Here is a 56,380-nt window from a genome sequence, read left to right on the forward strand (position 1 = left end):
GCGCAGCCCGCGCCTGCGACGCGATCCGCGCCGGCCCCCCGTGCTGCGCCGGCCTCCGCAGCCACGGACGCTGCGCGCGCCGGCACTCCGCCCGCTTCCGCGCCCCGGACCGCTGTCGAACGCGGACCCGCGCCGAAGCCCGTGGCTTCCCAGGACCCGTCGCTGGCCGCGGGGGACACGCTGATCAAGGCCCAGCGCATCCTCGGTACGCGCAGTGTCGAACTCGTGGCGGACGGCGATGCCGAGCTGCAGCGCGACGACACCGTGCTGACCGCCGATCGCGTCACCTACCGCGAGCCGGTGGATGAGGCCGTGGCCGAAGGCAACGTCGTGCTGCGTGCCGGCCAGGACACGATCACCGGGCCGAAGGCCACGCTGGTCATCGGCGAGAGCACCGGCCAGTTCGATACGCCGGCTTACACCTTGACCCGTGATCGGGCTCCGACCGCGGCCGGTGAAAGCGCCCGCCCGGTCTCCGGCAGCGGAAGTGCCGATGTGCTCCGGCTCGAAGGCGAGAACCAGTACCGCCTCAAGAACGCCACCTGGTCCACCTGCCAGGCGAGCGACCCCGACTGGTACATCAAGGCGCGCGAACTCGAGCTCGACTATGACCGTCAGGTCGGCACCGCGCAGGGCGGCTCGATCGTGTTCCAGGACGTCCCCATCTTCTGGATGCCCTGGGCCGAGTTTCCGCTCTCGGGCCAGCGCCAGTCCGGTCTGCTGCCGCCCACCTTCGGCTCCTCGAACAAGACCGGCGCGGACCTGGCGGTGCCCTACTACTGGAACATCGCCCCCAACTACGACGCGACGATCACGCCGCGCCTGATGAGCCGGCGCGGCATGCAGCTCGGCGGTGAGTTCCGCTACCTGAACGAAACCTACCGTGGCGAGTCCCGGGTCGAGTGGATGGCGAAGGACAACCTCACCGGCGAGGAGCGCAGACTGGCGTCGATTCAGCACCAGCATCGCATCACGCCGCAGCTTTATGCCACGCTCGATTTCAACTCGGTTTCGGACGACACTTACTTCGAGGATCTTTCATCCCGCATCGGGACGGTTTCAACCAAGAACTTGCTTCGGCAGGCGACGCTGTCCTACACAGGGGGGCAGTGGTGGCGCGCTTCAGCGCGGGTGCAGAGTTATCAGCCGTTGAGCCCCGATCCGGATAGTAAAAACTACGGCCCTTACCGCCGGGTGCCGCAACTGCTGTTCTCTGCCCTGAGGCCGGACCTGCCCCTGGGTCTCAATGCAAAGCTGGACGCCGAGTTCGTACGCTTCGAGCACAAGCGTGAGACAAATACCGAGGGTGACCGCTTGACGGCTTACCCGAGCCTTTCGTTGCCGCTGCAGGGCAGCGCGTGGTTCCTCACGCCCAAGGTTGGTGCCCACTTGAGCCAGTACACGCTGGATCGACCTGTGGACCATCCCAATCTGGATGACTCCATCACGCGCTCGGTGCCAATCACCTCCGTGGATGCAGGCTTGATCTTCGAGCGTCAAGCGAGTTTTTTCGGGAGCGATTTTCTCCAGACCCTCGAGCCACGCCTGTACTACCTGAACGTACCGTATCGCGATCAGGCCCAGATCCCGCTGTTCGACACCAGCGAGTTCGATGTGGGGTTCGCACAGATGTTCGCCGAGAACCGCTACTCGGGCAAGGACCGTATCGGTGATGCTAACGACCTGACCGCGGCGGTCACATCGAGGTTGATCGACGCCGAGACCGGGGTCGAACGTCTCAGGGCGATTTTCGGCCAGCGCTACTATTTCGACGATCAGCGGGTTACGCGCAACTATCTTGTTCCACGCAACGGATCGCTGCGCACCGTCGAAATCGAGGAGCCGCGAACATCCAGTCGGGCCGACATTCTCGCTGGCCTCGGAGGTCGGATCTCGAAGGAGATCTCGGTCGACTCCTACTTGCAATACAACCCCAGCGAAAGCAGCACCGAGCGCTTCAATGCGAATGTCCGTTACCAGCCGGACTACGCGAAGGTGCTGAACGTCAGCTATCGCTATGCGCCGAATGCACGTCTCAACCTCGATGGTTTCATCATTGAGGGAATGGAGGATGTCGATGTTTCGGGGCAGTGGCCCATAGGCAATGGGTGGTACGGCGTGGGGCGCGTGACGCGGTCCCTGCTGGAGAACCGTGTCACCGAAGCTGTCGGTGGCCTTGAGTACGATGGCGGCTGCTGGGCGTTCAGGGTGGCGGTACACCGCTTCGCGATCGAACGCGACGACGTTTCACAGGCCATCTACGTCCAGCTCGAGCTCAACGATCTGGCAGGCATCGGCTCCAACCCGCTCAGCCTGCTCACGCGCAGCGTGCCGGGCTATGGCAAGATCAACGCCTCTTCGGCCGACCGCGTGTTCGGTGTCGACTGAATCCGTGCGAGTCACCCCTCAAAATCACACCATGAACCGTAACCTGTCCCGTCCCCGTTTGCTGCTTGCCGCCGGCCTGTGCAGCCTGGCCTTGAGTCTGCCGTTGCATGCCGCACCGCGGCCGGTCGAAGTCGATCGCATCGTCGCGGTCGTCAACAACGAAGTGGTCACTGCCCTGCAACTGCGGGCGCGTGTCGACCAGGCCGTGCGCCAGCTCCAGCGCCAGGGGGTCCAGCTGCCGCCGGCAGACGTGCTCGAACGCCAGTTGCTGGAGCGGCTGATCGTCGAGCGTGCCCAGCTGCAACTGGCGCGCGAAACCTCGCTGCGCGTCGATGACGCCACGCTCGAGCGTGCGATCGACCGTATTGCTGCCAACAACCGCCTGAGCGCCGAGCAGTTGCGCGAGGCGTTGGCGAAGGACGGCGTGACGTGGTCGCGGTTCCGCGACGAGATCCGCACCGAGATCCTGCTGACCCGCCTGCGCGAGCGCGAGGTGGACAGCAAGGTCGTCGTGACCGACGCCGAGATCGACAACTTCCTCGCCAGCAATCCCGACGCCTTCTCGGGCCAGGAGTTCGAGGTCGCCCACATCCTGCTGCGCGCCCCGGAGCAGGCTTCGCCGCAGCAGATCGAGGCCCTGCGCGCGCGCGCCGAAGGCGTCATGGCCCGACTGCGCTCGGGCGAGGACTTCGCCCGCGTCGCCGCCGAGGTGTCGGACGCACCCGATGGCCTGTCGGGCGGCAGTCTGGGCTGGCGTCCGCTCGACCGCCTGCCGGCGCTGTTCGCCGAGGCGGTTCGCAACATGCGTCCGGGCGAGACTTCGCAGGTGCTGCGCAGCGCGTCCGGCCTGCACATCGTCCGCCTCGTCGATCGCCGTGGCGGTGGCGATGCGGCGGTGGCAAAGCTCGAGCAGACGCGGGCGCGCCATATCCTGATCAAGACCTCCGAGGTGCTGTCCGACACGGACGCCGAAGCGCGCCTGCTGGGCATCCGCGAGCGCGTGGTCAATGGCGCCGATTTCGGCGAGCTGGCCAAGGCCAGTTCGGCCGACCTGTCCGCCGCCAAGGGCGGCGATCTCGGCTGGCTGAACCCGGGCGACACCGTGCCCGAGTTCGAGCGCGCGATGAACGCGCTGCAGCCGGGCGAAGTCAGCGCCCCGGTGAAGTCTCCCTTCGGCTGGCACCTGATCCAGGTCGTCGAGCGCCGCGTGCAGGACGTCACCGACGAGCGCAAGCGCAATGCCGCCCGTGCCGCACTGCGTGACCGCAAGGCGGAAGAAGCCTACGAGGACTGGCTGCGCCAGCTCCGCGACAGCACCTACGTCGACCTGCGCCTGGAGCGCGAATGACCACAGGCCGTGGCGCGAAGCCGGTCGTCGCCGTCACCAGTGGCGAGCCGGCTGGCGTAGGGCCCGAGTTGTGCGCGCGCCTGGCCGGGCGCGAATGGCCGGTGACGCCGGTCATCCTTGGCGACATCGATCTCTTGCGCGCACGCGCCGCGCTCACCGGCAGTCCGCTGCGCTTCGTGCCTTGGGAAGGGCAGGCGTCGCCGGACGGCGCGCTGCCGGTCCTGCATGTTCCGCTCGCCCGGCCGTCCCGGCCCGGGGTGCTGGATGCCGCAAACGGGCGCTATGTGCTCGAGCTTCTGGATCGCGCCATCAAGGGCTGCATGGAAGGCGAATTCGCCGCCATGGTCACCGCCCCGGTGCATAAGGGCGTGATCTGCGAGAGCCTGGGTGCGCCCGATGCGATGCCTTTCAGCGGCCACACCGAGTACCTCGCCGAGCACACCCACACGCCACGCGTCGTGATGATGCTGGTCGGTGGCGGCATGCGGGTGGCGCTCGTCACCACCCACCTGCCGCTCGCGCAGGTGCCGGCGGCTGTCACGGCGCCGGCGCTGGAAGAAACGATCCGTATCCTGCATACGGATCTCGTACGCCACTTCGGCATCGCCGCGCCGCGCATCCTCGTCGCCGGGCTCAACCCGCATGCGGGCGAGGGCGGGCACATGGGGCGCGAGGAAATCGACGTCATCATCCCGGTGCTCGAGCGCCTGCGCGCCGAAGGCATGCAACTCATCGGCCCGCTGCCGGCGGACACGCTGTTCGTGCCGCACACGCTGGCGCAGGGCGACGCGGTGCTGGCCATGTATCACGACCAGGGCCTGCCGGTGCTCAAGCACGCGAGCTTCGGCGGCGGCGTCAATGTCACGCTGGGCCTGCCGATCATCCGTACCTCGGTGGACCACGGTACGGCGCTGGACCTGGCCGGCAGCGGCAAGGCCGACCCCGGCAGCCTGTTCGCCGCCCTGGACCTGGCCGCGACGATGGTCGCCACGCGCGCCGCGCGCGCCGCGCGCTGAGCGACACGACAAGGACGCCCATGCAAGACTTCGAGACCGACGGCCATCGCGCCCGCAAGCGCTTCGGCCAGAACTTCCTGTCCGACCCCAACATCATCCGCAAGATCATCGACGCCATCCGGCCGCAGCCGCGCGAGCTGATGGTCGAGATCGGCCCCGGCCTGGGCGCCATGACGGCGCCGCTGATCGAGCGCCTCGGGCACCTGCACGTGGTCGAGATCGACCGCGACCTGATCGCCCGCCTGCACGAGACCTATGCGCCCGCGCAGATCACGGTGCACGAAGGCGATGCGCTCAAGTTCGATTTCAGCAGCCTGTGCGCGGGCGGCGACCAGCCACTGCGCATCGTCGGCAATCTGCCCTACAACATCTCCACGCCCATCCTCTTCCATCTGGCCGAGTACGCCGACCGTGTGAAGGACATGACCTTCATGCTGCAGAAGGAAGTGGTGATGCGCATGGTGGCCGAGCCGGGCACCGAGGAGTACGGCCGCCTGTCGGTGATGCTGCAGTACCGCTTTCGCATGGGCCGGATGTTCGACGTGCCGCCGGGGGCCTTCCGTCCCGCCCCCAAGGTCATGTCCAGCATCGTGCGCATGGCGCCGCTGCCCAAGGATCAGCTGGGGGCGCAGGACGAGACGCTGTTGGGCAAGATCGTCACCGCCGCCTTCGGCCAGCGCCGCAAGACATTGAAGAACACGCTGCGCGACTACATGGGCGATGCCGACTTCGCGGCGCTCGGCATCGATCCGAGTCTGCGCGGCGAGAAGCTGTCGGTGGAGCAGTTCGTCGCCATCGCCAACCACTGCAGCGCGCGCGGCTGATCCACGCCGGAAGGCGAGTGCCGCGCCCCAAAAGAGAAAAGCCGGCATCAAGCCGGCTTTCTGCATTCTGCGGTGAGTGCCGCTTACTTCTTGTTCAGCGGGCAGGTGTTCATGCCGAGCAGGGTGTAGGCCGGGCACCAGCCCATTGCGCCGGTGACCAGCGGCAGGATGCCGATCCACGCCCACACCGGGCCGCCCATCAGCGCCCAGGCGATCAGCGCGATGCCGACCAGGATACGCAGGATCTTGTCGATGCCGCCAACATTCGTCTTCATGAGTTGCTCCTTGCAGGGATGGGACAGTGGCGCGATTGGATCACGCCGGCCCGTCGGCCGTCTGTAACCATGGTTACATAGCCCTTGCAGGATAGATGGCCCGCCGGCATTTTGCGAAGAACGTCGATGTCATGTGCGGCCGGTGCGCCCGGCACGACGCTCAGGCCTTGACTGAGCCTTCGGCCGACAGCCGGCGCAGGCCGGCCGGATCGAGGATCTCGACCTGCTCGCGTCCCAGCCGCACCAGCCCCTGGTCGGCAAAGCTCTTCAGCAGCCGGCTGACGATCTCGCGCACGCTGCCGAGCTCGTCGGCGAGCTGCTGGTGGGTGACGTGCAGCAGCCGACCCTTGCCCAGCAGCAGTGCGGCCAGGCGTTGGTCCAGCTTGCGAAAGGCCACTTCCTCGATCAGCTGCATCAGGTCGGCGATGCGTTCGGCGAACAGGTGGAACACGAAATCGCGGAACGGGCGCTCGGCCATCATCTCGTCGAACACGGCCTCGGGCAGCAGCATCAGCAAGGTGTCGGACTCGGTCACGCCGCGCGCGTTGTAGTCCTCGTGGCCGAGCAGGCAGGACGAGGAGATGATGCAGGTCTCGCCCGGCCCCACGCGGTACAGCGGCAGCTCGCGCCCGCTCGCCGCGCATTTGCTGACCCGTACCGTGCCCTCGACCACGAAGGGGAAGCCCTCGCAGGCCTGGCGGTCGTCGAACAGCATCGCGCCGGCGGGCACGCGCATCCATTGGGCACTCTTCAGCAGATGCGCGCGCGCGGGTGCGGACAGAGCGGCCAGAACCGGGTAGCGGCTTTCCAGACGCTCGGTTTCGGTCATCGGCACGGAGCCGGGCGCGGCGTTCGAACTCATCGGCACATTGTCGTACGGATTGCAACCGGACGGGACGCCGTCACGCGCCCAGCGCCAGGTCCAGCACCACCGGCGCGTGGTCCGAGGGGCGTTCCAGGCGGCGCGGTTCCTTGTCGACCACACAGCCGCGGCAGGCTTCGCGCAGCGCGGGCGATACCAGCAAATGGTCGATGCGCAGGCCGAAGTTGCGGCGGAAGGCCATCATCCGGTAGTCCCACCACGAGAACGCGCGCTCGGGCTGCTCGAACAGGCGGAAGGCGTCGATCAGGCCGAGATCCTGCAGCGCGCGGAAGGCGGCGCGCTCGGGCTCGGACACGTGGATCTCGTCCTTCCAGTCGGGGTGGGCGTCGCGGTCCTCGGGGGCGATGTTGAAGTCGCCGGCCAGCACCAGGCGCTCGTGCGTCGTCAGTTCCTCGCGCAGCCAGTCGGTGAGCGCGGCGAGCCAGCGCAGCTTGTACTCGAACTTGTCCGACCCTACCGCCTGGCCGTTGGGGAAGTAGCCGCACACCACGCGTACCCCGTCGATCGTGGCGGCGATGACGCGCTTCTGTTCGTCCTCGAAGCCGGGGATGTTGCGCACCACGCTGGCCTCGTCGATCGGCCGCGGGCTGAGGATGGCGACGCCGTTGTAGGTCTTCTGGCCGACGAAGACGGCGTGGTAGCCGGCCGCCTCCAGCTCGGCGACCGGGAAGGCCTTGTCCTCGAGCTTGAGTTCCTGCAGGCACAGCGCGTCGGGCTTGTTGGCCGCCAGCCAGTCGAGGACGTGCGGCAGGCGGACCTTCAGGGAGTTAACGTTCCAGGTGGCGATCTTCATGCCTGCGCCACCATGCCGCTGTGACGCAGCAGCGCGTCCACCCTGGGCTCGCGGCCACGGAAGGCCTTGAAGGACTCCAGCGCCGGGCGGCTGCCGCCGACGGCGAGGATCTCGCGCCAGAAGCGCTCACCGGTCTCGGGGTCGAGCAGGCTGCCACGGCCCGCGCCGGCTTCCTCGAAGGCTTCGAAGGCGTCGGCCGACAGCACCTCGGCCCACTTGTAGCTGTAGTAGCCCGCCGCATAGCCGCCGGCGAAGATGTGCGAGAAGCTGTGCGGGAAGCGGTGCCAGGCGGGCGGGATCATCACCGCCACCTCGCGGCGGACCTCGTCGAGCAGGGCCATCACGCGCTCGATCGGCACCGGGCCGGCGGAGGCATCCAGCTCACTGTGCAGGCGCAGGTCGAACATCGAGAACTCGAGCTGGCGCACGGTCTGCATGCCGCTCTGGAAGTTCTTGGCGGCGATCATCTTGTCGTAGAGCGCGCGCGGCAGTGGCGCGCCGGTGTCGACGTGCGCGGTCATGCCCTGCAGCACGTCCCACTCCCAGCAGAAGTTCTCCATGAACTGGCTGGGCAGCTCGACCGCGTCCCATTCCACGCCGTGGATGCCGGACACCGCGAGCTCGTCCACCTGAGTGAGCAAGTGGTGCAGGCCATGGCCGCACTCGTGGAACAGCGTGAGCACATCGTCGTGGGTGAAGGTGGCGGGTTTGCCGCCCACCGGGCCGGGGAAGTTGCACACCAGGTAGGCGACCGGCGTGTCGCTGCCCCAGGTGTTGCGGTGGCGGCTGCGCGCCGAGTCCATCCACGCGCCGCCACGCTTGGTGCTGCGTGTATGCAGGTCGAGGTAGAAGTGGCCGACGAGTTCCGGTCCGTTCGCACCCTCCTTCTCAATGCGGAAGAAGCGCACGTCCGGGTCCCAGCTCGGTGCCTCGTCGGGGAGGATGTCGACGCGATACAAGGTGCGGATCACGCCGAACAGGCCGTCGAGCACCTTGGGCTCGGGGAAGTACTGTTTCACCTCCTGATCGGAGTAGGCGTAGCGCGCCTGGCGCAGTTTTTCGGAGGCGTAGGCCACGTCCCAGGGCTCGAGGGTGTCCAGACCCAGCTCGGCCTTGGCAAAGGCTTTCAGCTCTTCCAGGTCCTTCTCGGCGAAGGGTTTGGCCTTGGCGGCGAGGTCGTGCAGGAAGCCGAGCACCTGCTCCGGCGTGTCGGCCATCTTGGGCACCAGCGAGACCTCGGCGAAGTTCCGGTAGCCGAGCATGCGCGCTTCCTCGTCGCGCAGCGCCAGGATGCGGCCGATGAGCGGGCCGTTGTCCAATTCCGGCTTGCCGAGCTCGGAGGCGCGGGTGGCGTAGGCGCGGTACATGCGCGCGCGCAGTGCGCGGTCGTCGGCGTACTGCAGCACCGGCAGATAGGAGGGCATCTGCAGGGTGAACTTCCAGCCTTCCTTGCCTTCCGCCTCGGCGGCGGCGCGGGCGGCCTCGCGCGCATCCTCGGGGATGCCGGCAAGGCCAGCCTCGTCGGCGATCCACTCGGCGTGGGCGTTGGTGGCGTCGAGCAGGTTCTCGGAGAACTTGGCGGCGAGCTGGGATTGCGCTTCCTGGATTTCCTGGAAGCGCGGTTTCTGGTCGTCGGGCAACTCGGCGCCGGAAAGGCGGAAGTCGCGCAGCGCGTGCTCCAGAATGCGCTGTCGCACCGGCGACAGGGTGGCGAACTCGGGGCTGTCGTGCAGCGCCTTGTACTTCTGGAACAGCGCCAGGTTCTGCCCGACCTCGGCGTAGAAACGCGAGATCTCGGGCAGCATCGCGTTGTAGGCCTCGCGCCATTCGGGCACGTCGAACACGCTGTGCAGATGGCCGACCACGCCCCAGGCGCGGCCGAGGCGCTCGCCGGCCTCGTCCATCGGGCTGACGAAGTCGTCCCAGCTCGGGGTGGCGGGGTCGGCGGTGAGGTGCTCGATCAGTGCGCGGTTCTCGTCGATCAGGCCGCGGATGGCGGGCTCCACGTGTTCCGGCTTGATGTCGGCGAAACGCGGCATGCCCGAGAAGTCGAGCAGGGGATTGGCGACGGCATCGTTCATGGAATCAGGTCTCTGCATGGGGTTGAGTTGCAGGCTATTGTGCCGCAAAAAAAGGCACGGGCGCCGCTATCGGCGCCCGTAGGGTTTCCAATGGCGCCCGCGGTGGGCAGGCACCCGGTTCAGGGCTTCGTCGGTGGACCCTCAGCGGACCCTCAGTGGACCAGCTCGCGATAGGCATGCCAGGTCGTGTGGCCTAGCAGGGGCAGCAGGATGACCATGCCGATCATCATGGTGGCGAAGCCGACCATGACGAGGCCGACGATGATCGCCGCCCACACGGCCATTGCACCGAGGTTGAGCCCGACCGCGCGCAGGCTCGTCATCGCCGCGGTGACCGTGTCCGTCTCGCGGTCCATGATCATCGGGATTGCGATGGCAGACAGCGAGAACACCACTGCGGCCAGGGCGCCGCCCACCACGAGGTAGGCGACGACGAAGTGAACGTAGTCGCCCGACAGGAACACGTCACGGAAGAAGTTCGATACGTCGGTGATCTCCCCTCCGTAGAACAGCGCGAACAGGATCGCCGAGATGCGTTCCCAGCCGATCAGGGCAATCGCGAGGAAGGCGCCGAAATAGGCCATGCTGTCGGCGTGGCGGCGCAGGCCGCGCAGCGAACTCATCAGCGAAACCCGCTCGCCACGCTCGTGTCGGCGGGAGATCTCGTACAGCCCGGCGGCGGCGATCGGGCCGATCAGGAAGAAGCCCGAGATGGCCGCGGTGAACAGATAGGGCATGTTCGCCGCGTAGGACAGGATCACGTAGCCGATCGCCGCCATCACGATGCCGTAGGACAGGCTAGCGCCGAGGTTCTCGCGCATGTCGCTCCAGCCCATGCGCAACCACTCGAACGGCCGTGAGGCGTCGACCTCGCGGATGTGGGGCAGATGGAAATGCTGCTCCAAGGAGTTGAACGGCTTGTCCATGGCAACCTCCGGTGATCGGACGTGGGTCGGAAAACACCGCACCGCCCCGCCGCGCGTGGCGGTGTCGGGTTGCTCTTTAGAGTAGGACAGCTTTCGCGAGTTCGCGAATGGGAGTTGTTCTTGTTCCGCGCGCCCGTGCAGCGCGCGGAACGTCGAGGCTCAGGCCAGCTTCTGGCCGGTCAGGCGCTCGTAGGCCTCGCGGTACTTGCCCGCGGTGTGCTCGATCACGTCGGCTGGCAGCTTCGGGCCGGGCGCGGTCTTGTTCCAGTCCAGCGTTTCCAGGTAGTCACGCACGTACTGCTTGTCGAAGGACGGGGGGCTGATGCCCTCGCGGTAGCTGTCGGCCGGCCAGAAGCGCGACGAGTCGGGAGTCAGCGCCTCGTCGATCAGGTGCAGCGTACCGGCGGCGTCGATGCCGAACTCGAACTTGGTGTCGGCGATGATGATGCCGCGGCTGGCCGCGTAGTCGGCCGCCTCGGAATACAGCGCGATCGCCGCCTTGCGCGCTTCCTCAGCCAGCTGGGCGCCGGTCTTGCCGGTGCCGGCCAGCGCGTCCTTCATCAGCGCGTCGCAGCGTGCCTGCGCCTGCTCGAAGGAGATGTTCTCGTCGTGCTCGCCCATGTCGGCCTTGGACGAGGGCGTGAAGATCGGCGCCGGCAGCTTGGCCGCCTGCTGCAGGCCCGCCGGCAGCGCGATGCCGCAGATTGCCCCGGTGGCCTGGTAGTCCTTCCAGCCCGAGCCGATCACGTAGCCGCGCACCACCGCCTCGATCGGCAGCGGCTTCAGGCGCTTCACCACCAGCGCGCGGCCGCGCACCTGGTCGCGTTCGTCGGCGGCCACCACGGTCTCGGGATCGATGCCGGTGAGCTGGTTCGGCAGGATGTGTGCGAGTTTGTCGAACCAGAAGTTCGCCAGCGCCACCAGCACGCGGCCCTTGTCGGGAATCGGGTCGGGCAGGATCACGTCGAAGGCCGACAGGCGATCGCTGGTCACGATCAGCAGCTTCTCGTCGTCGACGGCGTAAATGTCGCGCACCTTGCCGCGGCCGAGCAGCGGCAGGCTCTTGATGGAGGTTTCGAAAAGGGGCGTCGCCACGGTGGGGCCTCGGGTTGCTGGCAAAGATGGGATTATATGGGAGGTGAAGGGCCCTGGCGGTGTTGCATCCAAACGACTCTGTGGTCGCGTCGGCGGGATCCAGGTCGGAGCCGGGCGCTCCTGTTGAAGCAACGCGTGGAGAATCAGCGATGAGTGTCACCTTTTCAGGGCCTGACGGGAAACCACGGTGCCACTGGTGTGCCGCGGCGCCTGAGCTCCTTGCGTATCACGACCGGGAATGGGGGTTTCCGGTCGATGACGACTTTCGGCTGTTCGAAAAACTGTGCCTGGAGGGCTTTCAGGCCGGACTGAGCTGGCGCACCATCCTCGCGAAGCGGGAGAACTTCCGGGCGGCTTTCCATGGCTTCGACTACAACCGGATCGCGCGGTTTACGCAGGACGACGTCGCCCGCCTGTTGCAGGATGAAGGCATTGTGCGGCATCGGGGTAAGATCGAGGCGGTCATCAACAACGCGCAACGTGCGATTGAACTGGCGAACAGCGAGGGGTCGCTGGCCGCCTACTTCTGGCAGTTCGAGCCAGCGCCGGGCGAGCTTGCCGCGCCGCAAACGGCCTCGACATCGGCCGGGTCTATCGCACTCTCGAAGGTGTTGAAGAAGCAAGGCTGGAAGTTCGTCGGCCCGACGACCATGTATGCCTTTATGCAGGCGATGGGACTCGTCAACGATCATGCCGAGGGCTGCATCGTGCGAAGCGCGGTCGATGACAGCCGAAGAAGCTTCCATGTGCCGGGTAGAGAGAGTTGGTGAGCCCGATGCAAATAGCCTCGCACTAGGAGTCTGCGCGGCAGAAGCCAAGCGTCGGTGAGTTAAGTCCTCCCGGGCGTTTCGGGGCCGGTAGACTGTCGAGATGACGAGCTATCTGCCCTATTGCCCGCAGCAGCAGATGCTGCTGCCCCAGGCGCTGCAGGAGTGGCTACCCGAAGGCCACTTGGCGTACTTCATCAGCGACGCGGTCGACGGGTTGGACCTGAGCGCGTTCCACGCCCGGTATGCCGGTGGCGGACCGCGCAACCAGCCGTTTCATCCGGCCATGATGGTCAAGGTGCTGCTGTATGCGTACGCCACGGGCGTGTTCAGTTCGCGCAAGATCGCGCGCAAGCTGCACGAGGATGTGGCGTTCCGGGTCCTGGCGGCAGACAACTTCCCGGCCCACCGCACGCTGAGCGACTTTCGCGCTGTCCATTTGAAGGAGCTGAGCGAGTTGTTCGTGCAGGTGGTACGACTGGCCCGCGAGATGGGGCTGGTCAAGCTCGGGACGGTGGCCATCGACGGCACCAAGGTCAAGGCAAACGCCAGCCGCCACAAGGCGATGAGTTACGGCCATATGGTGAAGGCGGAGGCCGAGTTGAAACGGCAGATCGAGGCGCTGCTCAATCGGGCCAAGGCCGCCGACGACGCCGAGCGGAACGAGCCCGAGCTGGATGTGCCGGCCGAGATCGCGCGGCGCGAGGCGCGGCTGACGGCGATTGCTGAAGCCCGGGCGCGGCTCGAGCAGCGCCAGCGCGAGGCCGATCAGGCGCGCGGGCGCAGCGACGATGACGACCGTCGCCCGCGCGGCGGTGACGGCAAACCGAAGGGCGGGCGCTACAAGCGCGACTTTGGAGTGCCCGAGGACAAGGCGCAGGAGAACTTCACGGATCCGGACAGCCGCATCATGAAGCGCGCCGGCGGCGGGTTCGATCCGAGCTACAACGCCCAGACGGCGGTCGACGAGACCGCCCACATCATCGTGGCGGCCGAACTGACCAACAACGCCAGCGACGCCGGGCAACTGGCGGGGGTACTGCAGGCCGTGCGCGACAACGTCGAACAACGACCGCGCCAGGCGCTGGCCGACACCGGCTACCGCTCGGAGCAAACGTTCCGGGAACTCGACGGGTGCGGGACCGAACTGGTGGTGGCGCTGGGCCGGGAAGGCAAGCGCCGACTCGGTTTCGACCGCGAACGCAATCCGCACACCGCACAGATGGCCGACAAGCTCGAGAGCGAGGCGGGCAAGAGCGCCTACCGAAAACGGAAATGGATCGCCGAACCGCCCAACGGCTGGATCAAGAACGTGTTGGGATTCCGGCAGTTCAGCCTGCGGGGCCTGGAGCGCGTCAAAGCGGAGTGGAAGCTCGTCTGTATGGCGCTGAACCTGCGCAGGATGAGCACATTGAGGACGGCATGACGGGAAAAGGGGGCAAACCTGTCCCCGTTGCCGTCCGGCATGCGCGCCGCGACGTCGCAAAGCAACTTAACCACGGCCTCAGTCTCTTGCCGCACCTCTCGGTTCGCCAATCGTTCTGCTAAAAAACACGCTCTGGAGTTCTGCCGCGCAGACTCCTAGCCTGTCATTCCCAAGCCCTCCGACCTACTATTACAGGTAGTTGATTGTCATCACCAGGAGGGGTAGTGGAAGCGCAGGAGCTACATCGCGGTCGTCTGATCGATCACATCCAATTGGTCGTGCGTGATCTTTCGGCTAGCAGGGCCTTCTATGCAGCCATCCTCGATGTCCTGGGAGTTCCCATGGGGGGCAGCAGTGAGGAGTATTTCTGGGCGGACGAGTTGTTCGTTTCGACGGCCGAGAGCGACGCTGCGCAAGGTCGGCTGACCGGGCGCCATCACTTGGCCTTTCAGGCGCAGGACCGGGCCATGGTGGACGCCTTTTACAGCGCTGCACTGGACCACGGTGGCAAGGACAATGGCGCCCCGGGAGAGCGCCCGTACCACCCGGGTTATTACGCCGCGTTCGTGCTCGATCCCGACGGCAACAACATTGAAGCCGTTCACCATGGAGACGCGGTTCGCAGCGCTGCGTCGGTTCGCATCACCTTCTAGCCCGAGCATTCCGGCCACCTTCGCCGCGCTCGCTTCAGGCCGAATGCGTCTCGAACAACCCCGCCAGCACCGGTGACAGCACGAAGTCGAACGCGGCCGAGCGCGTCGCGACCGGATCGTCCGCCGGGACGAAGTCCGCGAGCAGCAGCGGGCGCAGGGCCTCGGGCACGCGCATGAAGATTCCGTCGCGCAGGTTGAGCGGCTCGCCGGCCACGTAGATCTGGGTCACGAAGGGGCGGGCGCCTTCCTGGAACACCGCGGCGTGGATGTGCGGTGTGCGCCCCGGGTAGGGCACGGGGCGGATGGTGCGGAAGCGGTAACGCCCTTCGGCGTCGGTGATCGTGTGGCCGAAGCCCTGGAAGTTCGGGTCCTCATCGGCGTCGCTGCGGTCGCGCGGATGACGGTAACGCCCGTTGGCGTCGCACTGCCAGATCTCCACGCGCAGGCCCGCCAGCGGCCGGCCGTCCATGTCCAGCACGCGGCCCGAGAGATCGGCGATCTGACCGGCGGCGCGAACGCTGCTGCCCTCGACCCGGGTCAGGTCGTTGTCCTTGTGCAGCGGTGGCGTGAGCGGATAGAAGGGGCCGGCGGTCTGGCTGGGCGTCAGCGCGCGCTGTGCCGCGACGAGCGGCGCGGAAATCAGCGCCGCACTGCCGCCGAGGACGACCTGGCGGCGCAGTCTGGAATGGGACGACATGGTGCGGCTCCCGTGGTGCAGATGCACTGAGGACCTTCGCCGTCGGCTGCGGTTCCGCCGTGTTCGACGATCAGCCTTGGTACGCAGCGGGTCTCTGCGTCACGGATTCACGCCACTGCCTTCTTCCTCGCTCAGCAGCTTGCGCATCCGCCTCAGTCCCATGAACACCAGCCCGGCGATCACCGGGATCGACACCGCGGTGATCACCTCCGGCGTGGCGGGGGCGATGTAGTCCTTGGCGCCCTTGGCGACGTAATTGACCAGCTGCGAGGCGTAGTAGGTGATGGCGACCACCGACAGGCCCTCCACCGTTTCCTGCAGGTGGAGCTGGATCTTGGCGCGGCGGTTCATCTGCGCCAGCAGTTCCTGGTTCTGGCGTTCGAGCTCGATGTCGACCCGGGTGCGCAGCAGCTGCGAGTTGCGCGCGATACGGCCCGAGAGGTCTTCCTGGCGGCGGGCGATGGTGGCGCAGGTGGCGATGGCGGGAGCGAGCCGACGCTCCATGAACTCGCGGATGGTGGGGAAGCCGCCGAGCCGGGTTTCGCGCAGTTCATCGACGCGTTGCTGCACCAGGCGGTAGTAGGCGGCGGCGGCGCCGAAACGGAAGGTGGTGCGTGCCACCGAGCGCTCCACTTCGGCGGCGAGCCGCGTGAGGCGGCCGAGCATGGCGCGGTCGTCCTCGGTGTTGCGGGCCTGGCCGAGGCCGTCCATCAGGTCGGCGAGCTCGTCCTCGGCGCGCGACAGCAGGCGGCCGACTTCCTTGGCGACCGGGAAGGCGAGCAGCGCCATCACGCGGTAGGTTTCGATCTCGACCAGGCGCTGCACCATGCGGCCGGCCTGGCGTGGCGTGAGGCCGTCGTCCAGCAGCAGGAAGCGCGAGAAACCGTCGTGGATGTGGAAGTCGGTGAACACCCAGCCGGCGCATTCGGCTACGCGCGCGGCCACCAGCGTTTCGCCGCGCGGCGAGGCCTGGTTGAGCACGCTCTCCGGCGAGACGTCGTCGCTGTTGCGCAGTTCGATGTGGGTGGCGGCGATGAGCCGGCCCGGGATGTCCTTGCGCCACGCGGCGGGCACGGCGAGCAGGGCGTGTTCGTCGTTGCTGTCGCCGGCCTGGATGCGGCGGAAGAAGGTGTAGCTGGAGAACTCGTTGTGCCGTTCCCACTTGAGGCGGAAGCTGCCGGTGTCGAGGAACAGGTGGCCGCTGTCGGTGCCGGGTTCCCGCAGTCCGAACTGCTCGGCCAGCGAGGCGAGGTGCGCGGCCTCGCGACCCGCGCTGCCTTCGTGGTGCAGGAAGGCGAGGTAGCTGACGTATTCCGGCGTGTCGAGCGGGACGGGCGGACGCGCATGCACCTCGTCGTTGAGCGTCTGGCGCAGGGGGTGCTGTTCGAACAGGGACATGGAGATCGGCGGCGATGGGATGGGCAGCGATGGGATAGGCGGCGTAATGGACGGAAGGTCGGGTTGCAGCGCGGCCGCCGGGGCAAGCCAGCCGGCATTCTTGCCCAGCGCCTTGCGCCGTGACAAGCGCGGGCGCGGACAGTGAGCGGCTGGCGGGGGAGGGCCGGGAACGCGATCGGCAAAAGGGAGCCCGCTTCCGGGACCGGAAGCGGGCGTAAGGCCCGAAGGCAGGGAAAGGAGGGGGACGCGCCGCCGGGTGCCGCGCCGGCGCGGAGGAGGGGGCGCCGACGGGTTGCCGCTCGAGGGGAGCGCTGGCGACGCGTCCGGGAACGAGGAGGCCTTCAGCGTGCGGCAGCGTAGCGCCGCGCGAGGACGTCCAGGGGGAGCGGCTTGATGCGGCTGGCGTGGCCGGCGCAGCCGAAGGCCTCGAAGCGGGCGCGGCAGATGTCGCGCGCGGCGTCGCGCGCCGCCTTGAAGAACTTGCGCGGGTCGAACTCCTTGCGGTCGGTGCTCATCAGCCGGCGCATCGCGCCGGTCATGGCCAGGCGCAGGTCGGTGTCGATGTTGACCTTGCGCACGCCGCTCCGGATGCCCTGCACGATGGCCTCGACCGGCACGCCATAGGTTTCGCCGATCTCGCCGCCATGCTCGCGGAGGATGGCGAGCCATTCCTGCGGCACGCTGGAGGAGCCGTGCATCACCAGGTGGGTGTCGGGGATGCGGGCGTGGATGGCGGCGATGCGGTCGATGGCGAGGATGTCGCCGGTGGGCGGACGGGAGAACTTGTAGGCGCCGTGGCTGGTGCCGATGGCCACCGCCAGCGCGTCGACCCCGGTGGCAGCGACGAAGTCGGCGGCCTCGGCAGGGTCGGTGAGCATCTGGCTGTGGTCCAGCGTGCCTTCGGCGCCGACGCCGTCCTCCTCGCCGGCCTGGCCGGTCTCGAGCGAGCCGAGGCAGCCGAGTTCGCCCTCCACCGACACGCCTACCGCGTGCGCCATCTCGACCACGCGGCGGGTGACGTCCACGTTGTAGGCGTAGCTCGCCGGGGTCTTCATGTCCTCGCGCAACGAGCCGTCCATCATCACGCTGGTGAAGCCGCTGCGGATCGATTGCTGGCACACCGCCGGGCTGGCGCCGTGGTCCTGGTGCAGGCAGATCGGAATGTCGGGCCACTGTTCGACGGCGGCCTCGACCATCTTCTTCAGGAAGGCCTCGCCGGCATAGCCGCGCGCACCGGCCGAGGCCTGCAGGATGACCGGGCTGTCGGTGGCCTCGGCGGCGAGCATGATGGCGTGGATCTGCTCCATGTTGTTGATGTTGAAGGCGGGCACGCCGTAGCCGTGTTCGGCGGCGTGGTCGAGCAGCTGGCGCAGGGCGATCATGGCCATGGGGTTCTCCCGGTGGGGTTGGGTGGCGTTGGGATGGAACTGGGGACGGTTCAGGCCGGTTCGGGCTCGTTCTCGAACACCGGCTTGGGCGGCAGGCGGCGGCTGGCCGGGCGTGCGCGGGCGCGCAGCGCGGCCAGCGCCGGCAGTTCGCGACCCTCGAGGAATTCGAGGAAGGCACCGCCGCCGGTGGAGATGTAGTCGATGTTTTCGGTGATGCCGAAGCGCGCGATGGCAGCCAGCGTGTCGCCACCGCCAGCGATGCTGTAGGCCGGGCTGGCGGCGACCGCGGTGGCGAGCGCGCGCGTGCCGGCGGCGAACGCGTCCATCTCGAACACGCCCACCGGGCCGTTCCACACGATGGTGCCGGCGCGCTGCAGCACGTCGGCAAGCGAGTCGCGGCTGTCCGGGCCAATGTCGAGGATCATCCAGCCCTCGGGCACGTCATCGACATGCACGGTGCGCGTGAGCGCGTCGGGCGCGAAGCGGTCGGCGACGACGACGTCCTCGGGCAGCCAGACCACACCGGCATGCTCGGCCAGCCGGCGCTCGACGGCGCGGGCGGCGTCGAGCAGGTCGGGCTCGTGCAGCGAGGCGCCGACCGGGCAGCCACGCGCGGCGAGGAAGGTGTTGGCGATGCCGCCGCCGAGGACCAGCACGTCGACCTTGTCGGCCAGGCTCTCGAGAATGGTGAGCTTGGTCGACACCTTGGAGCCGGCGACGATGGCGGCCAGCGGCCGTGCTGGCTGGGCGAGCGCACGGCCCAGGGCGTCGAGTTCGGCCGTCATCAGTGGCCCGGCGCAGGCGACGGGGGCGGCCAGCGCCAGCGCGTGCAGCGTGCATTCGCGGCGGTGAGCGGTGCCGAAGGCGTCATTCACGTAGAGGTCGACGAAGCGGGCGATGCGGGCGGCAAGGGCCGGGTCGTCGGCCTTCTCGCCCGGGTTGCCGCGGCAGTTCTCGAGCATGACGATGCCGCCCGGCGCGAGTTCGAAGCGGCCGTCCGTCCAGTCGCGTACCAGCGGCACCGGCTGCCCGAGCAGCTTGGCGAGGTGGCTGGCGACTGGCGCGAGCGATTCGGCGGCGGTCAGCGCACCTTCCCGCGGGCGTCCCAGGTGGGAGGTGAGCATGACCGCCGCGCCCGCGTCGAGGCAGGCGCGAATGCCCGGCAGCGCGGCGCGGATGCGGGTGTCGTCCGACAGCGCGCCGTCGGCATCGAAAGGCACATTGAAGTCGGCGCGGATGAAGACCCGCTTGCCGGCCAGCTCGGCGGCGGGGATGTCGGACAGGCGCAGGAAGTCCATCGGGGTCTCCTTGGTCTGGATTGGGTGGGGTGGCGGTGAGCGTTCAGGCGTGGCTGAGCAGGGCGAGGGCGCGGTCGAGCACCGTCTGCGGCGTGAAGCCGAAGCGCGCCAGCAGCGCGGCGGCGGGGGCCGATTCGCCGAAGCGGGCGATGCCGACCACGTCGCCGCGGACGCCGGCCAGGTAGCGCCACCAGCCGTCGGGCTGCGCGGCCTCGATCGCCAGTCGCGGTACGTCCGGCGGCAGCACGGCGGTGCGGTAGTCGGCGGACTGGCGGTCGAACGCCGCGGTGCAGGGCATCGACACCACGCGTGCGGCGATGCCGCGCTCGTGCAACTGCATGCGCAGGCTCATGGCCAGCGCGACTTCCGATCCGGTGGCGATGACGACCAGCGCCGGGCGCGGTGCGTCGGCGAGCACGTAGCCCCCGCGCGCGATCGCCTGCAGCTGGGCCTCGTCGCGCGTCTGGTGCGGCAGGTTCTGGCGCGACAGGGCAAGCAGCGTGGGTCCGTCGCGGCGGGTGACCGCGGCGTTCCAGGCGGCCTGGGTTTCGACCGCGTCGCACGGGCGCCATACGTCCAGGCCGGGAATCAGGCGCAGGCTGGGGATGTGTTCGACCGGCTGGTGGGTGGGGCCGTCCTCGCCGAGGCCGATCGAGTCGTGGGTCATCACGTACACCACGCGCTGCTTCATCAGCGCGCTCATGCGGATGGCGTTGCGGGCGTAGTCGGAGAAGACGAGGAAGGTGGAGCCGAAGGGGATGAAGCCGCCGTGCAGCGCGATGCCGTTGAGTGCGGCCGCCATGCCGAACTCGCGCACGCCCCAGTTGATGTGGCGTCCGGCGGTGTCGGCCCGTACCGCGCCACAGCCGGGCCAGTCGGTGAGGTTGGAGTGGGTGAGGTCGGCCGAGCCGCCCAGCAGTTCGGGCAGCGCGCGTGCCAGGCGGGCGATGGCCTGCTGGCTGGCCTTGCGCGTGGCGACGGTCGCCGCCTCGTTATTCACGCCGCGCAGGATGGCGTGGGACAGCACGCCGAAGGCGCTGGGCAGTTCGCCCGCCATGCGGCGGCGGAACTCGGCGGCCGGCTCGGGGAAGGCTTCGGCATAGGCGTCGAAGCGCTGCTGCCATCCGGCCTGCCGCTGGGCACCGGTCGCGCGCGCATCGAAGGCGCTGCGGATCTCGGCGGGAACGTCGAAGGGTGCATGCGTCCAGCCCAGCGCGGCGCGGGTGGCGGCGATCTCGTCGGCACCGAGCGGGGCGCCGTGAATATCGGCCGTGCCCGCACGCGCCGGACTGCCCTGGCCGATGGTGGTGCGGCAGCAGATCAGCGTCGGGCCGATGTCGTTGTCGGCGTTGGCGATCGCTTCGCGCAAGGCGCGGTCGACCGCTTCGACGTCGTGGCCGTCGACCGCCTCGATGACGTTCCAGCCGTAGGCGCGGAAGCGGGCCGGGGTGTCGTCGGCGAACCAGCCTTCGACGCTGCCATCGATCGAGATGCGGTTGTCGTCCCACAGGCAGATGAGCTTGGACAGGCGCTGCACGCCGGCGAAGCTGGCGGCCTCATGGCTGATGCCTTCCATCAGGCAGCCGTCGCCGAGGAAGACCCAGGTGCGATGGTCGACGATGGCGTGGCCGGGGCGGTTGAACTCGGCGGCGAGCAGTTTCTCGGCCAGCGCCATGCCGACAGCGTTGGTGATGCCCTGGCCGAGCGGGCCGGTGGTGGTCTCGACGCCCGGGGTGTGGCCGACCTCGGGGTGGCCGGGCGTGCGGCTGTCGAGCTGACGGAAGCGCTTGAGTTCGTCTAGCGGTAGGTCGTAGCCGCTGAGCTGGAGCAGGGCGTAGAGCAGCATGGAGCCGTGGCCGTTGGAGAGTACGAAGCGGTCGCGGTCGGGCCAGGCGGGGTCGGCGGGGTTGTGGCGCAGGTGCCGGGTCCAGAGTGCGACGGCGATCTCGGCCATGCCCATGGGCATGCCGGGGTGGCCGGACTGGGCGGCTTCGACGGCATCGATGGCGAGGAAGCGCAGGGCGTTGGCGCACAGGGTGTCGATCGGGGCCTGGGTGAGTCGCATGTTCATCGGAACGTCTCCAATCACAGATGAAATAGTTTCTTCAGTGTCTGAAAGCCACTGCGGCCGGCGTGGCGTATGGGGCGTTTCTGGAGCAGCCGAGGACTGTTCGAGCCCGCAGGGCGAGTTCCGCAGGCTGCGGAAGAAATGCCCCGTGCGCCGCGCTTCAGAAGAACTGGCCGTCGGGCTGCGACTGCTTCAAAAACGGTTGATCAACCACCGCCCGTTCCACAAACCCGCGGCCTAGCAGGCGGTATTCCTTCCGCTGGCTGCGGAACTCGCTCCCTGCGGTCGCTCAGACAGTCCTCGCCAGCTTCAGGAACACCGCCTGCTCTCCGCTGGGTGTGGGTGGTGCACAGGGGCCGTGAAAGACACTCGTGCTGCGGGACGCTGTTGGGGCGGACCAGGTGGCGTCTCGTTGTCATTGCGACAGTGCCTTGCGGCGGCGGTCCATCAGGCGCCAGATGAAGGGGGTGAAGATGAGCTGCATGGCCAGCTCCATCTTTCCGCCGGGCACCACGATGGTGTTGGCACGGCTCATGAAGCTGTCGTTGATCATGTTGAGCAGGTAGGGAAAGTCGATCCCCTTCGGGTTGGCGAAGCGGATCACCACCATCGACTCGTCGGCGGTCGGGATCGAGCGCGCGATGAAGGGGTTGGAGGTGTCCACCATCGGCACGCGCTGGAAGTTGACGTGCGTGCGTGCGAACTGCGGGCAGATGTAATGCACGTAGTCGTGCATGCGGCGCAGGATGGTGTCGGTGACCGCCTCGGTGGAATAGCCGCGGGTGCTCTTGTCGCGGTGCAGCTTCTGGATCCACTCCAGGTTCACCACCGGCACCACGCCGATCAGCAGATCGACGTAGCGCGCCACGTCCACGTCCTCGTGCTGCACGGCGCCGTGCAGGCCTTCGTAGAAGAGCAGGTCGGTGCCGGTCGGCAGTTCTTCCCAGGGTGTGAAGGTGCCGGGTTCCTGCTTCCAGTGCTCGGCCTCTTCCTGGCTGTGCAGGTACTTGCGGCGCATGCCGCCGCCCGATTCGCCGTAGCTGCGGAAGAGCTGTTCCAGTTCGGCGAACAGGTTGGCCTCGGGGCCGAAGTGGCTCAACTGGCAAGCGCCGCCGACTTCGCAGGCGGCGAGCTTCTCGCGCATGGTCTTGCGGTCGTAGGCGTGAAAGCTGTCGCCCTCGATGACGGCCGCGGTGACGTTCTCGCGGCGGAAGATTTCCTCGAAGGTGCGCTGCACGGTGCTGGTGCCGGCACCGGACGAGCCGGTGATGGCGACGATCGGATGACGTTCGGACATGATGGTTCCCCGGTGGCTTATTGAGCGAATTCGGTGTCGCGGAACAGCGAGCGGGCGTGGAACAGGGGGAGTTCTTCCTGTCCGCCGCCGATGATTGGTTCGTGGTGGTAGCGCTCGATGCGCTCGACCTCTTCCTTCGAGCCGAACACGAAGCCGATGCGCTGGTGCAGGGACTCGGGCTGGACCTCGAGCACCGGGCGCACGCCGGTGCTGGCGCGGCCGCCGGCCTGCTCGATGAGGAAGCCGATCGGGCTGCATTCGTACAGCAGGCGCAGCCGGCCGGGCTTGGCCGGGTCCTTGCGGTCGCGCGGGTAGAGGAAGACGCCGCCGCGCATCAGGATGCGGTGGGTCTCGGCCACCAGCGAGGCGATCCAGCGCATGTTGAAGTCGACACCGCGCGGGCCGCTGCGACCGGCAAGGCACTCGTCCACATAGCGGCGCACCGGGGCCTCCCAGAAGCGCGCGTTGGAGGCGTTGATGGCGAACTCGCGGGTGGTCTCGGGCACGCGGATGTCGGGGTGGGTGAGGTAGAACTCGCCGATGATCGGATCGAGGGTGAAGCCGGCGACGCCGTTGCCGACCGACAGCACCAGCATGGTGGAGGGGCCGTAGATGGCGTAGCCGGCGGCGACCTGGCGGCTGCCGGGTTGCAGGAAGTCTTCGGCCGGCGCGTCTTCGCCCGGCGTCGGCGCGCGCAGGATGGAGAAGATGGAGCCGACGGCAACGTTGACGTCGATGTTGGATGAGCCGTCGAGCGGATCGAAGGCGAGCAGGTACTTGCCGCGTTGGTCGCTGGCGGGCAGCGGGATGGGGGCTTCGTTCTCTTCGGACACCATGCCGGCGAGGTCGCCACCCCAGTGGGTGGCGCGCAGGAAGATCTCGTCGGCGAGGACGTCGAGCTTCTTCTGATCCTCGCCCTGCACGTTGGCGTTGCCGTGGCTGCCGAGCACATCGGCGAGCGCGCCGTGCGCGACCGCGCGCGAGATCGCCTTGCAGGCCTGCGCGACCTGCAGGATCAGGGCGTTGAACTCGCCGGTGGCGCAGGGGTTGTTGCGGCGGTGCTCGATCAGGTATTCGGTGAGCGTGCTGCGGTCGAGGCTGAACATGGTCTGTCTCCCCCGGCGTGGTGCCGGATCGGTGCTTGTCGTTGTGCGTGTGCGCCGGCTCGGCTCAGGCGGTTTCGGCTGGCAGGAAGTGACGGCTGGCGCGTACGTCGGCTTCGGTGAGGGTGGTGAGCGATTCCGCATCGACCAGTCCGCCGGCCTCGAACAGGCGCAGGGCCTGGCGCAGGCGCATGCGGTCGAGCGCGTTGCGCACGCTGCGCGCGTTGGCGAAGTGCGGATGGCGGCGGCGCAGCACGATGTATTCGTCGAAGGCGCGGCGCGCGGCCGCGTCGAAACGGTAGTTCCAGCCGGCGAGCATGCGCTGGGCGATCTCGCCGAGTTCGTCGTTGCTGTAGTCGGGGAAGTCGACATGGTGGGCGATGCGCGACTTCATGCCGGGGTTGGATTCGAAGAAGCGCTCCATGCGCTCGGCGTAGCCGGCGAGGATGACGACGAGGTCGTCGCGCTGGTTCTCCATCACCTGCAGCAGGATCTCGATGGCTTCCTGGCCGTAGTCCTTTTCGTTCTCGGGGCGGTAGAGGTAGTAGGCCTCGTCGATGAAGAGCACGCCGCCCATGGCGCGCTTGAGCACGTCCTTGGTTTTGGGCGCGGTGTGGCCGATGTACTGGCCGACAAGGTCGTCGCGGGTGACGGCGACGACGTGGCCGCGACGGCAGTAGCCGAGGCGGTGCAGGATCTCGGCCATGCGCATGGCGACGGTGGTCTTGCCGGTGCCGGGGTTGCCGGTGAAGCTCATGTGCAGCGAGGGGTGTTCGGTGGCCAGCCCGAGGCGCTGGCGTACGCGGTCGACGAGGAGCAGGGCGGCGATCTCGCGCACGCGGCGCTTGACCGGGGCGACACCGACGAGGTCGCGGTCGAGGGACTCGAGCACTTCACCGATGCCGGCGTCGCGGAACTCGGCGCCGAGGTCGATGCTGGCGGGGGCGGGGGCCTTCTCGGGGGCGTTCATGGTCGCGTCTCCTGTCGGTGTCGTCTCGGGGTTGCGGGATCTGGCTGGCCAAAGGGGCTCGTGGAACGTCGGTTGGATCGTCACCGGCTGGATGGGGGATTCCTTCCGGCGAGCTGCGGAACTCGCCCTTCGGGCTCAGACAGTCCTCGCCCGCCTCCAGGAATCCCCCGTCCAGCCTCTATCCGTCTCCCCGATCAGCCTCTTGAGTCATCAGGGCGCATAGCGCGCGCCTTCCGGGTTGCGACCGACGGCGTAGCTCTCCATCGTGTAGCGCAGGTTGCGGCCGCGGGTTTCCTGGCGGACGAGGCGGAAGCCGGGCTCGGCGGTGGGGCGCTGGACGATGAAGGACATGCGCACCGTCTCCCAGCCCTTGGTGGAGTCGAAGGCGTTGATGCGGATGTAGGTCTCGGGGTTGGCCTCGCGGCAGGCCTTGAGTTCGCCCATGACGCCGGCCGGGTCGCGCAGGTCGAACATCGGCAGCCCCCACATGTTCCAGTAGGTGTTACGCGGGTGGGGGTCGTCGGTGAATTCGAGGGCGACGGCCCAGTTCTGGTCCAGGCAATAGTTGATCTGCGCCGCGATCTGGGTGTCGGTGAGGTCGGGCAGGAAGGAAAAGCAGCCTTGGGTGATGCGCATGGTGGGTCTCCTCGGTTCCGGGATGGGCGTCGGCTTCAGGCCACGTTGGCGGTCGGCACGAAGTCGGACGTGTCGGTGCTGGTGTAGTTGAAGGTGATGTCGCCCCAGGTATCGAGCGCGGCGCGCAGCGGCTGGCACCACTTGGCGGCGTCGGCGAGGATCTGCGGGCCTTCGTTGAGGATGTCGCGGCCTTCGTTGCGGGCGAGCACCATGGATTCGAGCGCGACGCGGTTGGCGGTGGCGCCGGCCTGGATGCCCATGGGGTGGCCGATGGTGCCGCCGCCGAACTGCAGCACGACTTCGTCGCCGAACAGGTCGAGCAGTTGGTGCATCTGGCCGGCGTGGATGCCGCCGGAGGCGACCGGCATCACGCGCTTGATGCTGGCCCAGTCCTGGTCGAAGAACAGGCCGCGCGGCAGGTCCTGCTTCGTCACCATCTCGCGGCAGACGTTGTAGAAGCCCTGCACGGTCATCGGGTCGCCTTCGAGCTTGCCGACCGCGGTGCCGGCGTGCAGGTGGTCGACGCCGGCCAGGCGCAGCCACTTGGCGATGACGCGGAAGGACACGCCGTGGTTCTTCTGCCGGGTGTAGGTGCCGTGGCCGGCGCGGTGCATGTGCAGGATCATGTCGTTCTCGCGGCACCAGTTGCTGATCGACTGGATCGCGGTCCAGCCGATGATGAGATCGACCATGACGATGCAGGAGCCGAGGTCGCGGGCGAATTCGGCGCGCTTGTACATCTCCTCCATGGTGCCGGCGGTGATGTTGAGGTAGTGGCCCTTCGACTCGCCGGTCTGCGCCGCGGCCTGGTTCACGCCTTCCATGCAATACAGGAAGCGGTCGCGCCAGTGCATGAAGGGCTGCGAGTTGATGTTCTCGTCGTCCTTGGTGAAGTCCAGCCCGCCGCGCAGGGCTTCATAGACCACCCGGCCGTAGTTCTTGCCGGAGAGGCCGAGCTTGGGCTTCATCGTCGCGCCCAGTAGCGGGCGGCCGTATTTCTCTAGGCGCTCGCGCTCGACCACGATGCCGGTGGGCGGGCCGCGGAAGGTCTTGACGTAGGCCACGGGCAGGCGCATGTCCTCGAGACGCGCGGCCTTGAGCGGCTTGAAGCTGAACACGTTGCCGATGATCGAGGCGGTGAGGTTGGCGATCGAGCCTTCCTCGAACAGGTCGAGATCGTAGGCGACCCAGCAGAAGTACTGGCCCTCCTGGCCCGGCACCGGCTCGATGCGGTAGGCCTTGGCGCGGTACTTGTCGCAGGCGGTCAGGCGGTCGGTCCACACCACGGTCCAGGTCGCGGTGGAGGATTCGCCGGCGACCGCGGCGGCGGCCTCGATCGGATCCACGCCTTCCTGCGGGGTGATGCGGAAGACCGCGAGCACGTCGGTGTCCTTCGGTTCGTAATCGGCGTTCCAGTAGCCCATCTGCGCGTACTTGAGCACGCCGGCCTGGTAGCGCTTCTTGGGGTCGAGGATCTGCTGCGGGTGTTCGGCTGCGCCCATGTCGGTCTCCTTGTCCTGTGTGCTGCGAGTGGTCACTGTCAAGCGGTGGTGACTGGACAATAGGTCGATTCGAAAATAAGCTCCAATGACGTTTTGTCTGTATTTGAGATCAGGATTTCTGATGAAGCTGGCCCAACGCCTCACGCTCAAGCAGCTCCGCGCGCTGGTCGCGGTGGCCGACAGTGGCAGCTTCACGCAGGCGGCGCGCCTGCTGCACCTGACGCAGCCAGCCATCTCGATGCAGATCCGCGATGCGGAAGGGGTGGTCGGTCAGGTGCTGGTCGATGGCCGGCGCGAGATCCGCCTGACCGCGGCGGGGGAGATCGTGGCCCGTGCGGCGCGCCAGGCCCTGCAGGCGCTGGAACTGGCCGAAGTCGAGCTGAAGGCGCGCATGGGCGTGGCAGCGGGTACGCTGGACGTGGTCGCGATCACCACCGCCGAGTATTTCGTGCCGCATCTGCTGGCCGAGTTCGGTCGGCGCCATCCGGACATCACCTTCCGGCTGACGGTCGAGAACCGCGAGCGCGTGCGCACGCTGCTGCAGGAACAGCGCTGCGACGTGGCGATCATGGGCCAGCCGCCGCGCGGCCTGGACCTGCGCCGCATTCCCTTCGCCCCGCACCGGCTGTCTTTCGTCGCGCGGCCGGATCACCGCCAGGCCGGACGCAAGCGCATCCCGGTCGCGGCGCTCACCGAGGAGCGCCTGCTGTTGCGCGAGCAGGGCTCGGGCACGCGCGACAACCTCGAGCGTTTCCTGCGCGCGCACGGCGTGAAGCCGCTGGCCGCCGACGAACTCGGCAGCAACGAAACGCTCAAGCAGGCGGTGATGGCCGGCATGGGCATCGCCTTCCTGTCACACCACACGTTTGCGATGGAGGTGGAAAGCGGGCGCCTGGTGCGGCTGGACGTGGCCGATACGCCGGTGATCCGGGAGTGGAACGTGGTCTCGCGCACCGACCGGCCGATGACGCCGGCGCTCGACGCGCTGCTGGAGTTCCTGCAGACCGAAGGGGCGGCGCGGATGCGGGCGATGGAGCGGTGAGCGCCTCAGCCGGCGCGAAGCCCTGCGCCGGCCCCGCCCGAAGCGTCGGCGGTGGGCGGGCAATCCCCGGTCGGTGCCCGGGTGCCCGGTGCTGATCCGGGCGAGCGAGTAGGGGGCCTGCAATCGCATTGACAGCGCAATGGGCGTCTGCCACAACGCAATCAGGGTTCCCGTTCGCTTGCGGGAGGCGCGATGCAGGCAGATGTCTTTCTCAGCTATGCCGAAGAGGATCGCGCACGCGCTGGCGCCGTTTCGAACGCGCTCGAAGCCTTGGGGTGGAGCGTGTGGTGGGATCGCGAGATTGCACCGGGCAGCACGTGGCGCGAGACCATCGAGCGTGCGATCGAAGGTACGCGGTGCATGGTCGTGCTGTGGTCGGAAAGCTCGATCGTCAGCCGTTGGGTGCATGAGGAGGCGGAGGAGGGGCTGGCGCGCGCCCGGCTCGTCCCGGTATTGATCGAGCCGGTGCGGCCACCGATGGGGTTTCGCAGTGTTCAGGTGTGTGACCTGAGCGGCTGGGAAGGCGACCCCAAGGCCGCCGACTTCGTGTCCCTGACGAGGGCCATTTCCGCGCTCGCGGGGCCGCCGCAAAGAGGGGCTGCGTCACCCGACGCGTCACCACTGCTGCCCGAGCCGCCGCGGCCTGGGCTCGAGCGGTACGCGTGGGGAGCCGGTATCGTCCTGGCGGCATTGGCCCTCGTGCTTGCTGGCCTGTGGTGGTCGGTGAATACGCAGCCGACAGCGGTGCCGGCGTCGATGCCGGTCGACGCTTCCCCGCGCGATCATGCGCCGGCGCCCGGCGATGGCCGGGCGTCCGTGCCGTCGCCCGTACCGCCGGAGGCCGCGCTGCCGCTGCCGGACCCAGGCCCGTCTTCGGTCCCCCGTGTGGATGTGCAGGGGGCAACGGCGCGCACGCCGTCGGCGTCGCCGGATATCGCACCGAAGGCGGAGACGCGGGTGAGCCGCTCGACGCTGTCGGCGCGCTGTGCGTCGGTGCTCGAGCGCATGCAGCTCGGTGAGCCGGTATCCGACGCCGAACGCAAGGAGTGCACGCGATGAAGCGCAAGACCATTCCGATTCTCGCCCTCGCGATAGGGCTCGCCAGCAGCGCCTGTACCAACATGTCGCCCCTGTTCGGCGGCTCGACCACTGCACCCGCACCCTCGGCACCTGCGCCGGCCGCCGCGCCCGCTCCGCCGCCGATCCTGCCATTCGATGACGCGGTGCTCGCTGCCGCCAACGACGTGTTCGCCCGCGCCAGCGTACCCGCGGGCACGGAGCGCGTCGCGCTGGTGATCGATCCGCTGGTCGATGGCATGGCCGGCGAGCAGACCGCCGCCACTCGGGCGATGGGTGAGCGTATCGCCGAGCTGGCGCGCAGCCGCTATCCACACTTCGAGATCCTGCCGTTCGACAGTGCCAGCCTTCGTCGCGCGCCCTGGGTGCTGGTGGGCACCTTCACGCCCGTCAGTGCAGAGGGGCGCACCGAAGGCAGCCGGGCCGCGTATCGGATCTGTCTCGCGCTGGCCGACCTGGGGAGCGGCAGGATCGTCAGCAAAGGGCTGGCACGTTCTCAGCTGGAGGGCGTGGATGGCACGCCGCTGCCGTCCTTTCGCGACAGTCCGGCGTGGGTGCGGGATCCGCGTGTCGAGGCCTACATCCGCACCTGCCAGGGGACCAAGGCCGGCGACCCGATCCAGCCCGCCTATCTTGACGGAATTCTGACCGCGAGCCTGATCAGCCAGGCGGTCGAGGCCTACAACGCTGGCCGGTATCGAGAAGCCCTCGAACGTTACGAGGCGGCAGAGGCCACGCCGGCAGGGCGGCAGTTGCGGGTGCTGAATGGGCTCTATCTGGCGAACACCCGCCTGGGGCATGCCGAAGCCGCAGGCCGGGCCTTCGGCCGCCTCGTGGATTTCGGACTCGAGCAGCAGCGCCTGGCGGTGAAGTTCCTTTTCCGTCCCGGAAGCACCGGCTTCGTTGCTGAACGCAGGTTGTCGGGCGCCTATCCGATGTGGCTCGCCGAGATCGCGCGCGGTGCTGCGGCGCGAGAGGCCTGTCTCGAAGTGGCAGGGCATGCCAGTCGCAGCGGACCCGAGCCGCTGAACGAACGGCTCTCGCTCCTGCGTGCCGAAGCCGTGCGCGGACTGCTGGTCGCCAACGATGCACGGCTGACGACGCGCACGATCGCGGCCGGCTATGGGTCGCGTGAGGCGATGGTCGGCACCGGTCGCGACGACGCCAGCGATGCGATGGATCGCCGCGTGGAGTTCCGCGTGGTCAACTGCGCGCCGGCCTGAGGCTTGAACCGGGTAGCCGCCCCGGCGGGAGTCGCCGGGGCTGCGCGGAGGTTCGTGCAAAAGAAAACGCGCCACGTGGGCGCGTTTCGAACTGCCTGGGAAGCCGCGAAGACTCAGCGCACGATCTGCGTGAGGTCGCCGGCCTTGTAGCGTGCGGCCATCTTCTCGAGCGAGACCGGCTTGATCTTGCTGGCCATGCCGGCGCAGCCGAAGGCTTCGAAGCGGGCCCTGCACACCAGCTTGGCGGCTTCGCGCGCAGGCTTGTTGAACTCGCGTGGGTCGAACTTGGAGGGGTTCTCGGCGAGGAACTTGCGCACCGCGCCGGTCATCGCCAGGCGGATGTCGGTGTCGATGTTGATCTTGCGCACGCCGTACTTGATGCCCTGCACGATCTCCTCGACCGGAACGCCGTAGGTTTCCTTCATGTCGCCGCCGTACTGGCGGATGATCTCGAGCAGTTCCTGCGGCACCGAGCTGGAGCCGTGCATCACCAGGTGGGTGTTGGGGATGCGGGCGTGGATCTGCTTGATGCGCTCGATGGCGAGAATGTCGCCGGTAGGCTTGCGGCTGAACTTGTAGGCGCCGTGGCTGGTGCCGATGGCGATTGCCAGCGCGTCGCAGTCGGTCTGCTTGACGAAGTCGGCCGCCTGGTCGGGGTCGGTCAGCATCTGGCTGTGGTCGAGCGTGCCCTCGGCGCCGACTCCGTCTTCCTCGCCGGCCTGGCCGGTCTCGAGCGAGCCGAGGCAGCCGAGCTCGCCTTCGACGCTGACGCCGATGGCGTGCGAGAACTTCACCACCTCGCGGGTGACGGCGACGTTGTATTCGTAGGAGGAGGGCGTCTTGCCGTCTTCCAGCAGCGAGCCGTCCATCATCACGCTGGAGAAGCCCGAGCGGATCGCGCCCATGCAGATCGCCGGGCTCTGGCCGTGGTCCTGGTGCATGACGATGGGGATGTTCGGATAGGCCTCGACGGCGGCGTCGATCAGGTGGCGCAGGAAGGCTTCGCCCGCGTATTTGCGCGCGCCGGCCGAGGCCTGCATGATCACCGGGCTGTCGCACTCCGCCGCCGCTTCCATGATGGCCTGGACCTGTTCGAGGTTGTTCACGTTGAACGCGGGCAGGCCATAGCTGTGTTCGGCAGCGTGGTCGAGCAGCTGGCGCATGGAAACGAGGGGCATGTAGGTTCTCCTGATGACTGGGCGAGAAGGGCGGGCCATTGCAGGACCGCGCTGTGTGTTCGGTTAGCTTCGCATTCTAATACGAGCCGAGTCGATGCGTTGGGCGTCGCAGGGCGTGCGCACCCCTCCGGCAGCCGCACGCCGGTAAACGAGAACGGCCCGGGCGGACCCGGGCCGTTTCTCTCGCTGGCGCGTGCCGTATCAGCGCTGCAGCTCGGCCTGCGTGGTGGCGTCGAGCCGGCCGGTGACCGGGATGCCACGATCGGCCTGGAAGTCGCGCAGGGCGGCCTGGGTCTTTGCGCCCATCTTGCCGTCGGGCGTACCGACGTCGAACCCGAGTTCGTTCAGGCGAGACTGGGCATCGCGCAGGCTGATCTTGCCGCCGCTGTAGCCGGCGGGCTGGGAGGCGCCATCGACGCCGAGACGACCGCCGGTGCCGAGGCCGCGGTCACCCATGCCCTGGGCGGTGTAGTTGCGCAGCGCGCGCACCAGCTGGTTGTAGGAGTCCATGAAGGCGCCGGCGATGACCTTGCCCTGGGGCGTGTTGGTGTAGCCGCCCAGTCCGCCGACCGCGCCGCCGCCGCCCAGCAGGCCGCCCAGTCCGAAGTCGGTGTTCTTGGAGCTGCCTTCCGCGACGCCGACCTGGACGCCCGAGCGGTTGTCGACCAGCGTCAGCAGCGTGGCGGCTTCATTGGTCTTGATGCTGCCGACGATGGCGCCCACCAGCCCGCCGCCCACGGCGCCGGCTGCGGCACCCAGGCCGCCCGTGCCGCGTTCGCTGAACAGCACTTCAGGCGTCAGCGAGTAGTCCGCGCTGACCATCTGGCCCTTGCCGAAGTTGCTGCCGGCACGCAGCTCGCCACTCTGCTGCAGCGCGCGCTCCTGCGCCATGTTGGCCATTGCACGACCGCGATCGACGACGATGAAGCAGTTCGACTGCTGCATCAGCAGGCGCAGCACCGGCACCGTGGAGGTCAGGCGGTACTGGCCGGACAGGATGCGATACCAGTCGGCGTTCTGGTCCTCGACCACCGCGATGGTGCCGAACGGGCGGTCGCAGCGCTCGAGTTCGGTGTTCGCGTTCTCGGCGTTGGCGCCACCGGCGGCACCGGTCGCGACGGTCTTCGCACCGGCGTCGCCGCTGCGGACCGGCATGGAGCCGACGCAACCCGCGAGCGTGGTGGTGAGCGCCGCGAGCGCAAGGAATTTGAGCTTGTTGTTTTTCATCGAAGAACCCCGTGCCGGTGTATCTGTAGAAAGGAACGGGGATCTTAACAAAATGAAACGGCGTTATGCCACCGAGGTCTAGAAGTCGGATGCGCCGAGGCCGCCTGGCGCCTGATGGTCGCCGACGCGCACGATCTTGAGCGTGTTGGTGCCACCCGAGGCGCCGATCGGCTCGCCGATGGTCAGCACGATGAGGTCGCCGTACTCCACCACGCCCTGTTCGAGCAGGATCTGCTCGGCTTCCCACAGCAGCACGTCGCGATCCTGGTGGGTCTGGCTCATCAGCAGCGGATAGACCTCGCGGTACAGCGTCATCTGGTTGCGGGCACGGACCTCGGGGGTGAGCGCGTAGATCGGCACGCCGCAGTTCAGGCGGCTCATCCACAGCGCGGTCGAGCCGGTCTGGGTCAGCGAGGCGATGGCCTTGACGTTGAGGTGGTAGGCGGTCCACATCGCCGCCATCGCGATCGACTGGTCGATGCGGGTGAAGACGCGGTTCAGCACTTCGCGGTCGAGCGTGACCTCGTTGGATTTCTCGGCCTCCAGGCAGACGCGGCTCATGGCCTCGACGACCTCGACCGGGAACTTGCCGGATGCGGTTTCCGCCGAAAGCATCACCGCGTCGGTGCCGTCGAGTACCGCGTTCGCCACGTCCGACACTTCGGCGCGGGTCGGTACCGGGCTGGTGATCATCGATTCCATCATCTGCGTGGCGGTGATGGTGAGCTTGTTGCGGTCGCGGGCGGCGCGCAGCATCTTCTTCTGCAGCGCCGGCACGGCGGCGTCACCCACTTCGACGGCGAGGTCGCCGCGTGCCACCATGATGCCGTCGGAGGCATCGAGGATCTCCTCGAGGTTGGCGACGGCCTCGGTGCGTTCGATCTTGGCGATCAGCAGCGCGTCGCCACCACCGGCGGCGCGCATCAGCTGGCGCGCCATGTACATGTCGGCCGCGCTCTTGGGGAAGGACACGGCGACGAAATCGACGCCGATCTGTGCGGCGGTGCGGATGTCGTCCATGTCCTTGGCCGTGAGCGCCGGCGCGGTGAGCCCGCCGCCCTGGCGGTTGATGCCCTTGTTGTTGGACAGCTCGCCGCCGACCTTCACCACGGTGTGGATCTCATGGCCGATCACCTTCTGGACCGTCAGCTTGAGGCGGCCATCGTCGAGCAGCAGCACGTCGCCGGGCTTCACGTCCTTGGGCAGGTCCTTGTAGTCGAGGCCGACACGCTGCGTATTGCCCATCTCGCAGCGGGCGTCGAGGATGAAGGGCTCGTCGCGGTCGAGCGTAATGCGGCCATCGACGAACTTGCCGATGCGGATCTTCGGGCCCTGCAGGTCGGCGAGGATGCCGACCGGACGGCCGACCAGGGCCGAGGCCTCGCGGATGGCCTCGGCGCGCGCGACGTGGTCCTCGGCCTTGCCGTGGGAGAAGTTCATGCGCACGACGTCGACGCCCGCCTGCACCATGCGTTCGAGCACCTGCGGGTCTGAGGAGGCGGGGCCGAGGGTGGCGACGATCTTGGTATGGCGCGACATGAGGTCTCCCGAAAGCGTGTTCTTTTGAGCGAGGCGGGGCGTGGAATGTGTTGCGCAGCCCCTCTGCACATTCTAAACCGGGCTTCCGCGCCTACGTGTCGATGCGGCGGTGCAGTGTTCGGATGCGCGTCGCGCGATGAAATGGAAAAGTCATGCGGCTGTACTAGACTGACGGATAAACAAGAGGGGTAGGCTCATGGACCTGACAGTCGTTCTCGGCATCGTGATCGCGGCGTTGTTCGTCACCGGATGGACGACCTTGCGCCGCCGGCCACAGCCCATGCCCGCGCAGACCGACATACCGGCCCATCCCTACCATTGCGTTGCGGTCGAGGCGCGCGGCGGCGGCTGCGAGGCCGTGCGTCGGATGGCGGGCAAACGCTTCCTGGCCGCCCACGCCCCGCAGCTGCCCCTGTCGGGCTGCAATCAGACCAGTTGCGAATGCATCTACCTGCACTACGAGGATCGCCGCCACCACAATCGCCGCGACCCCTACATTCATGCCCGGCGGGCGCCGATCACCGAGCTTTCGCAGGACCGGCGCGTGACGAGCGGTCGGCGCAAGACCGACCTGCTGGCCCAGCCGGTGCTCTAGCTGTCCCTGAATGGACAAAGGCCACCCTGCGGGGTGGCCTTTGCTTTTGCCCGCGTGCGGAGACGAATCAGGCGGTGAAGCGTTCTTCCAGTGCTGCGATCGCAGGCAGGGTCTTGCCTTCGAGGAACTCGAGGAAGGCGCCGCCGCCAGTCGAGATGTAGCCCACGTCCTCGGCGATGTGGAACTTGGCGATGGCCGCCAGGGTGTCGCCACCGCCGGCGATCGAGAAGGCTTCGGAGTGGGCGATGGCCGAGGCCATCATCTTGGTGCCGCCGGCGAACTGGGGCAGTTCGAACACGCCGACAGGGCCGTTCCAGACGACGGTGCCGGCGTTGGCGATGATCTCCGACAGTTTGGCCGCCGTCTTCGGGCCGACGTCGAGAATGCGGTCGTGCGGGCCGACCTCGTCCACCGAGATGCGGTTGGCGCGTGCCAGCGCGGAGACCTCGTCGGCGACCACCACATCGACCGGGAGCGGCACTTCGGCGCCGCGCGCCTTCATCATGTCGATGATGGCCTGGGCTTCCTTGACCAGCTCGGGTTCGGCCAGGGATTCGCCGATGCGCTTGCCCGAGGCGAGCAGGAAAGTGTTGGCGATGCCACCGCCGACGATGAGCTGGTCGACCTTGTCGGCCAGCGACTTCAGGATGGTCAGCTTGGACGACACCTTCGAGCCGCCGACGATGGCGACCAGCGGACGCTTCGGATCATGCAGCGCCTTCGACAGGGCGTCGATTTCCGCGCCCATCAGCATGCCGGCACAGGCCGCCGGGGCGAAGCGGGCGATGCCATGGGTGGTGGCTTCGGCGCGGTGGGCGGTGCCGAAGGCGTCGTTGACATAGATGTCGCACAGGGCGGCCATCTTCCTTGCCAGCGCTTCGTTGTTCTTCTTCTCGCCAACGTTGCAGCGGCAGTTCTCGAGCAGGACGACCTCGCCCGGCTTGACCTCGAAGCCGCCGTCGACCCAGTCGGCGATCAGGCGCACCGGACGGTGCAGCAGCTGGCCCATGCGCACGGCGACCGGCGCCAGGGTGTCGTCGGGGCCGACCGTGCCTTCGGTTGGACGACCGAGGTGGGAGGTGATCATCACCGCGGCGCCGTTGTCGAGGCAGTACTGGATCGACGGGATCGAGGCACGGATACGGGTGTCCTCGGTGATGTTGCCGGCGTCGTCCTGCGGCACGTTGAGGTCGGCGCGAATGAACACCTTCTTGCCGCGGACGTCGATTTCGTTGAGCTTCTTGACTTGCATGATCGTGTCGGTCTCGTGAAAACGCCCTGCGGGGCAGGGCGTCGATGAATTGCGATGGCCGCCGGGCTTACTTGGCGTTGGCGAAGGCGCGGGCAGCGTCGAGCATGCGGCAGGAATAGCCCCACTCGTTGTCGTACCAGGCCAGCACCTTGACCAGCACCGAGCCGTCTTCGCCCTTGATGACGCGGGTCTGGGTGGCGTCGAAGGTGGAGGACACGGTGGTGTGGTTGAAGTCGGAGGACACCAGCGGCTCGGTGTTGACCGCGAGGATGCCCTTCAGCGGGCCGTTGGCCGCGGCGGTCATCAGTTCGTTGATCTCTTCCTTGGTGGTGGCGCGCTCAGCGGTGAAGGTGAGGTCGACCAGCGAGACGTTGATGGTGGGCACGCGCAGCGCAAAGCCGTCGACCTTGCCGACGAGTTGCGGCAGCACCAGGCCGACGGCCTTGGCGGCGCCGGTCTTGGTCGGGATGATGTTGGCAGCGGCGGCGCGGGCGCGGCGCAGGTCCTTGTGGCGCACGTCCACCGTGACCTGGTCGTTGGTGTAGGCGTGGATGGTGGTCATCAGGCCCTGCTTGATGCCCACGCTGTCGGCCAGGATCTTGGCGACCGGGGCCAGGCAGTTGGTGGTGCACGAGGCGTTGGAGACGACGGTCATGTCGCCACGCAGCACCTCTTCGTTCACGCCCATGACGATGGTGGTGTCGACGTCGTCACCGCCCGGGGCGGAGATCAGCACGCGCTTGGCGCCCATGTCGAGCAGGGCCTGGGCCTTGGCCTTGGTGGTGTAGGCGCCGGTGCACTCGAGCAGCACATCCACGCCGTGGCTACCCCAGTTGACGCCCTTGGGGTCCTTGGTGGAGTAGAAGGGGATCTTCTTGCCGTCGATGATGATGACGTTCTCGCCCTCGGTCTCGACCGAGGTCGCGAAGCGGCCGTGGGTGGTGTCGTACTTGAGCAGGTGGGCGTTGGTGGCCAGATCGCCGGAGGCGTTGATGGCGACCACTTCGAACTCGTTCTGCAGGCCCTGCTCGTAGATGGCGCGCAGCGTGCAGCGACCGATACGACCGAAACCGTTGATGGCGACCTTGATGCTCATCGATGCTTCTCCCTGAAATAACGTCGTAAAACTGAATGTTTGTCCTTGCCGATGTCCTGCCGGCGCGTGCCGGCCCGAGCCCCGATGTGCAACGGGAGCAGTCCGATTCCGGAGCCGCTCCCGCGTCAGGTTCTCGTCAGAGCACCGATTTCACTGCCTGCACCACCGCATCCGCAGTGATGCCGAAATACTTGAACAGCTCGCCCGCCGGCGCCGACTCGCCGAAGCGGTCGATGCCGATCACGCGGCCTTCGAGGCCGACGTACTTGTACCAGCCGTCGGTGCAGCCGGCCTCGACCGCGACGCGCGGCAGGCCGGCGGGCAGCACGCTCGCCTTGTAGGCGGCGTCCTGGCGGTCGAAGACGTTGGTCGAGGGCATGGACACCACGCGCACTGCGACACCTTGCTCGGCCAGCGTCTTCTGCGCGGCGATGGCAAGCGCGACCTCGGAGCCGGTGGCGATGATCACCGCCTGCGGCTTGCCGCCGGCAGCTTCCGACAGCACGTAGCCGCCCTTGCGGATCGTGGCGACCTGTTCCGCCGTGCGGGCCTGGAAGGGCAGGTTCTGGCGCGAGAAGCACATGCTCGTCGGGCCGTCACGGCGCTCGATCGCGCTCACCCAGGCCACGGCGGATTCGGTGGTGTCGCAGGGGCGCCACACGTCCATGTTGGGGATCAGGCGCAGCGTGGCGGTCTGCTCCACCGGTTGGTGGGTGGGGCCGTCCTCGCCGAGGCCGATCGAGTCGTGGGTGAACACGAAGATCTGGCGCACCTTCATCAGCGCGGCCATGCGCAGGGCGTTGCGCGCGTACTCGCTGAACATCAGGAAGGTGGCGGTGTAGGGGATCAGGCCGCCGTGCAGGCTGATGCCGTTGGCGATCGCCGCCATGCCGAACTCGCGCACGCCGTAATAGACGTAGTTGCCGCCGCTGCTCTTGCTGACGCCCTTGGCGCCCGACCACAGCGTGAGGTTGGAGCCGGCGAGGTCGGCCGAGCCGCCGAGCAGCTCGGGCAGCTTGGGCGCGTAGGCTTCGATGCTGTTCTGGCTGGCCTTGCGGGTGGCGATGGTCTCGGCCTTGTCGGTGACCTTGGCGAGCACCGCTGCGACGTGGGCGTCCCAGTCGGCGGGCAGCTCGCCGGCCATGCGGCGCTCGAACTCGGCGGCGAGCTCGGGGTGGGCGGCGCGGTAGGCGGCGAAGGCAGCGTTCCACTCGGCCTCGCGTTCGGCGCCCTTGGCGCGCGCATCCCACGCCGCATAGACGTCGGCCGGGATCTCGAAGGGCGGGTGGTTCCAGCCGATGTGGGCGCGTGCGGCCTCGATCTCGGCGGCGCCGAGCGGGGCGCCATGCACGTCGTGGCTGTCCTGCTTGTTGGGGGCGCCGGCGCCGATGATGGTCTTGCAGCAGATCAGCGTGGGCTGGGCGGTGTTGGCCTTGGCCTGCTGGATGGCGGCTTCGATGGCGACCGGGTCATGACCCTGAACGTCGCGGACGACCTGCCAGCCGTAGGCTTCGAACCTTTTCGGGGTGTCGTCGGTGAACCAGCCGTCGACGTGGCCGTCGATGGAGATGTTGTTGTCGTCGTAGAACGCGACCAGCTTGCCCAGGCCCCAGGTGCCGGCGAGCGAGCAGGCTTCGTGCGAGATGCCTTCCATCAGGCAGCCGTCGCCGAGGAAGACGTAGGTGTGGTGGTTGACCACTTCATGGCCGGGACGGTTGAACTCGGCGGCGAGGATCTTCTCGGCCAGCGCCATGCCCACGGCGTTGGTGATGCCCTGGCCGAGCGGGCCGGTGGTGGTCTCGACGCCGGGCGCGTAGCCGTATTCGGGGTGGCCCGGGGTCTTGCTGTGCAGCTGGCGGAAGCGCTTGAGTTCCTCGATCGGCAGGTCGTAGCCGGTCAGGTGCAGCAGCGCGTAGATCAGCATCGAGCCGTGGCCGTTGGACAGCACGAAGCGGTCGCGGTCGGCCCACTTGGGGTTGGCCGGGTTGTGCTTGAGGTGGTGGCGCCACAGCACTTCCGCGATCTCGGCCATGCCCATCGGCGCGCCGGGGTGGCCGGAATTGGCCTGTTGCACGGCGTCCATCGCCAGGGCGCGGATCGCGCCGGTGATGGGGTTGAAGACCGGGGCTTTGACGTTGCGGGTCGACTGCATGCTGTTCTCGGGCCGGAGGCCACCATCGGAAAAGCCGCAATTATCCCTTAAAAGTTCCCGGCGATGCCAATGCTGCAATGCGACATCTGTACGGGCGACGGATGGTCAGGTGAGCGTGTCGGGCGATCAAACCCACTGCCGCCGGCGCTCCATCAGCTTCCAGATCAGCGGGGTGAGGATCAACTGCATCGCCAGGTCGAGCTTGCCGCCTGGAATCACGATGGTGTTGGCGCGGCTCATGAAGGCGTCGTGGATCATGCGCAGCAGGTAGGGGAAATCCACGCCGCGCGGGTCCTTGAAGCGGATCACGACCATCGACTCGTCCTGCGTCGGCACGTCGCGCGCGATGAAGGGGTTCGACGTATCGACCACCGGCACGCGCTGGAAGTTGATGTGGGTGCGCGCGAACTGGGGCACGATGTAATGCACGTAGTCGTGCATGCGGCGCAGGATGGTGTCCTGCACGGCCTCGGGCGAATAGCCGCGGATCTTGGTGTCGCGGTGCAGTTTCTGGATCCACTCGAGGTTGATGGTGGGCACGACCCCGATGAGCAGGTCGACATGGCGTGCCACATCCACGGTGTCGGTGACGACTGCCCCGTGCAGGCCTTCGTAGAACAGGCAGTCCGTACCGACGGGCAGGTCTTCCCATTCGGTGAAGGTGCCCATCGGCAGGTTCCAGCGCATGGCCTGCGCCTCGTTGTGGATATAGTGCCGGCGGCGGCCGGTTGCCGCTTCGCCGTAGGCCCGGAACAGGCTTTCCAGGTCGGAGAAGAGATTGGCCTCGGGGCCGAAGTGGCTGATGCCGCGTTGCCCGAGACGCTCGGCCTCCTCGATCAGCAACTGCATCTCCGCCCGCGTGTGGCGGTGGAAGCTGTCGCCTTCGACGATGGCCGCATTCACGTGCTCACGGTGGAAGATCGCCTCGAAGGTGTGTTTGACCGTGGTCGTGCCTGCGCCGGATGAGCCGGTGACGGCGATGATCGGGTGCTTCATGGACATGGTGGTCTCCGCGCTGGGCGAACGGTATCGTCACACGAGTATATTGCGCTGCAGCAAATTGCGGTGAGATTCGTTTACACGCGCTGCGGGGCTCAGGAGCGCGCCTTGACCCACGCCGACCATTCGGCGAACAGGCCCGGGTTGGCGGCGGCGATCACGCCGCGCTTGACCGCGGGCCCCGACATCAGCGAGCCGCCGCCCAGGGCTTCTGCCTGGCCGCCGGCCTCGGCCAGGATCAGGCGGCCGGCGGCGTAGTCCCACAGCATCTGCCCGCCGTGCAGGTAGACATCGAGCCGGCCTGCCGCGACGAAGCACCATTCGAGTGCGCTGGAGCCGAAGTTGCGCTGCGAGTAGTACGGAGGACGCACCGCCAGTTCGTCGCCGAGGTGGTGGCTGATGCGCTTGAAATCGACGCCCGCCACCGCGTCGGCCAGCCGGGCCGCACCCTGGCGCAAGGGCAGCTCCGTACCGTTGAGGTAGGCGCCGGCGCCGCGCGCAGCGTAGAAGGACTCGTCGGTGATCGGGTTGTATACGACGCCCAGCACCGGCTCGCGCTCGATCAGGTAGGCGATGGACACAGCGAACAGCGGGATGCCGTTGGCGAAGTTGGTCGTGCCGTCGATCGGGTCGATACACCACATGCCGCGCCCGCCCTCGTTCCACAGGTGGGCCTGCTCGGTGGCGGTCATCTCCTCGCCCAGCACGGCCCCCGGAAGGAACTGCGGCAGAACCTCGGTGAAACGTCGCTGCGACTCGACGTCGGCCTCGGTGAACAGCGAGCCGTCGGGCTTGCGGTTGCGTGCCGATTTCAGGTAGCGGGGCAGGATTTCCGCGCGCGCGATGTCGCGCACCATCGATTCGAGTGCGCGTGCACGGGCGAGGCGTTGGGCTGCGGTGGGCATGTGGGCTCCTTGCCGGTCGGGCGCGGGGATGCGGAGCCTATAATCTTACGATGATTTCTCGATTCCATTTTCCGGGGCATCTGCCCGAGTCCGGCGAGGTCGCGCTGCCCGAAGGGCTCGCGCACCATGCCTTGCGCGTGCTGCGCCTGCGCGATGGCGAGCCGATGGTGCTGTTCGACGGCCAGGGGGGCGAGGTCGATGCCCGGCTGGTGGTGCGCGGCAAGGCTGGGTTCGCGCAGCTGGGCGAGCGGCGGACGCTCGACCGCGAGTCGCCGTTGCAGGTGGTGCTGGTGCAGGCGCTGGCTTCGGGCGACAAGATGGACTGGGTGGTGCAGAAGGCGGTCGAACTGGGCGTCATGGCGATCCAGCCGGTGCAGGCGGAGCGATCGGTGTTGCGATTGTCCGGCGAGCGTGCCGACAAGCGGCTTGCGCACTGGCAGCAGGTGGCGGTCTCGGCCTGCGAGCAGAGCGGGCGCAACCGCATCCCGCAGGTCCATCCCTTGCAGCCGCTGGTGCCGTGGCTCGCTGCGGTGCGTGGCGAGCGTGGCTACGTGCTGGCGCCCGGTGGTGGAACCGGCTTCGGCGGTGAGGCGCGGCCCGAGGGCGCGGTGCATGTCCTGATCGGCCCCGAGGGCGGCTGGACCGAGGCCGAACTGGCGGCCTGCGACGCCGCCGGTTTCCGGCGCGTGACGCTCGGGCCGCGGGTCTTCAGGACCGAGACGGCAGGGCTGGCCGCGCTGGCCGTGCTGCAGGCGCAGTGGGGCGATTTCTGATCCGGTGCCATGTGGGTGCCGGCTGCTGGACGACAACCGACGAGGGGCATCGATGTTCGAATCCGCGGAACTCGGTCACCGGACTACGAAAGAAGAATTCGACGCGATCGTGCCGCGGCTGCGCGCCGATCTGCTCGACGCCCAGTTCGATCTGCTGCAACTGAAGCAGTTTGCCGTCGTCGTGCTGATCAACGGCGTGGATGGGGCGGGCAAGGGCGAGACGGCCAACCTGCTCAACGAGTGGATGGACCCGCGCCACATCCAGGCCTGGGCTTTCGACACGCCCACGCCGGAGGAAGCCGAACATCCCTTCATGTGGCGCTTCTGGCGCGCGCTGCCGCCGCACGGCAAGATCGGCGTGCTGTTCAACAACTGGTACACCCAGCCCATCCGCGACCGCGTCGATCGCGTGTGCAAGCGTGCCGAACTCGATCAGCGCCTGGACGAGATCCGTCGCTTCGAGGCGATGCTCGCGCACGAGGGCGTGCTGCTGATCAAGTTCTGGTTTCATCTCTCCAAGGACGCGCAGAAAAAGCGACTGAAAGAGCTGGAGAAGGATGAGCGCACGCGCTGGCGCGTCACCGAGCGCGACTGGCGCTTCTACGAGCTGTACGACCGCTACCGCGAGGTGGCCGGGCACGTGCTGCGCACGACGAGCACGGGCGATGCGCCCTGGCTGATCGTCGATGGTTCGGACCCCAACTACCGCGCGCTGTTCGTCGCGCGCACGCTGCTGTCGGCGCTGCGCCACCGGCTCGACGCGGCCTCCCAGAACTGGAAGCCGCGCCTGTCGGCGGCGCCGCTCGCGCCGCGGGTGGACCAGCGCAACTTGGTCGACAGCCTCGTGCGCCAGGACATGGGGCGCAAGGAGTACGAGCGCGAGCTCGAACTGCTGCAGGGCCGGCTTGCGCTGCTGACGCGCGAGGACGCCTTCCGCCGGCACTCGCTGGTCCTGGTGTTCGAAGGCATGGATGCGGCCGGCAAGGGCGGTGCGATCCGCCGCGTCGCCGGCGCGCTCGACATCCGCCAGTACCGCATCATTCCGATCGCCGCACCGACCGAGGAGGAGCGCGTGCAGCCCTACCTGTGGCGCTTCTGGCGCCATGTGCCGCCGCGCGGCAAGGTCGTGATGTTCGATCGCTCGTGGTACGGCCGCGTGCTGGTCGAGCGTGTCGAGGGTTTCTGCTCCGAGGCCGACTGGATGCGCGCCTATGCCGAGATCAACGACTTCGAGGACCAGTTGACCGCAGCCGGCGCGGTGGTGGTGAAGTTCTGGCTGGCGATCAGCAAGGATGAGCAGCTCGAGCGCTTCAAGGAGCGTGAGGCCGAACCGCACAAGCGCTTCAAGATCACGCCCGAGGACTGGCGCAACCGCGACAGATGGGACGACTACACGCGGGCGGTGTGCGACATGGTCGATCGTACCAGCACCGGCACCGTGCCCTGGACGCTGGTCGAGGCCGACGACAAGCACTTCGCGCGTATCAAGGTGTTGCGCACGATCTGCGAGCGGCTCGAGGCGGTGCTTGCGCAATGATGGGGGCGATCAGGTCGTGCTCGCCGAGACCGTGTTGATGAGGCCGCGGCGCAGGGCTGTGGCATCCGTTAGAATTCCGTCATTCGAAATCCTGCCGCTCGTGTTGGCCCCCGTGGCCGTCCGGCCGGCTCCTGTCGCGGTGAATGCGTGAACGCTGAATCGAAACCCGCCATGCCGGCCGTGCCGGCGACCGAGGATCCCACCTCGCAGTTCGTCGCCTGGGTGCGCGGCGCGGCCCCCTACATCCACGCCTTTCGCGGCAAGACCTTCGTCGTCGGCTTCGGCGGCGAGGTGGCGGCGGGCGAGCGCGCTCAAAGCCTGGCCTACGACTGCAATCTGCTCGCGGCGCTGGGCATCCGCCTGGTGCTGGTGCATGGGGCGCGGCCGCAGATCGACGTCGAGTTGGCGCGGCGCGGGCTGGAGCCGCGTTTCCACCACGGATTGCGCGTGACCGATGCCGAGGCGCTGGAGTGCGTCAAATCCGCCATGGCGGTGACGCGTTTCGAGGTCGAGGCGCTGCTGTCGCAGGGCCTGCCGAACACGCCGATGGCCGGTAGCTACATGCGCGTCACCGGCGGCAACTTCATCACTGCGCGTCCCTTCGGCGTGGTTGATGGGGTCGACTACCAGTTCACCGGCGCTGTGCGCAAGATCATCGCCGAGGAGATCAACGCCGACCTCGACCAGCAGAACGTGGTGCTGATCACGCCGCTCGGCGTCTCGCCAGCGGGCGAGATCTTCAATCTCGCGATGGAGGAGGTGGCCGAGGCGGTCGCGGTGGCGCTGAAGGCCGAAAAGCTCATCTACCTGTGCGATGCGCCCGGCCTGCTCGACGCCGAGGGCCAGCTCGTCGAGTCGGTCACGGCCGACGAGGCGCAGTCCAAGATCGAGACCGGCGAAGGGCTGACCGAGGACCTTCATCTCTTCCTGCCCTGTGCGATCCGCGCGGTGCGGCGTGGCGTGGCGCGCTGCCACCTGATCGACCGTGACAAGGACGGCGGCCTGCTGCTCGAGTTCTTCACCCATGCCGGCGTCGGGACGGTGGTGTCGCGCGACCCGCTGTTCCGCCTGCGCGAGGCGACGGTCGATGACGTGGCCGCGCTGGTCTCGCTCATCTCGCCGATGGAGGCGGACGGTACGCTCGTGCGTCGCGGGCGCGAGCTGCTCGAACAGGAGATCGAGCGCTTCACCGTGGTCGAGCACGATGGCGTGCTGGTGGGTTGCGCGGCGCTGTATCCGTTCTCGGAAGACAACGCGGCCGAGCTCGCCTGCCTTGCGGTGACGCCGGAGTACCGCCGGGCGGGCCTCGGCGACCAGCTGCTCAAGCGCATCGAGCGTCGTGCCCGTGTTCAGCGCCTCGAGCGTCTGTTCGTGCTCACGACGCGCACCGCGCACTGGTTCCGCGAGCGCGGCTTCAACGAGATCGGTCCCGAGGCCTTGCCGCGTCAGAAGCGGGAGCTTTACAACTTCCAGCGGCGCTCCAAAGTCTTCGTGAAGTCCCTATGATCCTGTGGCCCAAGCGCGCTGCGTCAGACGAGGCGGTCAACGCCCAGGACGATTACTGTCGCCAGGTGGCCGAGGGTGTGCACGGTGTCGAGGCGCTGTTCGACGAGCAGCTTCGGCTGTTGTGGATCAGCCCTTCGATCGAGCGGGTCACCGGTTATGCGCCTGCTGACTGTCTCGTCGCGCAGGATCTGTTCGCGCTGATCGTCCACGAGTCCGACCGTGCGCACTGCACGCGGGCCGTGGCGCAGCTTGCCGCAGATGGCCTGCCGCAGGATTTCGAGTTGCGGTTCGTGCGGCGTGACGGCGAAACGGCCTGGGTCGCGTCGCACTGGCGGCGCGTGGACAGCGGCGGCCACTGGCGTTTGCGTCTTTCGGCAGAGGACATCCAGGCACGCAAGCAGACGGAATACAAGCTGCTGGAGACCGTCACCGAACTACGCCGCGCGCAGGCGCTGCGCGAACACTACCTGCTGCGCAGCAACGACGAGCGCCAGCGCCTGGCCGCGTTGCTCAACCTGATCCGGCTCGGCATCCTCTTCATGGATCAGGACAAGCGCGTGCTGTATTACAACCGCGCCATGCTCGAGATCTGGGGCTATCCGCCGGATGCCCACCTGATCGGCACGCGCGAAAGCGTGGTGCAGGAGACGGTGAGGCCGCAGCTTGCCGATCCGGATGCCTATTTCGCCCACGTCGCGGAAGTGGTCGAGCGGCGCCAGGGCGTCAGCGACGCATTCGAGTTCCGCCTCGTCGACGGGCGCATCGTCACCGATCGCTCGGCGGTGGTCGAGGGATCGGTCGAGGGGCATGGCATCGGGCGCGTGTGGATCTACGAGGACGTCACCGAGGCGCGCCGCATCTCGGCGCGACTGGTCGAGATGGCCGAGCGCGATCCGCTCACCAACCTGTACAACCGCCGTCGTTTCCACGAGGAACTCGAGCGGACGCTGGCCGATGCGAGCCGGCGCGGGCACGCGGTGGGCCTGCTCGGCATCGATCTCGATGGTTTCAAGCCGATCAACGATGCCTTCGGACACCAGGCCGGCGACGAGGTGCTGGTGCGACTTGCCGAGCGCGTCAGCCGCATCGTGCGCCGGCACGAGATGTTCTTCCGCATCGGTGGCGACGAGTTCGCGATGCTGGTGCCCGATGCCCAGACCGAGGAGCTGGCCGAGCTGGCGGGCCGGTTGCGCGAGACGGTCGCCGGACTGCGCTTCTGTTTCGAGGGCAAGGACGCGGGTGTGACGGCGAGCATCGGCATCGCCGTTTTCCCCGATAACGGGCTCGATGCCGAGGCACTGATCGCGGCTGCGGACGAGGCCATGTACCGCTCGAAGTCCGAGGGGCGCGATCGCTGGACGCTGTCCGCGAGGACGGCGGGTGAATCCGCTAGAATGCCGGCTTCGAGCTCCGATGAACCCGATAGCAGAGAGGAATGAACATGGCTCGCATGGTTAACTGCGTGAAACTCGGTCGCGAGGCGGAAGGCCTGGATCTTCCCCCGGTGCCGGGCGCGCTCGGCAAGCGCATCTTCGACAATGTGTCGAAGGAGGCGTGGCAGCAATGGGTCAAGTACCAGACCATGCTGATCAACGAGAACCGCCTGAACCTGATGGACGCGCGTGCGCGCAAGTACCTGGCGGAGCAGATGGAGAAGCACTTCTTCGAAGGCGGCGCCGACCAGATCAGCGGCTACGTTCCGCCCGCGCAGTAAGGCGTGGGCGGCGGGCGATGTCCGTCGCGTGCGCTGCAAAGCAAAAGAGGGATGGCTGAGCCATCCCTCTTTTGCTGTCTGCGGCCATAAGTCGGGCGGTTGCTGTGCGCGTCAGCTCTTGTCGCCGAGGCGGGCTTCGGCCTTCGCGTAGCGCACGTCCTCGCCCTCCACGAGGAAGACAACGTACTCGGCGATATTCATCGCGTGGTCGCCGACGCGTTCGATCGCCTTGGCGGCGAACAGCAGCTCGAGGCTGTTGGTGATGGTGCGCGGGTCTTCCATCATGTAGGTGATCAGCTGGCGCATGGTCGCCTTGAAGTTCGCGTCCACTTCGGCATCCTGGCGTTTGATGCGCGGGGCGACGCTGGCGTCGGCACGGGCGAAGGCGTCAAGCGACGAGTGCAGCATCGACAGTGCGAGCTGGGCGGCATGCGACAGGTCGACGCGCGGCGTGAAGGCGACTTCGCTCGAATGAAGGCGCTTTGCGGCCTTGGCGATCTTCTTGGCTTCGTCGCCGATGCGTTCGAGGTCGCCAACCGACTTGATGACGGTCATCACCAGGCGCAGGTCGACCGCGGCCGGCTGGCGCTTGGCGATGATGTGGTTGCACTCGACGTCGAGTTCCTTCTGCATCAGATTGACGCGCTGGTCCTCGTCGATGATCTGGTCGAGCAGGGCGAGGTCGCCGGTGCGCAGGCCTTCCAGCGCGTTCTTGACCTGTGATTCGACCAGTCCGCCCATCTGCAGCACGCCGCTGCGGATTTCTTCCAGTTCGACGTTGAACTGCTTGTAGGTGTGTTGCGTCATCTTCGCCGTGATCCGTTCGAGAGAAGCATGGAGGCTAGCAGCACAAGGTTAAGGTTTTGTTGCAAGTCATCCCGCTGAAACCTCTGCGGCACCGGGTCAGGGGCGCTGCAGCCGTTCCACGCCGTGGCTGCCGGCGAGCAGCAGCAGGTCGGCGCCGCGCTCGGCGAAGAGGCCGTTGGTGACGACGCCGACGATCTGGTTGACGCGGGTCTCGGTGCCGACGGGGTCGCTGATCGCCAGTCCGTGCACGTCCAGGATCAGGTTGCCGTTGTCGGTGACGAAGCCTTCGCGCAGCCGCGGTTCGCCGCCGAGGCGGGCGAGTTCGCGGGCGACGTGGCTGCGTGCCATCGGGATGACTTCGACCGGAAGCGGGAAGCGGCCCAGGGTGAGGACCCGCTTGCTGGCGTCGCAGATGCAGATGAAGCGCTTCGACACCGCGGCGACGATCTTCTCGCGCGTCAGCGCGCCGCCGCCGCCCTTGATCATCGCAAAACTGCCGTCGATCTCGTCTGCGCCGTCGACATACACCGGGATGCTGTCGATGTCGTTGAGATCGAACACCTGGATGCCGTGTGCGGCGAGGCGCTTCGAGCTCGCCTCGGAGCTGGAGACGGCGCCGCGGATGCGGTCGCGCATCCCGGCCAGGCCGTCGATGAAATGATTGACGGTCGAGCCGGTACCGACGCCGACGATGCTGCCGTCCTCGATGTAGTCGAGGGCGGCGAGGGCGGCGGCTTTCTTGAGTTCGTCCTGGGTCATGTGTGTTTCCCGGTTCTCAGACCAGGCCATTGAAAGGTTGTACGAAAACAGCGTCGCCGGGCTGCACCGCGGTGCAGTCCTCCGGCAGCACGATGAAACAGTCGGCTTCGGACATCGAGCGCAACACGCCCGAACCCTGCGCGCCGGCGATGGCGACCGAGAGCTCGGCGCCGTCGCGCTGCAGGCGTCCGCGCAGGTACTCGACGCGGCCGGGTTGCTTGCGCAGGGCGAAGTCGGCGCGGACCGCGAAGCGTTCGGCCGGCGGCAGCGGGGTCACGCCCATCAGCGTCAGCAGCGCGTCCTGCACGAACTGGTAGAAGGTCACCAGCACCGCGACCGGGTTGCCGGGCAGGCCGAACAGCGTGGCCTTGCCGATACGGCCGAAGGCCATCGGCCGGCCGGGCTTGATCGCGAGCTTCCAGAACGAGACTTCGCCCATGCGCGCCATCATCTCGCGGATGAAATCGGCCTCGCCGACCGATACGCCGCCACTGGTGATGATGACGTCGGCTGCCAGCGAGGCGTCGCGGAAGGCAGCCTCGAGCGCGGCCGGCTCGTCGGGGATGACGCCCATGTCGAGCAGTTCGCAGCCCAGGCGCGAGAGCGCACCGAACAGCGTGTAGCGGTTGCTGTCGTAGACCTCGCCCGGCGCCAGCGGCCGGCCGATGGATGCGATCTCGTCGCCGGTGGAGAAGAAGGCCACGCGCAGGCGGCGCTGCACGACGACCTCGGCGATGCCGAGCGAGGCGATCAGGCCGAGTTCCGCCGGGCCGCAGAGCGTGCCGGCCGCCAGGGCGATGCTGCCTTCGGCGAGATCCTCGCCGGCATGGCGAAGGTTCTGGCCCCGCTTCTGGCCGGTGGGAACGAAGACGCGGTCGTGTTCGCGGCGGGCGACTTCCTGCACGACGATGGTGTCCGCGCCCTGCGGGATCGCGGCGCCGGTCATGATGCGCACGGCCTGGCCGGGCCCGACGATGCCCGAGAACGGGCGTCCGGCGAAGGCGGTGCCAACCACCGCAAGCGCAGTTTCCGCGTCGGACGCGAGGTCGGCGGCGCGCACGGCGTAGCCGTCCATCGCGGAATTGTCATGCGCCGGCACGTTGTAGGGCGCGATCACGTCGCGCGCCAGCACGCGGCCGAGCGCAGCGCGTACCGCGACACGCTCCCAGCCGTCGATCGGCGACAGGGCATCGAGGATCAGGCTGCGTGCATCGGCGACACTCAGGAAATTGCGTCCCGCGTCGCCGCCAGAAGTGGACTGAGTCATCTGCGTGGGTCCGGGAGGGGCGACCCGGCTGGGTCGCGACGGCCGCCATTTTCCCACATTGGCGGCCCGGGTGTGGATGCATGGCGACGATGGCGCCGCCGGGGCGGGCTTTTGCTAGACTCCGCGCCCATGCAAGCCTCGGTACATGATGCGGCGCTGGCCGCCCTGATGATCAGCGACCCCCGGCAGAAATGCGCGTCGACAACTGCGCTGCGCGCGGACTGGTTGGCGGGAACGCGGGTCGTGACGCGCGCGGCCGACATCGTCGAGCCGCTGCGCGAGCCGGGGCGTCCGGCGCGGCCCGAACTCGTTTCGCCGGCACAGTTGGCGGGGCGCCGCCCCGGGAGCCGCGAAGGCCATGCTGCGCTGCTGCACGCAATTGCGCACATCGAGTTCAACGCGATCAACCTCGCGCTCGACTGCGTGCATCGCTTCCGCGGCCAGCCGGCCGCCTTCCACGACGACTGGCTCAAGGTCGCGGCCGAGGAGGCCGATCACTTCGGGCTGGTGGTGGCGCGCCTGCAGGCGCTGGGCTTCGATTACGGCGATTTTCCCGCGCACGACGGCCTGTGGGACATGGCCTGCCGCACGGCGCACGACCTGCTCGCGCGCATGGCGCTGGTGCCACGGGTGCTGGAGGCGCGCGGGCTGGATGCGACGCCGCCGATCATGAAGAAGCTGAAGGCGATCGGCGATACGGAGAGCGTCGCCGTGCTGGAGATCATCCTGCGCGACGAGATCGGCCACGTCGCCATCGGCGACCGCTGGTTTCGCCAGCAGTGCGCTGCGCGCGGGCTGGAGCCGGAGGCGACCTACCTGCAACTGATCGACGACTTCCGCGCACCGCGGCCGCAGCCGCCGCTCCACATCGAGGCGCGGCGGGCGGCGGGATTCAGCGCGGCGGAACTGGAGAGGCTGTCCCGTCCGCGCAAGGGATGAGGCAGGGCCTGGCGCGGCTTACAGCGCGCCGTAGGAGTGCAGGCCCGACAGGAACATGTTGACGCCGATGAAGGCGAAGCTCGTCACCAGCAGGCCGACCACTGCCCACCACGCCAGCAGCGCGCCGCGCAGGCCTTTGGTGAGGCGCATGTGCAGCCAGGTGGCGTAGTTCAGCCACACGATCAGGGCCCAGGTCTCCTTCGGGTCCCACTGCCAGTAGGTGCCCCAGGCTTCGGCCGCCCACAGTGCGCCGAGGATGGTGGCGATGGTGAAGAAGGCGAAGCCGATCGCGATCGACTTGTACATCACGTCTTCCAGTACCCGCAGCGCAGGCAGGCGCGAGGCGAGCAGGCCGCGTTCGGCCAGCAGGTAGGCGCTGCCCACCATCGCTGCCAGTGCGAAGGCGCCGTAGCCGATGAAGTTGGTCGGCACGTGGACCTTCATCCAGTAGGACTGCAGCGCCGGGATCAGCGGTTGGATCTCGTGTGCGCCGCGGGTGAAGGTGTACCACAGCAGGAAGGCCACCGCGGCCGAGATCACCAGCAGCACGAAGGCGCCCAGCTTGCGGGTGGCGTAGCGCAGTTCGTAGTACAGATAGAGCAGGGCGGTCATCAGCGAGAACAGCACGAAGACTTCGTACAGGTTGCTGATCGGGATGTGGCCGACGTCGGGGCCGACCAGGTAGGACTCGTACCAGCGCACGAAGAGGCCGGTCGTGCCCATGACGACGGCGATCCAGGTCAGTGCCGTGCCAGTGCGGTCGCCGAAGTCCGAGCGCGCCAGCAGGCCCAGCCAGTAGGCGCCGGTGGCGATGAAGATGAGCGCGCTCATCCACATGATCGCGGTCTGGCTCGAGATCAGGTACTTCAGGAAGAAGGTCTGCTCGGCACGCGCAAGGTCGCCCTGATAGAGCCAGATCGCCGTCAGCGACAGCACGGTGACGGCGGCGAGATAGGGGCGGAAGGCCTTCCAGTGCCAGCCGATCGCGGCGAGGATCGGGACGTGCAGGATCAGGATGCCCTTGTCGTACACATCCATGAAGTCGCCGTACTCGCGCAGCGCGAAGATCGCACCGAGCACCAGGGCGAAGGCATAGAGCCAGTCGAGCGCGCCGAGCTGGCGCAGCCAGTGACGCCGGGGGGGCAGTGCCTCGGGCGGCAGGTTGGTCGGGCTGGAGGGGCGAGGCTGGGCGATGTCCATCATGAACCTCTGACGGGGTCGGTTGCGGCAAGGGGTGAGTCGGTCGGGGCGGTGCCGAGAGCGGCGCGCAGGCCGTCCACGTGGCGCTGGAAAGTCTCGTCCACATCCATCGCCTTGCGGTTCGAAGACATCGCCACTAGGGCCTCGTTCGGTTTCAGCAGCACGAACAGGCGACGTTCGCGGATGTACAGCATCGCGAACACGCCCAGTACCAGCAGCAGCGAACCCAGGTAAACGAGCGGCTGGCCCGGCGAACGGGTCGCCTGCAGCACCGTGGCCTGGCGTTCCTCGTACGACATCAGCTGCAGGAAGACCGGCACGCCGTAGAAGAGGCTGTCCGAGAGCGCCGCCAGCGTGTCGTTGAGGTACTGGGCGCGGGCCTGGTTCAGCTCGAGCGGCGTCATGCCGCTGCGCTCGCGCGCCAGCGCCCAGGCTTCCCAGGCGAGGCCCTGCAGGATCTTGACGAACACGTCGGCGGCGCGCTCCTGTTCGCCCGCGGCGACGGTGCTCTCGAGGAAGCGGCCCACCGACTCGTAGCCGCGGTCGGCGAACAGCGTGAGCGTGTGGGCGGCGGTCTGGGCCAGCGCATCGCGCATCTGGGCGCGGGCGTCGTCGAGGCCGAAGCTGCGTGCGGCAAAGCGCGCGGCGATCTCGGCGCGATTCTCCGGATCGAACATCATCTGACGCAGCGCGAACCAGGTGTCGATGCGGCCGTCCTCGTCCAGCGGCAGGCGGATGTAGCGGAAGGGCTCGGACTGGGCGTCGCGCGTACCCGAGTACATGAACCAGCGGCCGCCCTGCACGATCGGCAGCATGTAGTTCTGGAACTCGCGTGCCTGGCCGGCTTCGTCGCGCAGCTTGAAGGTGTAGCTCGGGCCGATGTTGCGCAGATCCTTCTCGTGCGGCGTCTTCGCGCCGCTGCCGAGGTGCTCCTGCAGCCTGGCCATGCCGCGCGCGGTCTCGGTGGCATTGCCGCCTTCGCCCATTTCCTCGACGTTGAAGGCCCTGAAATTCGTCAGCTCGAGCGTGTACTTGAACTTCGGGTGTTCGATCCGGCGCGCTTCGCCGACCTCGGCCTTGAACTCGAGCAGCTTGCCGGCTTCACCCACCAGCAGGCTGTGGCCGACGAGTTCGAGGATCGAGCCGCCGTCGTCGAAGCTCGACTGGTACAGCGTGATGCCGCGATGTTCGAGCGGCTTGTTCACCTCGATCGTGTGCTCGAAGCTCTCGCCGCTCTCGTCGTCGGTGACGAGGATGTCGCTGGCGAAGCGCTTGGGCATCCCGTTCTCGTAGTGGTCGATGTGGAACTTCTTCAGCGAGATCGTGAACGGCAGTTCCTGCAGCAGGATGTTGTCGCCGACGGCGAGCACCGCGACGTTCGCCGAGCGGCCCTCGGGGATGAAGACGTTGCCGCGGAAGCTCGGGTTGGATTCGCTCATCCGTGCCGCGTCGGGAATGCCGGCGATGAGCTGGTTGCCGGCGGTGGGCTGCTTGTCGCCGGCCCACATCTGGATTCGCAGCGGCAGGTCGCCGTCGAGCAGGCCGCCGATGCAGATCAGCACGATGGCGCCGTGGGCGAGGAAGTAGCCGAGGCGGCCCGTGCTGCCCTGCTTGGCGGCCACCAGCGTGCCGTCGCTCCGCGCATCGGTGCGGAAACGGAAGCCGGCCTGGGTGAGGTAGGCCTGGGTACGCTCCACCGCGGCCGGCCCTTCGAGTGCGGGCGCAAAGCTCGCCTGGTGGCCGAACTGGCGCAGCGAAGCCTCGCGCGCATGCTCGCGGAAGTGGCGCATCTCGCGCAGCATGGGCGCGGTCTGGCGCACGATGCACAGCGAGGTCGACAGCACGAGGAAGGCGAGGATGACGACGAACCAGGGCGCGTTGTAGACCGAGTACAGGCCCAGCTTGTCGAACACGGGGAACCAGAACGGACCAAACTGGTTCAGGTAGGCGTTGAAGGGTTCGTTCTGCTTGATGACGGTGCCGATCACCGAGGCGATCGACAGGATGGTCAGCAGGCTGATGGCGAAGCGCATCGAGCTCAACAGCTCGAACAGGGCGCGTGAGGTGCCGCGTTGCATCAGGCCCCCGGGCATTGGGTCAGGGCGTCGGCCATGGCGTCAGGTGTCAGGCGCAGGGCCGGCCGGAAAAAGAAAAAGGGGTGGAGCAATCCACCCCTCCACGGGACGCGTCAAAGGCCGGGTGTGCTCAGCGCAGGCCAGCCGCGAAGTCGGCGACCGCCTTCATCTCGGCATCGGTCATCTTCAGCGCGATCATGCGCATCATGCGGTTCGGGTCGTTGTCGCGTCCGCCGTCACGGAAGGCCTTGAGCTGGGCTTCGGTGTATTCGGCGAACTGGCCCGACAGGCGCGGATACTGGGCGGGGAGACCGGCGCCGGCAGGACCGTGGCAGGCGGCACAGGCGGGCACGCCTTTGGCGGCGATGCCTGCACGCCAGATCTTCTGGCCGAGTTCGATGGTTTCGAGGTTCTTGGCCGGCTCGGGCTGCAGCTCGAAGGACGCGAAGTACTTCGCCAGGCCCTTCATGTCGGCGTCTTCGAGGCCGGCGACCATCGCGCCCATGACCGCGTTCTCGCGCAGGGGCTTGGCACCGTCCCAGCCCTTGAACTCGCGCAGCTGCTTGTAGAGGTAGTCCTCGTGCTGCCCGGCGATCTTCGGGTTGGCCGACAGCTGGCTGTTGCCGTCAGCGCCGTGACAGGCGACGCAGACCGTTTCGGCGGTCTGTTTCGCCTTGGCGAGGTCCGGAGCCTGCTCCTGGGCCTGCAGGCCGCCGGCAACAAGCAACAGGGACGAGAGCAGCAGGGAACGCTTGATCATGATGTCCTCGGAAAGCCGTGAGTGATTGTTTCAAACGCGGTATTCTATATCAGGAAACCCGCGTTGCGCGATGCGATGTGGGCTTTGTTCCGCAGTCCGCCGGCCTTTTACCCCACTTATTCATGCCCCTGTTCCGCAACGCACAATTCGAGATCTCGATCGCCAAGCCGTCCGGCTTACCGCCTCCCTCCGGTGCGGAGATCGCCTTCGCGGGACGCTCGAACGCGGGCAAGTCGAGCGCGATCAACACGCTTGCAGGCCATGTCCGACTCGCCTTCGTTTCGAAGACGCCCGGTCGTACGCAGCTCATCAACTTCTTCCGCCTCAACAGTGGCGCCTTGCTGGTCGACCTGCCGGGCTACGGGTATGCCGCGGTGCCCGAGAAAGTGCGGCGGCAGTGGCAGGGGCTGATCGAGAATTACCTGAAGAAGCGTGAGAGCCTGATCGGGCTGGTGCTGATCATGGACTCGCGCCATCCGCTGACGCCGCTCGACCGGCAGATGATCGACTGGTTCGCGCCCTCGGGCCGACCGATGCACGTGCTGTTGACCAAGAGCGACAAGCTCTCGCGCGGCGCGGCGGCGGCGGTACTGCAGGATGTCCGGCGCGAACTGGCGCCGCTGGGGCCGCAGGTAACCGTGCAGCTGTTCTCTAGCCTGAAGAAGAGTGGTGTCGAGGAGGCCGAGCGCGTGATCGCCGGTTGGCTGGGCCTCGGTGAGCCCGCGGCCGAAGCGCCTGCGGCCGAAGCGCCTGCGGCGGAGCCTGCCATTGCGGACGCAGAAAACAAAAACCCCCGACCAGGGGAGTAGTCGGGGGTGAAAATGCCTCACTGGCGTGAGGCACCCGCTCAGGGAGGTGAAGCGGGAGACGGGATGACGCGGGGGCGCGCTGCCGTCTGCTTGCTAAGATAGACCGCCCTTACCGAAAGTTCCGTAAGCCATCCGTTACCGCATGTGTCGTGGCGGCGGATGAACGGAGCGAAATCAACCAGATCACGAGATTCCGATGCGACCGACTGGAGCCTTCCCTGCAACGCGCATGCGCCGCATGCGCCGCGACGACTTTTCCCGCCGCCTGATGCGCGAGAACGTGCTCACGGCCAACGACCTGATCTATCCGGTTTTCGTGCTCGATGGCGAGCAGCGCACCGAATCGGTGGCATCGATGCCAGGGGTCGAGCGGGTATCGATCGACCGCCTGCTGCATGTGGCAGAAGAGGCGCTGACGCTGGGCGTTCCGGCGTTGGCGCTGTTCCCGGTGATCGACGCCGCCGGCAAGACCGATGGCGCCGAAGAGGCGTGGAACCCGGACGGCCTGGTGCCGCGTACCGTGCAGGCGCTGAAGGCGCGCTTCCCGGAGCTGGGCGTGATCACCGACGTCGCGCTCGACCCCTACACTAGCCATGGCCAGGACGGCCTGATCGACCCGCAGGACCCGCGCGGCTACGTCATGAACGACGAGACGCTCGAGGCGCTGGCGAAGCAGGCCCTGTGTCACGCCCAGGCGGGCGCCGACGTGGTGGCGCCGTCGGACATGATGGACGGCCGCATCGGCCGCATCCGCACCGAACTCGATCGCGCCGGCCACATCCATACCCGCATCCTCGCCTATTCGGCCAAGTACGCGTCGAGCTTCTACGGTCCGTTCCGCGACGCCGTGGGCTCGGCCGGCAATCTCGGCAAGGGCAACAAGTACACCTACCAGATGGACCCGGCCAATAGCGACGAGGCGATCCGCGAGGTCGCGCTCGACATCGCCGAGGGGGCCGACATGTTCATGGTCAAGCCCGGCATGCCCTACCTGGACATCGTGCGTCGCGTGAAACGCGAGCTTGAGGTGCCGACCTATGTCTATCAGGTCAGCGGCGAGTACGCGATGCTGAAGGCGGCCGGGGCCAATGGCTGGCTCGACGAAAAGGCCTGCGCG

General features: G+C 67.6%; 49 protein-coding genes (1 of these 49 cut by a window edge). 19 read left to right on the forward strand and 30 right to left on the reverse strand.

Features of this window, described 5'->3' with window-relative positions; genetic code table 11:
• Nucleotides 1-141: 141 nt before the first annotated feature.
• From C664_RS14665 to rsmA, 4 genes are read left to right on the forward strand one after another with little or no spacing between them, the layout of a single operon-like run.
• Nucleotides 142-2,388, forward strand: coding sequence for an LPS-assembly protein LptD (locus tag C664_RS14665; protein WP_083483102.1), 2,247 nt, complete (start codon nt 142-144; stop codon nt 2,386-2,388).
• 31 nt (nt 2,389-2,419) lie between these two features.
• A complete protein-coding gene (locus C664_RS14670; RefSeq protein WP_038011997.1) occupies nt 2,420-3,736 on the forward strand; it encodes a peptidylprolyl isomerase in 1,317 nt (438 codons plus the stop codon).
• Nucleotides 3,733-4,752 (forward strand): 4-hydroxythreonine-4-phosphate dehydrogenase PdxA, encoded by a 1,020-nt coding sequence (gene pdxA, locus C664_RS14675; protein ID WP_004262923.1) that lies wholly within the window; start codon nt 3,733-3,735, stop codon nt 4,750-4,752. Before C664_RS14670 ends, pdxA begins: the two co-directional genes overlap by 4 nt.
• Before the next feature lie 20 nt (nt 4,753-4,772).
• A complete protein-coding gene (gene rsmA, locus C664_RS14680; RefSeq protein ID WP_004262925.1) occupies nt 4,773-5,576 on the forward strand; it encodes a 16S rRNA (adenine(1518)-N(6)/adenine(1519)-N(6))-dimethyltransferase RsmA in 804 nt (267 codons plus the stop codon).
• 83 nt (nt 5,577-5,659) lie between these two features.
• Here the strand turns inward: rsmA and C664_RS14685 are convergent, their stop codons facing one another.
• The 6 genes from C664_RS14685 to C664_RS14710 form a co-directional block, all read right to left on the reverse strand.
• A complete protein-coding gene (locus tag C664_RS14685; RefSeq protein ID WP_004262927.1) occupies nt 5,660-5,851 on the reverse strand; it encodes a YgaP family membrane protein in 192 nt (63 codons plus the stop codon).
• 160 nt (nt 5,852-6,011) lie between these two features.
• Nucleotides 6,012-6,713, reverse strand: a complete 702-nt coding sequence (locus tag C664_RS14690; protein ID WP_004262931.1) for a Crp/Fnr family transcriptional regulator — start codon at nt 6,711-6,713, stop codon at nt 6,012-6,014.
• A gap of 40 nt (nt 6,714-6,753) precedes the next feature.
• Nucleotides 6,754-7,527 (reverse strand): exodeoxyribonuclease III, encoded by a 774-nt coding sequence (xth, locus tag C664_RS14695; protein ID WP_004262934.1) that lies wholly within the window; start codon nt 7,525-7,527, stop codon nt 6,754-6,756.
• Nucleotides 7,524-9,608 carry a M3 family metallopeptidase gene (locus tag C664_RS14700; protein ID WP_004262938.1) on the reverse strand — a complete coding sequence of 695 codons (2,085 nt, stop codon included), beginning with the start codon at nt 9,606-9,608 and terminating at the stop codon, nt 7,524-7,526. Before C664_RS14700 ends, xth begins: the two co-directional genes overlap by 4 nt.
• A gap of 152 nt (nt 9,609-9,760) precedes the next feature.
• Nucleotides 9,761-10,534: a DUF2189 domain-containing protein gene (locus tag C664_RS14705; protein ID WP_004262940.1), complete on the reverse strand. Its 774-nt coding sequence runs from the start codon at nt 10,532-10,534 to the stop codon at nt 9,761-9,763.
• A gap of 159 nt (nt 10,535-10,693) precedes the next feature.
• Nucleotides 10,694-11,629 (reverse strand): phosphoribosylaminoimidazolesuccinocarboxamide synthase, encoded by a 936-nt coding sequence (locus tag C664_RS14710; RefSeq protein ID WP_004262942.1) that lies wholly within the window; start codon nt 11,627-11,629, stop codon nt 10,694-10,696.
• A gap of 149 nt (nt 11,630-11,778) precedes the next feature.
• Here C664_RS14710 and C664_RS14715 point away from each other — a divergent pair, with 149 nt between their 5' ends.
• From C664_RS14715 to C664_RS14725, 3 genes are all read left to right on the forward strand, one after another.
• Nucleotides 11,779-12,399: a DNA-3-methyladenine glycosylase I gene (locus C664_RS14715; RefSeq protein ID WP_004262944.1), complete on the forward strand. Its 621-nt coding sequence runs from the start codon at nt 11,779-11,781 to the stop codon at nt 12,397-12,399.
• Between the two features lie 100 nt (nt 12,400-12,499).
• Entirely contained in the window at nt 12,500-13,822 is a 1,323-nt protein-coding gene (locus C664_RS14720) for an IS1182 family transposase (protein WP_004251208.1), read from the forward strand.
• 224 nt (nt 13,823-14,046) lie between these two features.
• Nucleotides 14,047-14,475, forward strand: coding sequence for a VOC family protein (locus tag C664_RS14725; protein ID WP_004262946.1), 429 nt, complete (start codon nt 14,047-14,049; stop codon nt 14,473-14,475).
• 34 nt (nt 14,476-14,509) lie between these two features.
• On the opposite strand, the gene C664_RS14730 is transcribed toward C664_RS14725, so the two are convergent.
• From C664_RS14730 to C664_RS14780, 10 genes are all read right to left on the reverse strand, one after another.
• Nucleotides 14,510-15,172: a dioxygenase family protein gene (locus tag C664_RS14730; RefSeq protein ID WP_004262947.1), complete on the reverse strand. Its 663-nt coding sequence runs from the start codon at nt 15,170-15,172 to the stop codon at nt 14,510-14,512.
• Nucleotides 15,173-15,271: 99 nt separating this feature from the next.
• Entirely contained in the window at nt 15,272-16,570 is a 1,299-nt protein-coding gene (locus tag C664_RS14735) for a DUF3422 family protein (protein WP_004262949.1), read from the reverse strand.
• A gap of 341 nt (nt 16,571-16,911) precedes the next feature.
• Nucleotides 16,912-17,958, reverse strand: coding sequence for a class II fructose-bisphosphate aldolase (gene fba, locus C664_RS14740; RefSeq protein WP_004262951.1), 1,047 nt, complete (start codon nt 17,956-17,958; stop codon nt 16,912-16,914).
• Between the two features lie 50 nt (nt 17,959-18,008).
• Complete coding sequence (locus tag C664_RS14745; RefSeq protein ID WP_004262953.1) at nt 18,009-19,256, reverse strand: phosphoglycerate kinase; 1,248 nt, start codon at nt 19,254-19,256, stop codon at nt 18,009-18,011.
• 43 nt (nt 19,257-19,299) lie between these two features.
• Nucleotides 19,300-21,327, reverse strand: coding sequence for a transketolase (gene tkt, locus C664_RS14750; RefSeq protein ID WP_004262955.1), 2,028 nt, complete (start codon nt 21,325-21,327; stop codon nt 19,300-19,302).
• A gap of 412 nt (nt 21,328-21,739) precedes the next feature.
• Nucleotides 21,740-22,621, reverse strand: coding sequence for a phosphoribulokinase (locus C664_RS14755; RefSeq protein ID WP_004262957.1), 882 nt, complete (start codon nt 22,619-22,621; stop codon nt 21,740-21,742).
• Nucleotides 22,622-22,638: 17 nt separating this feature from the next.
• Complete coding sequence (locus C664_RS14760; protein WP_004262959.1) at nt 22,639-23,727, reverse strand: class 1 fructose-bisphosphatase; 1,089 nt, start codon at nt 23,725-23,727, stop codon at nt 22,639-22,641.
• Nucleotides 23,728-23,791: 64 nt separating this feature from the next.
• A complete protein-coding gene (gene cbbX, locus C664_RS14765) occupies nt 23,792-24,694 on the reverse strand; it encodes a CbbX protein (protein WP_004262961.1) in 903 nt (300 codons plus the stop codon).
• A 210-nt stretch (nt 24,695-24,904) separates the two neighbouring features.
• Nucleotides 24,905-25,330: a ribulose bisphosphate carboxylase small subunit gene (locus tag C664_RS14775; RefSeq protein WP_004262967.1), complete on the reverse strand. Its 426-nt coding sequence runs from the start codon at nt 25,328-25,330 to the stop codon at nt 24,905-24,907.
• Between the two features lie 35 nt (nt 25,331-25,365).
• Nucleotides 25,366-26,832: a form I ribulose bisphosphate carboxylase large subunit gene (locus C664_RS14780; RefSeq protein WP_004262969.1), complete on the reverse strand. Its 1,467-nt coding sequence runs from the start codon at nt 26,830-26,832 to the stop codon at nt 25,366-25,368.
• 121 nt (nt 26,833-26,953) lie between these two features.
• On the opposite strand from C664_RS14780, the gene C664_RS14785 reads away from it, so the two are divergent.
• From C664_RS14785 to C664_RS14795, 3 genes are all read left to right on the forward strand, one after another.
• Entirely contained in the window at nt 26,954-27,874 is a 921-nt protein-coding gene (locus C664_RS14785; RefSeq protein WP_004262972.1) for a LysR family transcriptional regulator, read from the forward strand.
• 192 nt (nt 27,875-28,066) lie between these two features.
• Nucleotides 28,067-28,933, forward strand: a complete 867-nt coding sequence (locus tag C664_RS14790) for a toll/interleukin-1 receptor domain-containing protein (protein ID WP_004262977.1) — start codon at nt 28,067-28,069, stop codon at nt 28,931-28,933.
• On the forward strand, nt 28,930-30,174 hold the full coding sequence (locus C664_RS14795; protein ID WP_004262980.1) for an OmpA family protein: 1,245 nt from the start codon (nt 28,930-28,932) through the stop codon (nt 30,172-30,174). Before C664_RS14790 ends, C664_RS14795 begins: the two co-directional genes overlap by 4 nt.
• A gap of 113 nt (nt 30,175-30,287) precedes the next feature.
• Here the strand turns inward: C664_RS14795 and fba (C664_RS14800) are convergent, their stop codons facing one another.
• The 3 genes from fba (C664_RS14800) to pyk all read right to left on the reverse strand — a co-directional run bounded on the left by fba (C664_RS14800) (nt 30,288) and on the right by pyk (nt 34,118).
• Nucleotides 30,288-31,352 carry a class II fructose-bisphosphate aldolase gene (fba, locus tag C664_RS14800; RefSeq protein WP_004262984.1) on the reverse strand — a complete coding sequence of 355 codons (1,065 nt, stop codon included), beginning with the start codon at nt 31,350-31,352 and terminating at the stop codon, nt 30,288-30,290.
• 201 nt (nt 31,353-31,553) lie between these two features.
• Nucleotides 31,554-32,579, reverse strand: coding sequence for a peptidoglycan-binding protein (locus C664_RS14805; RefSeq protein ID WP_004262986.1), 1,026 nt, complete (start codon nt 32,577-32,579; stop codon nt 31,554-31,556).
• Nucleotides 32,580-32,657: 78 nt separating this feature from the next.
• The gene (gene pyk, locus C664_RS14810) at nt 32,658-34,118 is read right to left on the reverse strand and encodes a pyruvate kinase (RefSeq protein ID WP_004262989.1); all 1,461 of its coding nucleotides are present in this window, start codon (nt 34,116-34,118) and stop codon (nt 32,658-32,660) included.
• Between the two features lie 196 nt (nt 34,119-34,314).
• On the opposite strand from pyk, the gene C664_RS14815 reads away from it, so the two are divergent.
• The gene (locus tag C664_RS14815; RefSeq protein WP_004262991.1) at nt 34,315-34,713 is read left to right on the forward strand and encodes a hypothetical protein; all 399 of its coding nucleotides are present in this window, start codon (nt 34,315-34,317) and stop codon (nt 34,711-34,713) included.
• A gap of 67 nt (nt 34,714-34,780) precedes the next feature.
• Here the strand turns inward: C664_RS14815 and C664_RS14820 are convergent, their stop codons facing one another.
• From C664_RS14820 to C664_RS14840, 5 genes are all read right to left on the reverse strand, one after another.
• Nucleotides 34,781-35,965 carry a phosphoglycerate kinase gene (locus C664_RS14820; protein WP_004262992.1) on the reverse strand — a complete coding sequence of 395 codons (1,185 nt, stop codon included), beginning with the start codon at nt 35,963-35,965 and terminating at the stop codon, nt 34,781-34,783.
• A gap of 67 nt (nt 35,966-36,032) precedes the next feature.
• A complete protein-coding gene (gene gap / locus C664_RS14825) occupies nt 36,033-37,061 on the reverse strand; it encodes a type I glyceraldehyde-3-phosphate dehydrogenase (RefSeq protein ID WP_004262994.1) in 1,029 nt (342 codons plus the stop codon).
• A 136-nt stretch (nt 37,062-37,197) separates the two neighbouring features.
• On the reverse strand, nt 37,198-39,213 hold the full coding sequence (gene tkt / locus C664_RS14830) for a transketolase (protein ID WP_004262997.1): 2,016 nt from the start codon (nt 39,211-39,213) through the stop codon (nt 37,198-37,200).
• 126 nt (nt 39,214-39,339) lie between these two features.
• Nucleotides 39,340-40,215, reverse strand: coding sequence for a phosphoribulokinase (locus tag C664_RS14835; protein WP_004262999.1), 876 nt, complete (start codon nt 40,213-40,215; stop codon nt 39,340-39,342).
• A gap of 92 nt (nt 40,216-40,307) precedes the next feature.
• Nucleotides 40,308-41,117 carry an inositol monophosphatase family protein gene (locus C664_RS14840; RefSeq protein ID WP_004263001.1) on the reverse strand — a complete coding sequence of 270 codons (810 nt, stop codon included), beginning with the start codon at nt 41,115-41,117 and terminating at the stop codon, nt 40,308-40,310.
• Between the two features lie 50 nt (nt 41,118-41,167).
• Between C664_RS14840 and C664_RS14845 the strand changes: the two genes are divergently transcribed.
• From C664_RS14845 to C664_RS14865, 5 genes are all read left to right on the forward strand, one after another.
• Nucleotides 41,168-41,890 (forward strand): 16S rRNA (uracil(1498)-N(3))-methyltransferase, encoded by a 723-nt coding sequence (locus C664_RS14845; RefSeq protein ID WP_004263003.1) that lies wholly within the window; start codon nt 41,168-41,170, stop codon nt 41,888-41,890.
• 52 nt (nt 41,891-41,942) lie between these two features.
• Nucleotides 41,943-43,427 (forward strand): polyphosphate:AMP phosphotransferase, encoded by a 1,485-nt coding sequence (pap, locus tag C664_RS14850; protein WP_004263005.1) that lies wholly within the window; start codon nt 41,943-41,945, stop codon nt 43,425-43,427.
• Nucleotides 43,428-43,598: 171 nt separating this feature from the next.
• On the forward strand, nt 43,599-44,933 hold the full coding sequence (gene argA, locus C664_RS14855; RefSeq protein ID WP_004263007.1) for an amino-acid N-acetyltransferase: 1,335 nt from the start codon (nt 43,599-43,601) through the stop codon (nt 44,931-44,933).
• Nucleotides 44,930-46,372, forward strand: a complete 1,443-nt coding sequence (locus tag C664_RS14860) for a sensor domain-containing diguanylate cyclase (RefSeq protein WP_004263008.1) — start codon at nt 44,930-44,932, stop codon at nt 46,370-46,372. The genes argA and C664_RS14860 overlap by 4 nt, the downstream gene beginning before the upstream one ends.
• Before the next feature lie 2 nt (nt 46,373-46,374).
• Nucleotides 46,375-46,647 (forward strand): oxidative damage protection protein, encoded by a 273-nt coding sequence (locus C664_RS14865; protein ID WP_004263011.1) that lies wholly within the window; start codon nt 46,375-46,377, stop codon nt 46,645-46,647.
• 111 nt (nt 46,648-46,758) lie between these two features.
• Here the strand turns inward: C664_RS14865 and phoU are convergent, their stop codons facing one another.
• The 3 genes from phoU to moeA all read right to left on the reverse strand — a co-directional run bounded on the left by phoU (nt 46,759) and on the right by moeA (nt 49,480).
• Nucleotides 46,759-47,454, reverse strand: coding sequence for a phosphate signaling complex protein PhoU (phoU, locus tag C664_RS14870; protein WP_004263012.1), 696 nt, complete (start codon nt 47,452-47,454; stop codon nt 46,759-46,761).
• Between the two features lie 96 nt (nt 47,455-47,550).
• Nucleotides 47,551-48,213: a ribose-5-phosphate isomerase RpiA gene (rpiA, locus tag C664_RS14875; RefSeq protein ID WP_004263015.1), complete on the reverse strand. Its 663-nt coding sequence runs from the start codon at nt 48,211-48,213 to the stop codon at nt 47,551-47,553.
• Nucleotides 48,214-48,229: 16 nt separating this feature from the next.
• Complete coding sequence (moeA, locus tag C664_RS14880) at nt 48,230-49,480, reverse strand: molybdopterin molybdotransferase MoeA (RefSeq protein ID WP_004263019.1); 1,251 nt, start codon at nt 49,478-49,480, stop codon at nt 48,230-48,232.
• 129 nt (nt 49,481-49,609) lie between these two features.
• Here moeA and C664_RS14885 point away from each other — a divergent pair, with 129 nt between their 5' ends.
• Complete coding sequence (locus C664_RS14885) at nt 49,610-50,419, forward strand: ferritin-like domain-containing protein (RefSeq protein WP_004263022.1); 810 nt, start codon at nt 49,610-49,612, stop codon at nt 50,417-50,419.
• A gap of 18 nt (nt 50,420-50,437) precedes the next feature.
• On the opposite strand, the gene ccsB is transcribed toward C664_RS14885, so the two are convergent.
• The 3 genes from ccsB to C664_RS14900 form a co-directional block, all read right to left on the reverse strand.
• Entirely contained in the window at nt 50,438-51,622 is a 1,185-nt protein-coding gene (ccsB, locus tag C664_RS14890) for a c-type cytochrome biogenesis protein CcsB (protein WP_232435114.1), read from the reverse strand.
• Complete coding sequence (locus tag C664_RS14895; RefSeq protein ID WP_038012017.1) at nt 51,619-53,697, reverse strand: cytochrome c biogenesis protein ResB; 2,079 nt, start codon at nt 53,695-53,697, stop codon at nt 51,619-51,621. Before C664_RS14895 ends, ccsB begins: the two co-directional genes overlap by 4 nt.
• 127 nt (nt 53,698-53,824) lie before the next feature.
• Nucleotides 53,825-54,454 carry a c-type cytochrome gene (locus C664_RS14900; protein WP_004263029.1) on the reverse strand — a complete coding sequence of 210 codons (630 nt, stop codon included), beginning with the start codon at nt 54,452-54,454 and terminating at the stop codon, nt 53,825-53,827.
• A gap of 122 nt (nt 54,455-54,576) precedes the next feature.
• Here C664_RS14900 and yihA point away from each other — a divergent pair, with 122 nt between their 5' ends.
• Nucleotides 54,577-55,263, forward strand: a complete 687-nt coding sequence (gene yihA, locus C664_RS14905; protein ID WP_004263031.1) for a ribosome biogenesis GTP-binding protein YihA/YsxC — start codon at nt 54,577-54,579, stop codon at nt 55,261-55,263.
• Between the two features lie 196 nt (nt 55,264-55,459).
• Nucleotides 55,460-56,380: the 5' portion of a porphobilinogen synthase gene (hemB, locus tag C664_RS14910; RefSeq protein ID WP_004263032.1), read on the forward strand. 96 nt of this gene lie beyond the right edge of the window; 921 of the gene's 1,017 nt are visible here — the first part of the coding sequence; its start codon is at nt 55,460-55,462; its stop codon lies beyond the right edge, outside the window.

This window comes from Thauera sp. 63, from assembly GCF_000310165.2.
Lineage (GTDB): Bacteria > Pseudomonadota > Gammaproteobacteria > Burkholderiales > Rhodocyclaceae > Thauera > Thauera humireducens.

What these genes read in the sequence shown, in the direction of transcription:
- C664_RS14900 (WP_004263029.1), bottom strand. Translation starts at nt 54,454, where the DNA reads ATGATCAAGCGTTCCCTGCTGCTCTCGTCCCTGTTGCTTGTTGCCGGC.
- moeA (WP_004263019.1), bottom strand. Translation starts at nt 49,480, where the DNA reads ATGACTCAGTCCACTTCTGGCGGCGACGCGGGACGCAATTTCCTGAGT.
- C664_RS14720 (WP_004251208.1), top strand. Translation starts at nt 12,500, where the DNA reads ATGACGAGCTATCTGCCCTATTGCCCGCAGCAGCAGATGCTGCTGCCC.
- C664_RS14815 (WP_004262991.1), top strand. Translation starts at nt 34,315, where the DNA reads ATGGACCTGACAGTCGTTCTCGGCATCGTGATCGCGGCGTTGTTCGTC.
- C664_RS14795 (WP_004262980.1), top strand. Translation starts at nt 28,930, where the DNA reads ATGAAGCGCAAGACCATTCCGATTCTCGCCCTCGCGATAGGGCTCGCC.
- C664_RS14785 (WP_004262972.1), top strand. Translation starts at nt 26,954, where the DNA reads ATGAAGCTGGCCCAACGCCTCACGCTCAAGCAGCTCCGCGCGCTGGTC.
- C664_RS14805 (WP_004262986.1), bottom strand. Translation starts at nt 32,579, where the DNA reads ATGAAAAACAACAAGCTCAAATTCCTTGCGCTCGCGGCGCTCACCACC.
- C664_RS14735 (WP_004262949.1), bottom strand. Translation starts at nt 16,570, where the DNA reads ATGTCCCTGTTCGAACAGCACCCCCTGCGCCAGACGCTCAACGACGAG.
- C664_RS14840 (WP_004263001.1), bottom strand. Translation starts at nt 41,117, where the DNA reads ATGCCCACCGCAGCCCAACGCCTCGCCCGTGCACGCGCACTCGAATCG.
- C664_RS14895 (WP_038012017.1), bottom strand. Translation starts at nt 53,697, where the DNA reads ATGCAACGCGGCACCTCACGCGCCCTGTTCGAGCTGTTGAGCTCGATG.
- C664_RS14760 (WP_004262959.1), bottom strand. Translation starts at nt 23,727, where the DNA reads ATGTTCAGCCTCGACCGCAGCACGCTCACCGAATACCTGATCGAGCAC.
- C664_RS14780 (WP_004262969.1), bottom strand. Translation starts at nt 26,832, where the DNA reads ATGGGCGCAGCCGAACACCCGCAGCAGATCCTCGACCCCAAGAAGCGC.
- C664_RS14685 (WP_004262927.1), bottom strand. Translation starts at nt 5,851, where the DNA reads ATGAAGACGAATGTTGGCGGCATCGACAAGATCCTGCGTATCCTGGTC.
- C664_RS14755 (WP_004262957.1), bottom strand. Translation starts at nt 22,621, where the DNA reads ATGTCCGAACGTCATCCGATCGTCGCCATCACCGGCTCGTCCGGTGCC.
- phoU (WP_004263012.1), bottom strand. Translation starts at nt 47,454, where the DNA reads ATGACGCAACACACCTACAAGCAGTTCAACGTCGAACTGGAAGAAATC.
- tkt (WP_004262997.1), bottom strand. Translation starts at nt 39,213, where the DNA reads ATGCAGTCGACCCGCAACGTCAAAGCCCCGGTCTTCAACCCCATCACC.
- pdxA (WP_004262923.1), top strand. Translation starts at nt 3,733, where the DNA reads ATGACCACAGGCCGTGGCGCGAAGCCGGTCGTCGCCGTCACCAGTGGC.
- C664_RS14705 (WP_004262940.1), bottom strand. Translation starts at nt 10,534, where the DNA reads ATGGACAAGCCGTTCAACTCCTTGGAGCAGCATTTCCATCTGCCCCAC.
- fba (WP_004262984.1), bottom strand. Translation starts at nt 31,352, where the DNA reads ATGCCCCTCGTTTCCATGCGCCAGCTGCTCGACCACGCTGCCGAACAC.
- C664_RS14700 (WP_004262938.1), bottom strand. Translation starts at nt 9,608, where the DNA reads ATGAACGATGCCGTCGCCAATCCCCTGCTCGACTTCTCGGGCATGCCG.
- pap (WP_004263005.1), top strand. Translation starts at nt 41,943, where the DNA reads ATGTTCGAATCCGCGGAACTCGGTCACCGGACTACGAAAGAAGAATTC.
- C664_RS14775 (WP_004262967.1), bottom strand. Translation starts at nt 25,330, where the DNA reads ATGCGCATCACCCAAGGCTGCTTTTCCTTCCTGCCCGACCTCACCGAC.
- ccsB (WP_232435114.1), bottom strand. Translation starts at nt 51,622, where the DNA reads ATGATGGACATCGCCCAGCCTCGCCCCTCCAGCCCGACCAACCTGCCG.
- rsmA (WP_004262925.1), top strand. Translation starts at nt 4,773, where the DNA reads ATGCAAGACTTCGAGACCGACGGCCATCGCGCCCGCAAGCGCTTCGGC.
- argA (WP_004263007.1), top strand. Translation starts at nt 43,599, where the DNA reads ATGCCGGCCGTGCCGGCGACCGAGGATCCCACCTCGCAGTTCGTCGCC.
- rpiA (WP_004263015.1), bottom strand. Translation starts at nt 48,213, where the DNA reads ATGACCCAGGACGAACTCAAGAAAGCCGCCGCCCTCGCCGCCCTCGAC.
- gap (WP_004262994.1), bottom strand. Translation starts at nt 37,061, where the DNA reads ATGAGCATCAAGGTCGCCATCAACGGTTTCGGTCGTATCGGTCGCTGC.
- C664_RS14715 (WP_004262944.1), top strand. Translation starts at nt 11,779, where the DNA reads ATGAGTGTCACCTTTTCAGGGCCTGACGGGAAACCACGGTGCCACTGG.
- C664_RS14860 (WP_004263008.1), top strand. Translation starts at nt 44,930, where the DNA reads ATGATCCTGTGGCCCAAGCGCGCTGCGTCAGACGAGGCGGTCAACGCC.
- C664_RS14745 (WP_004262953.1), bottom strand. Translation starts at nt 19,256, where the DNA reads ATGGACTTCCTGCGCCTGTCCGACATCCCCGCCGCCGAGCTGGCCGGC.
- C664_RS14670 (WP_038011997.1), top strand. Translation starts at nt 2,420, where the DNA reads ATGAACCGTAACCTGTCCCGTCCCCGTTTGCTGCTTGCCGCCGGCCTG.
- C664_RS14835 (WP_004262999.1), bottom strand. Translation starts at nt 40,215, where the DNA reads ATGTCCATGAAGCACCCGATCATCGCCGTCACCGGCTCATCCGGCGCA.
- cbbX (WP_004262961.1), bottom strand. Translation starts at nt 24,694, where the DNA reads ATGAACGCCCCCGAGAAGGCCCCCGCCCCCGCCAGCATCGACCTCGGC.
- C664_RS14820 (WP_004262992.1), bottom strand. Translation starts at nt 35,965, where the DNA reads ATGCAAGTCAAGAAGCTCAACGAAATCGACGTCCGCGGCAAGAAGGTG.
- C664_RS14885 (WP_004263022.1), top strand. Translation starts at nt 49,610, where the DNA reads ATGCAAGCCTCGGTACATGATGCGGCGCTGGCCGCCCTGATGATCAGC.
- yihA (WP_004263031.1), top strand. Translation starts at nt 54,577, where the DNA reads ATGCCCCTGTTCCGCAACGCACAATTCGAGATCTCGATCGCCAAGCCG.
- pyk (WP_004262989.1), bottom strand. Translation starts at nt 34,118, where the DNA reads ATGTCGCGCCATACCAAGATCGTCGCCACCCTCGGCCCCGCCTCCTCA.
- fba (WP_004262951.1), bottom strand. Translation starts at nt 17,958, where the DNA reads ATGGCCATGATCGCCCTGCGCCAGCTGCTCGACCACGCCGCCGAACAC.
- C664_RS14865 (WP_004263011.1), top strand. Translation starts at nt 46,375, where the DNA reads ATGGCTCGCATGGTTAACTGCGTGAAACTCGGTCGCGAGGCGGAAGGC.
- C664_RS14730 (WP_004262947.1), bottom strand. Translation starts at nt 15,172, where the DNA reads ATGTCGTCCCATTCCAGACTGCGCCGCCAGGTCGTCCTCGGCGGCAGT.
- C664_RS14690 (WP_004262931.1), bottom strand. Translation starts at nt 6,713, where the DNA reads ATGAGTTCGAACGCCGCGCCCGGCTCCGTGCCGATGACCGAAACCGAG.
- tkt (WP_004262955.1), bottom strand. Translation starts at nt 21,327, where the DNA reads ATGAACATGCGACTCACCCAGGCCCCGATCGACACCCTGTGCGCCAAC.
- C664_RS14845 (WP_004263003.1), top strand. Translation starts at nt 41,168, where the DNA reads ATGATTTCTCGATTCCATTTTCCGGGGCATCTGCCCGAGTCCGGCGAG.
- C664_RS14790 (WP_004262977.1), top strand. Translation starts at nt 28,067, where the DNA reads ATGCAGGCAGATGTCTTTCTCAGCTATGCCGAAGAGGATCGCGCACGC.
- xth (WP_004262934.1), bottom strand. Translation starts at nt 7,527, where the DNA reads ATGAAGATCGCCACCTGGAACGTTAACTCCCTGAAGGTCCGCCTGCCG.